Origin of the sequence: Mycobacterium sp. (assembly GCF_035314665.1) — a bacterium.
Taxonomy (GTDB): Bacteria; Actinomycetota; Actinomycetes; order Mycobacteriales; family Mycobacteriaceae; genus Mycobacterium.
The window spans coordinates 1-42,400 of the sequence record NZ_DATFZD010000353.1; the positions used below are offsets into that span (position 1 = coordinate 1).

The window sequence follows — 42,400 nt, forward strand, 5'->3', positions numbered from 1 at the left end:
TGTGCCGCACTACTTGTGGACGTGGATTGATGAGTCAGCCGGGTCCTTGCGCTCGCGGATGTTCGCGGCCAATCTCGGTGTGGCGGAAGACGAAGCGACGGGCTTCGCCGCCGTGCGGATGACCGAATATCTCAGCCGCGACTTGACCATCACCCAGGGCAAGGGATCGGTGATCCAGACCACCTGGAGCCCGGAGGGCTGGGTGCAGGTCGCCGGTCGCGTCGTCGATGACGGCGTCACGCACTTCGTCTAGAGCGCCATTTGCGTCGCGCGGATCAGCAACTGCCCCTCGAGCCCGGCGGCGCGGTGGACGCCGATCTCCGCGACTTCCGGCGACGTCACTATCGCGGCAAATGCGGCGGCCGAAGGATATTCGACCAGCACGCAGGTGTCCCACAGATCCTCGACATCGCCGATCACCAACGAGGCGATATCGCCGCCGAACAGCACCTTTCCGCCACCTTGTTCGATGACGTTCTGCATCGGCGCGGCGTAGAGGTCGTAGGCCTGGCGGCCGGTCAGGTCACTGGGGCGTCCGTCGGGATAGACCGCCTTAGCCCGGAACGTGAGCAAGTTGACCATCACAACAGGACCGCCGGAATCGTCGGCCATCAATGCTTCGACGCGGGAAGCCGTTGGGTAGGCCGCATTTTCGACGTCCACGCTATCGTCTCCTTGCTTTCGGACCGTGCCGCTCAGCTCTTACGGTGCAACACCGCGGCCAGGTGGTGTTGCACCGGTTGTCCGACCGCACCCATCTGCAGTGAATACGACAGCTCGTCGGCGTCCACTCGGAAGCGGCGGCCAAGGGCGGTCACTTCTTTGGCGGTCGGTGTCAGACCGATATTCGAGGTAGTCATCTCGAGATCGATCGTCGTGCCGTCGGCAGTGTATGTGCCGACCTCGATTTCGGTGATGCCGCTTGGGTGTGCGAGCACCAGTTCAACGTGACCGGGTCGCGGTACCCGAAGGTATCCCGTCTCGGCGTGCAGCGGCTTCCCGTCCGTCGCGGCCCTGGTCTTTTGCCCGTACACCAAAAACGGCTTGCCCACATGGGAAAACGCGACTTCCTCGAGGTACTCGAACGGCTCGATTGTGGGGTATTCCCCGGACCCACGACCCTCCCATGCGCCGAGCAGCGGAGCGAGCTCTTGCAGGTCGGGGTGCAGTTCAGGCGCCATCCGGCCAGCCTAGCCAGCGTGGATGTCCGGCGTGCGTACATGCTCGGGACGGAAGCCCCGACCGACGACAATCGGCGGGATGTACTGCAACGGACCGCGGCCCACGAACTTCGGGATACGGATCGGCGACAGGTCACCGGTCAAATACGGTTCGGCCGCCCTGTTCTGGATGAATACCTGACCGGCCTGGATGATCCGAGCGGGTAACTCGCGCCGGCGCTGCACCTTGGCGAGGTCGGCATCTATCAACCGACCTTCGCGCAGCGGCGCACAGAGAATGTTGGCCGCGGCCACAGCATCAGCAACAGCGAGGTTGATGCCGATTCCACCGGCCGGTGACATAGCATGCGCGGCATCGCCAATGCACAGCAGGCCCGTGCGCCACCATGTCTTGAGCCGATCCACCCGTACATCGAGCTGGCTGGTGTCGTCCCAGGAGTGCAAATCGTTGACGTGTTCGCGCAACTTCGGCTGCGCGGACACCAGACGCTCTTTGAACGCCTCCAGTGAGCCGTCTCGCGGGTTCTGGCCCTTCGGCATGACATGCGCGACCTGCCAGTAGTCACCCCGGTAGATCATGGCCATCAGCAGGCCCCTACGGAGTACTCCGACCAGCTCTTGAGGATCGCCCGGGCGCCACTTCAGCCGGAACCACAAGACGTCTATCGGGGAGGCCGCGCTGGCGATCTCCAACCCCGCCGCGGCGCGCACTGCCGATGCGCGCCCGTCGGCGCCGACCACCAGCTCGGCACGCACCTCCAGTTCCGGCGTGCGCACCCCGACGACCCGACCACCCTCGACGATCACATCCTTGACCTCGGCGTTGCGGATCAAGGTGAATTCCGGGTAAGCACTTGCCTTTTCGGCGAGAAAGTCGAGGAAGTCCCACTGCGGCATCAACGCGATGTACGGCTGTTTGAAGCCCAGCCATTTGAGCGCGGCGAAGTTACCGAAAGTGCGAAGTGAGCCGTCGGTGTCGAAGGCAACGCGGGTGATCTTGGTGTGCGGTAGACGCAAGAACTCATCGATCAACCCCAGCTCGTCCATGATCCGCAGGGTGGTCGGATGCACGGTGTCGCCGCGGAAGTCGCGCAGGAAGTCATTGTGCCTTTCCAAGACAACAACCTGGACGCCGGCGCGGGCCAGCAACAGAGCATGAACCAGGCCCGCGGGACCGCCACCGACGACACAGACCTGGGTTCGCAGAACTCGGGTCATGCCCCGACACTACCTACGGAAAGTTTTCTCGAGACTGTTGACGGACCGATCAACCGGAAGCGGACACCTCGCGGTGGGCGCGCAGCGCCTGGATCTCGCGCTCGAAATCGTCTGCAGACGAAAAGGACCGGTACACCGAGGCGAATCGCAGATAGGCCACCTCGTCGAGTTCTCGCAGCGGACCGAGGATCGCCAGCCCGACCTCGTGGCTGGGGACTTCCGGTGAGCCGCTGGCCCTTACCGCATCTTCGACCTGCTGGGCCAGTAGGTTCAGCGCATCGTCGTCGACCTGGCGACCCTGACAGGCCCGGCGCACACCGCTGATCACCTTCTCCCGACTGAACGGTTCGGTGACGCCGCTGCGCTTGACGACCGCTAGCACCGCGGTCTCCACCGTGGTGAATCGCCGCCCGCACTCGGGGCATGACCTGCGACGCCGAATGGCCTGACCTTCGTCGGTCTCCCGGGAGTCAACCACCCGGGAATCGGGATGGCGACAGAACGGACAGTGCATGACCGCTCCTTCGCCGCGCCGACAACGGGATGTCTGAGACCACCCCGAGCGTACCTGCGCGGTCCCCGCGGACCTAGCGTCATCGGAGGTCGCGCCCGGTATCCGCGGCCGTCACGGCAGTTATCGACGACCATTGAGCCACGCGGGTTTCGGCGCTGCACGGCGGAACCCTCAGCCCACCGGTGCGATCAGCGTCGAACCGGCGGTCACCGTGGCGGAGTCGAGATCGTTGAGTTCGCGGATGCGCGCGGCGACCTGACCGGTCGGCGCGTCGGGTGCCACCCGGGCCGCCAAGTGCTGCAGAGTCTCCCCTGGTTCGACCCGCACCACGGCGAGCCGGTCGGGAATGTGAGCCGCCTTCTGGTCGGAGTCACTACGCAGCATGTCTCCGACGTGCGCCACCAGCCCGAGCCACACGGTGATCAGCGCGGCGAGGATTGCCAGCCCCACGGTGGTCGCCGGCGTGATCGGACGTGGCCGATGCGGCGCCGTCGACATCAACACTCCGGTGCCGCGGTAACGCGGGGGCGACGCGACCGGCCTCGACGGCTGCGGACCCTGTGATCCGGGCCGGCCACGGTGGCCTGCGGGACGCACCCGGACCGGCCGACAGCGGATCGGCGCGCTGGGTGAGATCGTCTCGATGGGCATCATGTGCGTTCCTCCAGTCAGCTAGGTTCGATCACTTGTTCGAAGCATAATCGATAGTGTGTTCGAATTCCGAACATGTGATCGAACTGTTGCACACACAGCAGACGATAGGGCGCCCCACCGACAACTTTCGCACCGCAGCGGGGCGAGAAATCCGACACGCCTCGAACACATGTTTGATATCGACGCCGGGTGCGGCTACATTCGTCCGTATGAGCGACAGCGATACAACGGGCGGCGGCCCCGAGCGCGGTGCGCGATCTGGGGATTCGGGGCTCACGCAGCGGCAGCGCACGATCCTGGACGTCATCCGGGCTTCGGTCACCACTCGCGGATATCCCCCGAGTATCCGGGAAATCGGCGATGCGGTCGGTCTGACGTCGACTTCCTCGGTGGCCCACCAATTGCGCACGCTTGAGCGCAAGGGCTATCTGCGCCGCGACCCCAACCGCCCGCGCGCGGTCGATGTTCGCGGCGCCGACGACACCGCGAGGCCGCCGGTTCTAACCGACGTCTCGGGCTCGGACGCGCTGCCCGAACCGACCTTCGTTCCCGTCTTGGGACGTATTGCGGCCGGCGGCCCGATCCTTGCCGAGGAAGCCGTCGAGGACGTCTTTCCGCTGCCGCGAGAACTCGTCGGCGAGGGCGCGCTGTTCTTGCTCAAGGTGGTCGGTGACTCGATGGTCGACGCCGCGATCTGCGACGGTGACTGGGTCGTGATCCGTCAGCAGAACGTGGCTGACAACGGCGACATCGTGGCGGCGATGATCGACGGGGAGGCCACCGTCAAGACCTTCAAGCGCACCGGTGGCCAGGTCTGGCTGATGCCGCACAATCCGGCCTTCGATCCCATCCCGGGCAACGACGCCGCCGTGCTCGGCAAAGTCGTCACGGTGATCCGCAAGATCTAGCTGCTGCGGCCCGGTCGGCTAGTCGGCTTTGGTGAACCCGTTCGCTTGCGCGATTTCTTCGGTGGCGAACCAAATTTCGGCGAGCGTGTCCTCATATAGCTCACTGTCGGGCATGTAGTAGACGCCGAAGCTGGCGTTGGCCTTGACGGGGTATCCTTCCGGCACCTGGTAGGGGTCATCCATCGGAAGGTGAATCGCCAACTGGCCGGCCGCAATTGGCGTAGCCGCAGTGAAGTGGGTGGTGTCTTCGTCGATGTCCGCTGCTGCGTGTCGTCCGCCTCGGACTTCGCCCAGTATTGGGATCCCCGTCGGCGCCGTGTCCACTGCGTCGGGATCCTCGTCAAGGTGCTCATCGAAGTGTTCGTCAAAACGCTCGTCAAGGTGCTCGTCGAACTGTTCGTCAAGGTGCTGGTCGAAGTGCTCGTCCAGGTCTTCGTCCAACGCGGAGAACTCTGCGGGACTTGCGATTTCGCGGGACGTCGGCTCGTCGACCAATTCGGCGTGCCCAGGCGGCATCCCGGTGCTGGCCGACTGACTGGGCAGGCGGACGGTTCGCGGACGCAGTGCCGCCCGGTAGCCGTCGGACAAGCTCGACGACGCGAGATCGCTGTCGGCCTCCGGCGACCAGCGGGAAACAGACTCCGTTACGGGCTCGTCGCCAGGTTCGATGGCCTTGCCGTCACGTCCGGCACGGCGTCGACGCCACCCCCACCCCACCAGTCCGGCGATCCCGACCAGGACCAGCGCCGGGACGCCGACCAGAAGCAACCACCGACGCCAGTTCACCGCGCTGAGGCCGCCGCCGCTCGACGTCGCACCAGCCGGCGTCTTCTGCCCCGGCACCTGCAGGCCGGACAGTGACGATGCCAAGTTCGCTGGCTGGGTGCTGAACGTGTTCTTCGCCTGGTTCCAGGAGATCTGGCCACCGGTGAACTTCTGCGTAAGCACGTGCTTGTTCGCCGTCTGATCGCTCAAGGGCGCGCCCAGCTTGCCGGCGGCTCCCCCGAGTTTGTCCCACGCCGCTTTGATGGCGCCGCGGATCACAAACGCGCCGTGCTCGGGCGTCCAGAAGATCACCGGCTTGTCGGCGGCGGCAAACGCGCCCACCCGGCTGGCCGACTTGAGACCGCCGTCGGCCTCATTGGCGATCGGGAAACCGAGGCTGCCGCCCGGGCCGCCCAGCGCCTCGTACCTGGTTAGAATGTCGCTCTCGACGGCGTTGGCGCCGCTGGCCGGGCTGAAGAAGATCTTGCCGCCGGCGAAGTTTTGGGCCAGCCCGTCGCCGCCCACTGGATACTGATCGCCCTGTTTGGCACCCAGCGGGCCGGAGGGGCCGCCGGCCGCACGCCACGCCATGTTGATGGCCGCGGTCGGATCGATGGGTACTTGCAGGTCGCTGAGCCCTCCCGCCAGGTTGGGCGGGACGGTGGTGAAGGCTTTGGTCAGCCGGTTCCATGACACTCGGCCGGCGCTGAATGCCTGAGTCGCGACTTCCCCGTCGTAGGTTTCGTCGCCGACCGGAACGCCGAGCACACCACCGGAGCTGCCCAGTTTGTCCCACGCGGCGTTGATCGCCCCGCGGACCACGAAGGCCCCGTGCTCGGCGGTCCAGTAGATCAGCGGCTTGTCGCTGGCCGAGAAGGTGCTGACCCGGCTGTCGGGTCCCGCCAGCCCGCGCGCTTCGTTCATGGTGGGAAAGCCCAGGTCGCTGGCGGCCGGGCCACCCAGAGCCTCGTACTTGTCCAGGATTGCGCCCGACATCGACCTGGGGCCGGTCGCCGGCGTGAAGAACATCTTGCCGTGCACGAAGTCCTGGGCGAATCCTGCGCCCGCGGCATATGCCTCACCCTGTTTGGCGCCGAGATCCGAATTGTCGCCGCCGGCGTCCTTCCACGCTGCGGTCATCGCATTGTCGGCATCGCCAATCGGAGATGCCGACGCGACTGGCGCGAATAGCGCCGTGCTTAGCCCAAAGGCTGCCGCCAGCGCCATCGCACGCGCCACGAACGTGCCAGATCGACGTTTGTGCCCTGCCATCACACCTCCCGGCGGCCGCCCCACCAGTTGCAACCGCTCGGCGGGCCGGCACAACAGTGGTCCGGCCGACGGCAATTGCGATGTCATATCGAAGACCCTACGGAAGGGATATCACGTCGACGCTGAAATGATCTTCACATCGTTACTTGGTGTCGCATTCTGCTCCTTCAATTTTGCGTCACTGCGCCCGATACCGGGGTGGCTTCCGGAGCGGTCTGGTCCATGATCGCCGGGCTCGTCCTGGTCGACGACCTGTTCAGCGTCCGCACGCCACACGCCGACGTTGCGCGAAGCGGCGGTGTGGTCGGCCCTTTACCGGAATCGCGATCGCGTTCGGTTTTGACATCTGGGCCTTCGGCGGGACACCTATGGGCGTCGAATACTTCGCTTGTTACGTCAGCAACGACTCTTTCTGTTCATCGTGAGTAGTTTCGCTGTGCCGTGGATCGCCGCGCAGAGAGTGCTGTTATTTCGGCATCCTCTTGGCGATGTCGGTACACCGCGGATTCATTTTTTGGCGCCGCGTTGATCGCGGTCTTGCAGCCCGTCGTTGCGCACGACGCTCAGGCTCCAGCTGGAGGCCGAGGCTACGGCCGACGGCCTCGGCTAAACGCCCAGGCTACGGCCGATGATTTCCTTCATGATTTCGGTGGTGCCGCCGTAGATCGTCTGCACCCGCGCGTCGAGATAGGCTCGCGCAATTGGGTATTCGCGCATGTAACCGTAGCCGCCGTGCAACTGCAGGCAGCGATCGATCAGGTATACCTGCTTCTCGGTGGAATACCACTTGGCCATCGCCGCCTGGTCGGCAGTCAACTTCTCGTCGAGGTGCAGGCGGATGTACTCGTCGACCATGATGCGGACCGCGGTGGCCTCGGTCGCCAACTCGGCCAGCAGGAATCGGCTGTTCTGGAAACTTCCGATCGACCTGCCAAAAGCCTTGCGCTCCTTGGTGTATTGCAGGGTCTGCTCCAGCACCGTCTCCATTGCGGTGGCGGCCATGATCGCGATCGAAATCCGTTCCTGCGGCAGGTTTTGCATCAGGTAGATGAAGCCCATGCCCTCCTCACCGAGCAGATTCTCGGCGGGAACCTTGACGTCGGTGAATGACAGCTCGGCGGTATCTTGGGCGTCCAGGCCGATCTTGTCGAGGTGCCGGCCGCGCTCGAAACCCTCCATGCCACGCTCGACAGCCAGCAGCGAAAAGCCTTGCGCACCTTTGTCCGGATCAGTCTGGGCCACCACGATCACCAGGTCGGAGTTGATGCCGTTGGTGATGAACGTCTTCGACCCGTTCAGCACGTAGTGGTCGCCCTGCTTGACCGCGCGGGTCTTGATGCCCTGCAAATCGCTGCCGGTGCCCGGCTCGGTCATGGCGATCGCGGTGATCAGCTCGCCGGTGCAGAACTTCGGTAGCCAGCGCTCTTTTTGGTCGTCGTTGGCCAATCGCAGCAGATAGGGCGCCACCACATCGTTGTGCAGTCCGAACCCGATGCCGCTGTAACGGCCCGCAGTGGTCTCTTCGGTGATGATCGTGTTGTAGCGGAAGTCAGGGTCGCCGCCGCCGCCGTACTGCTCGGGCACCGCCATGCCCAGGAAGCCTTGCTTCCCGGCCTCCAGCCACACCCCGCGGTCGACGATCTTCGCGTTCTCCCATTCGTCGTGATGGGGGGCGACGTGGCGGTCCAGAAACGCCCGGTAGGACTCGCGGAACAATTCATGCTCGGGTTCGAACAGCGTGCGCTGGTATTTGACGGCACTACCCATGGATGACCTCCGGCAGGGCTTGGGACTCTGCCGCCCAAGATATACCAACTACCAACCGGATGGTTGGGCGGCCCGCGGTGCCTACCCGGGCTTACAGTCAGCGACGTGGACGAAACGCTCCTGGTGGAAGAACGCGGACAGCTGCTCGAATTCTCCTACACCGACATGCTGTGCTACGCCGGGCCGTATTCGCCGGCCGGCGTGGCGAATGCCTTCAAAGTGATGCAGCGGGCATTTGCGGCGTTGTCCCCAAACCAACCGCCGCAGCGGCGATCGGTCCTCATCCGCACCGCCTTTCAAGGACCGGGAGCACGTGACGGCTTCGAGGCCGTCACCCGTGCGGTGACGGACGGCCGCTACACGGTTGACCCGGCACTGGCACGACCCCGTCGGGGACGGCTGCTGCAGAGTTTCGTCTTCCAAATCACCATCGCAGGCCGCTCGGCGACGCTGTTGCTGCGCCCCGGCTTCGTCACGGCTGAATTCATCGACCTGGCCGGCAAATCCGATCGCAGTCAGACCCAAGAAGCACACCTGGACCAGCTCAAAGCAGAGCTTGCGCAGCGAGTCCTGGCGGCACCTGCCGAAGACGTGTACGACATGGCCGACTGAGATCGACCCAACGGAACGTTAAATTCCTCAACGCTCGCTGAATAACTTTGTTTGTTCTTTTCGCCTTCCGGCGTTTCCGCTCTCTGCGGCTAGGGTGGCAACGACGGCACGCAAGCGGCCGGACGGGCCTCAGTGAGCGCCGTTCGCCGAGAATTGGCGCAGGCTGGCGGCCAGCGCCACCGGCACGCGCGCACGGATTCGGGTGCCGTCGTTGGTGTGCTCGGTCTGCTGCACCCGGCCGTCGGCGTGCACGCGAGACACCAAATCACCACGGTTATAAGGGATTACGACGTCGACGGCGGTGTCCGTGGGGGCCGCCAGCTCGGCCATCCGCCGACGCAGCGCGTCGATGCCATCCCCGGTGCGCGCCGAGACGAATACCGCCGCGGGCAGCGCGCGGCGCAGCTTGGCCAGCCCCAAATCGCTTGCGGCATCGACCTTGTTGACCACCAGCAGCTCCGGCGCCGGATCGCCGTGATGATCGGCGATCACTTCGGAGATCACTTGCCGCACGGCGCTGATCTGCGCCAGCGGGTTGACGTCGGAGCCGTCGACGACGTGCAGCAGCAGGTCGGCGTCGACGACCTCTTCCAGCGTCGAGCGAAACGCCTCGACCAACTGGGTCGGCAGATGCCGCACGAAACCGACGGTGTCGCTGACCACGTACGCACGCCCATCGTCGAATTCGCCACGGCGAGTGGTGGGTTCCAGGGTGGCGAACAGCGCGTCCTGCACCAGCACCCCCGCTCCGGTCAACGCATTGAGCAGACTTGACTTGCCGGCGTTGGTGTAGCCGACGATCGCGATCGACGGCAGATCGCTGTCCAGTCGGCGGCTGCGCTGAGTGTCGCGGACCTGCTTCATCGCCTTGATGTCGCGGCGCAGCTTCGACATTCGCTCGCGGATGCGGCGACGATCGGTCTCGATCTTGGTCTCACCTGGACCACGCAGACCCACGCCGCCGCCGCTGCCGCCGGCACGGCCACCGGCCTGCCGCGACATCGATTCACCCCAACCGCGCAGCCGCGGCAACATGTACTCCATCTGCGCCAGCGTCACCTGGGCCTTGCCTTCGCGGCTGGTGGCGTGCTGGGCAAAGATGTCGAGGATCAGCGCCGTGCGGTCGATGACTTTGACCTTGACGGCCTTCTCCAGCGCGGTCAGCTGAGCCGGGGACAGCTCGCCGTCGCAGATGACGGTGTCGGCACCGGTGGCCAGCACCACCTCCCGCAGCTCCTGCGCCTTGCCCGAGCCGATGTAGGTCGAGGCATCCGGCTTACTGCGACGCTGGACCATGCCTTCGAGCACCTGCGAACCGGCGGTCTCGGCCAGTGCGGCCAGTTCGGCGAGGCTGGCATCGGCATCCGCGGCGCTGCCCTCGGTCCACACGCCGACCAGCACGACCCGCTCGAGGCGCAGTTGCCGGTACTCGACCTCAGAGATGTCGGCGAGTTCGGTGGATAGCCCGGCGACGCGGCGCAACGCCGAACGGTCGTCGAGAGCAAGTTCACCCGTGCTGGGCGGCAATTGGTCGGGAAAATCTGGATACGTCATAGGTAATTAGATGGTGCACGCCAAAACGGCTACATGCACCCGAATTAACGCTGCGCTGCCTGCCACCATTCCTCGCTGAGTTCCCCGTGAGCGACCAGCACCGACGGCCCACGCAGGTAGCTGGTCGCCTCGGTGATGGTGACGACGACATCGCCGCCCGGTATCCGCACGGTCAGCGTGCCGCTGGCCGCGCCGGCATAGGACAGTGCAGCCACCGCAGCGGCGACCGTTCCGGTGCCGCACGAACGGGTTTCGCCGACGCCGCGCTCGTGCACCCGCATGCTGACCGCGCCGTCGGCCGGCGCGGTCAGGACCTCGACGTTGACCCCCTCGGGGAACTGCGCCTTGTCGAACGTCACCGGCGCCGCGACGTCCAGAGCCGCCAGTGCCTCGAGGGTCAATTCAGGGTCCACACACGCCAGGTGCGGGTTGCCGACGTCGACGGCCAGCCCGCTGAAGGCGCGGCCACCGACGACCGCCTGCCCCTGGCCCAACGCGTTGGATTTGCCCATGTCGACGCTGACGTCGGCGTTGGTCGCATCGACGTGATGCAGCACGACGGGTCGGGGGCCGGCCAGTGACCCGACGATAAACTCGTCGCGGGATTCCCAGCCGCTGGCGCGCAGGTAATGAGCGAATACTCGCGCGCCGTTGCCACACATCTGCGCCGTCGACCCGTCGGCGTTGCGGTAGTCCATGTACCAGTCGTCGGCGGTCACGCCGTCGGGCACGCGATCCAGCAGCCCCGCAGCCAGCACCGCACCCGCGGTGGTGACCCGCAGCACCCCGTCGGCGCCGAGTCCACGACGCCGATCGCACAACGCAGTCACCACCGCGGGCGTCAGCGTCAGCTTGGCGTCCAGATCGGGCAGCAACGCGAAGTCGTTCTGCGTGCCGTGACCCTTGGCAAATATCACCTGCTCAGGATACGTGGCGCCAGGCGCGCACCGCCGCGTCCGCATTGTCGGCCGCGCTGGCATCCAGCCAATGGATCCGGTGGTCACGGCGAAACCACGACCGCTGGCGCCGCACATAGCGGCGGGTGCCGATGAACGTCGGTTCCCGCGCGGCGTCGCCGTTGCCGCCGGCGTCGAGGTCGGCGAGCACCTGCGAATAACCCAACGCTCGCGACGCGGTCACGCCGTCACGCAGCCCGCATCCGAGCAGTCTGACCACTTCGTCGACCAGACCATCATCGAACATCGTGTTGGTGCGTTCGGTCAGTCGCTGGTCGAGAAGCTCAGTATCACAATCCAATCCGACGATCACGGTGTCCCAGCGCGGTGTGCCGATCACGGGTGCCGACGCGGCGAACGGCTGACCGGTGAGTTCGACGACCTCAAGCGCACGCACGATGCGCCGGCCGTCGGTCGGCAGGATCGAAGCCGCGGCCGCCGGGTCGCGACCGGCAAGCTCGGCGTGCAAGCTCCCCACCCCGATCTCGGCAAGCCGCAACTCCCACTTCGCCCGCACCGCCGGGTCGGTCGTCGGGAACGACCAGTCGTCGAGCAGCGATTGGATGTAGAGCATCGACCCGCCGACCAGGATCGGCACCCTCCCCCGGGCCGCGATCGCCTCGATGTCGGCAGCCGCGGCGCTCTGGTAGCGGGCGACGGTCGCGGTCTGGGTGACGTCGAGGACGTCGAGCTGGTGATGCGGGATGCGGCGGCGTTGCGCGACAGGCAGTTTCGCGGTGCCGATGTCCATCCCGCGGTAGAACTGCATCGCGTCGGCGTTCACGATTTCTCCGCCGAGCCGCTCTGCGACGTCGAGGGCCAGCTGCGACTTACCGGTGCCCGTCGGGCCGACGATCGCCAGCGGCCTCACGGCTGCCAGACACCGGCGAAGTACCCGACGCCGTAAGGCGCCGCCCGGTACAGCTCCTTGGCCGATCGCGGTGCCGGCTCGGCGAGACCCGCGAGCACACCGAAGGCCACCCGCCCCATGACCTGCTCGGGCAGCCGGCTCAGCGCGGCCACGTCGCCGCTGGCCAGCGCATCGTCTAGGGCAAGCTGAACATCAACGTCAGCGGGGCGATATCCACCCGGGGCGGCCGGGGTCAACGTGTTGGCGCCGTCGGCGCTCACCAGAACGCCCGTCGGCTCGTCCGCCGCGCCGATCTCGGTGCGCAGTTGCCTGCCGAGGGCCAGCGCAGCGTCAGCATCGTGGTTTGCGGCGTACGCACGGACCTCGGCTCGAGCATCTGGCTGCGCCTGATCCCGCATCCACCCGGCGATCAACGCGCAGAGCGGCAGCTCGACCGGCTGACCGGTTGCCTGCTGCGAGAGCCGCACCACCACATCGACACCGAAACCCGCAAACGTCCCAACGCCGTCCGGGCCTACCACGACGTCGGTGGTGGCCGCCACCCCAACGACCACCCAGCGTGGCGGCAGGGCCGCGACAGCGGCGATCATGGCCGCCCGCAGCTCGGCCACCTCGTCGGCCGCCGCTCCGGCGAGCTCGGGGACCAGCACCGGCGCAGACGGAATGATCGCGATAGTGCTCAACACGCCATCAAACTAACGTTCCGACGGCGAAAGGGGTTGCCCAATGGCCTTCGACCGCCCCGTGCCGAACTCCTCCATCGTCGCGGCCTCGCCGCGAGCCAGCGCCACGGTCGACATGATCATCACGATCACCGCCGCCAACAAGACCAACAATGTCTCCTCGTCGACGCGCACGCTCTCCGAGAGCACGGTGATGGCCAAGATCCATCCCACCAACGGTTTCGCCAAGGTCATTGTCGGCAACGACGCCGTGAGGTCGCCGGCGCGAAAAGACGCCTGTTGGAACACCATGCCGGCCAGCGCGACGGCGAGCCAGGCATACAATTCGGGCGCGCGCAGCAGCGCCCCCACGCCGTCTTCGCTCGCTTCGACAACACCCTTTGTCAGCACCGCGAACAGCGCCAGCGACGAGCCGGCCACCACTGCCAGCAACACCGCGGCTACGGCACCTGACCAGATTCGGGCGCCCAGCACGCAGAACACCAATGCCGGGCCCATCACAATCGCCACCACCGCCCAGGTTTCCAGCGGGGCGCGCTGCTGGTCGGACGTCGGATTGCCGACCATGACGATGACCGCAACCGCGGCCGCCAGCGCCGCCGCCCAGAACCATTCCCGAGCGGTTACCCGGTGATGGGTGATCCGCGCGTTGATCGGTAACGCGAACAGCAACACCGTCACCTGCAGCGCGGTCACCAACATCACCGACCCCAGGCTCAGCGCCGCGGCCTGCAGAGCGTAATTGGCCACCGCGGCCACCGCGCCCCACCACCACCGGGTGTCGCGCACCGACAGCAGGAACAGCTCCCACGCGCCGACCGGTTTGTCGACGATTTCGTGTGCAGAACGCTGCCGGATGACGGAGCCGATCGCTGATACCAGGGCGGCGCCCAAGGCAAGCAGTGCGGCGACCACATTCGCACTCCCCATGGGCGACCTCCTCAGCGACTCCCGACCAACTGTTCCATGCACAGGCTACTGAGCGGGGAATCCAAGGCCTCGGCGCGCCGCGCCACAGCAAATGCCAAACTCACGCTTAACAGTAAATGTCCGGCAAATAGCTAACGTTACGACGGCGCCCTCTGGGTAACGATCACATCACGTCCGGCGCCGGCCGCGATGGTGGCAGCCTCGCCGCGAGCCAGCGCAATGGTCGAGACGACAACCACCACCGCGGCGGCGATCAGCACAAACGACTCGGGGCCGCCGACGCGCAACGTCTCGCCGAGCACCAGCACCCCGAGCAGCGACGCCACCACCGGCTTCGCCACAGTCACTGTCGGCAGCGAGGCGGTCAGCGCACCGGCACGGAACGACGACTGCTGAAAGATCATCCCGGCCAACGCGGCCGGTATCAGAGCGTAGGTCTCGGGCGCCCGCAGCAATGCCCCAAAACCGCCTTCGACCGCCTCAACGGCACCTTTGGTCAGCACCGCGAACAGCGCCAGCGACGAGCCCGCCACCACCGCCAGCAGCACCGGCGCGGCCGGCCCGCCCGACCACAGCCGCGCGCCGAGCACGCACAACACCAAGATCGGACCCAGCACTACGGCCACCGCCACCCAGGTCTGCAGCGAACCCCGGTCGTTGCCGGCGCTCGGGTCACCGACAGTGACCAGGACCGCCAATGCGGCAGCCAGCAGCACCGCCCACATCCACTCCGACCGGGTGACCCGGTGATGAGCCAGCCGCGCATAAATCGGCAACGCGAACAGCAGCGACGTCACCTGCAGCGCCGTCACCAGCATCACCGAACCCAGCGCCAGCGCGCCCGCCTGCAGGCTGTAATTGGCGACCGCGCCGGCGGCGCCGAGCCACCACCGCCTGTCGCGCACCGACAACCGGAACAGCTCGAGGTGGCCAACCTGCTTATCGGTGATTTCCTGCGCCGACCGCTGACGGACCACGTCGCCGATCGCGGACGCCAGCGCGGCGCACAGCGCGATCAAAGCGGCGAAATCCGCTTTCGACATGCCCGATCTCCTCGCCGACGGCCAGCCCGCAACCGGCTATCTACACCGCCCGTTTACCACCTGTTTCCAGGGATACCCTATGGCGCTGGAGACGGGCAGCGGCGCAGGCACAAGCTGCGAGGGCCCGGTTATTGCGGTAGTCCGAGGCGGTGACGCAGACGCTGCCGTGGGCAGGGGAAAACGGGCTGCAGTGCCAACTCGGAACGCACCGCGCAACAAGCTGCTTCAATACTCCTGGGGCACTCCTGGTGCCCGACGAATGCAGTTGACGGCGCCGCAATGCGCGGCAGGTGCGCGGCCAACAACCGCGCGAAGGGTTAGGTGACGGCACCCCATGACGCCTGAAGAAACACAGAACGGACCCCGGCCCACCCCGCGGCCGGGACCGCGGCCCGGGCCCAAACCGTCATCCCGTCCTCACCCTCACCCAGTCGCGGGGCCGCTGCCCAATGACCCACATCGATTCGGACGCGTCGACGCCGACGGAACGGTATGGCTGATCACCGCCGCTGGCGATCGGGTCATCGGGTCGTGGCAGGCCGGCGACGCCGAAGCCGCGTTCGCCCATTTCGGTCGACGATTCGACGACTTGAGCACCGAAATCACGCTGATGGAAGAGCGCCTGGCCTCCGGCACGGGCGACGCCCGAAAGATCAAGGCGACCGCCGCCAGCCTGGCCGAGACGTTGCCGTCGGCGCATGTGCTCGGGGATGTCGATGCGCTGGCCGCACGGCTTGCCGGCATCGGTGAGCGAGCCGAAGCTGCCGCCGCCGCCGACCGCTCCCGTCGCGACGAGCATCGCGCGGCCCAAACCGCCCGCAAGGAGGCACTGGCCGGCGAAGCCGAGGAGCTGGCCAATACCTCGACGCAGTGGAAAGCCGCCGGCGATCGGCTGCGCGCGATCCTCGACGAATGGAAGACGATCAGCGGTTTGGACCGCAAGACCGACGACGCGCTGTGGAAGCGCTACTCGGCTGCGCGGGAAACCTTCAACCGGCGACGCGGATCCCATTTCGCCGAATTGGACCGCGAGCGGACGGGTGCCCACGAGGCCAAGGAACGGCTCTGCGTACAGGCCGAAGAGCTCGTCGATTCGACGGACTGGGGCGCGACCAGCGCCGCGTTCCGCAATTTGCTGACCGAGTGGAAGGCCGCCGGGCGTGCGGCCCGCGATGTCGATGACGCGCTGTGGCACCGCTTCAAGGCCGCTCAGGACACCTTCTTCAAGGCGCGTAATGCCGCAACCGCCGAACGAGACAGCGAACTGCACGCGAACGCCACGGCCAAGGAGCAGCTGCTGGTCGAGGCGGAAAAGCTCGACACGAGCAACCACGAAGCCGCGAGGTCGGCGCTGCGGTCGATCTCCGACAAGTGGGACGCGATCGGCAAGGTGCCGCGGGAGCGGTCGGCCGAGCTCGAGCGGCGGCTGCGCGCAGTCGAGAAGAAAGTGCGCGACGCCGGCGAATCGGACTGGTCCGACCCCCAGGCGCAGGCCCGCGCCGAGCAGTTCCAGGCACGTGCCGAGCAGTTCGAACGCCAAGCCCAGAAGGCCGAGGCGGCAGGGCGCAGCAAGGAAGCCGAAGAGGCCAAGGCGAATGCCGAGCAGTGGCGGCAATGGGCCGACGCCGCCGCGGATGCGCTGACCCGCAAGCCCTAGCTGGACTCGTTGCCGTTGTCGTCGGGCGCCTGGGTCTGCTCGGAATCGTCGAGAGTTTCAAGCAGCGTCCGGGACTGCTTGACCGCGACCGCCCGACGACGCTGCTCCTCGGCGGCAAGTTGCACGATCGTGCGCGACCACACCACCCGCGCCCAGTGAAACGTCAACAGGATGATCGTGATCCAGGCCACGACCAGACCGACACCGGGTCCGGGATGACCGGCGGCAACGGTCTGCCGTGACCAAACGGCCAGTAACCCGGCAGCGCTGGCCACCGCCGAGCCCGCCAGGGCCACCCAGGCCAACGCCCAGCGTCGGGTCAACAACGCCAACATCGAGAAGCCGACGCCGAAAACCAGTGCCAGCCAGGCGAATACCCGTGACGGCAGCGCCACCGCCGCCGCCCCGGAACCATGGGTGGAAAACAGCACATCCCATCCGCGCACGTGACCGGTATGCGGCAAGATGAACGACCCAATCAGCACGAATACCAGGATGGCAACGACCAAAGCCCTTGCGCCCGGCTCGATTTCACGGGCGATTCGCCGCTCTGCCGCTTCGATATCATCCCGGAAGGCGTCGAATTCGCCCTTGTTGCGCCCGCTTTCACTCATCGAGTGCACCCCAGCGGCTCCTCCGCCGCAGCCGGTTGCCCCACTCCCGGCATGCCGAGGTTTAATGGCCCGGCTCCTCCTCTGACTCGTCCCTCGTCCGCATCGTCGCCAGGCGGACCGACGCCGCTCGGACGTTGCCCGCAGGCGTGAGCATCACCGGCGCGGGTGCGGCGGTGGGTAATGACGTCGCCGTCGGCGATGAGGTGATGCGGCGCGGCGTCGGTGATGATCGTCGTGACGATGTCGCCCGGACGCACCTGCTGAGTGCCCGGCGTGAAATGCACCAGGCGACCGTCTCGCGCGCGTCCGCTCATCCGCGCGGTGCGGCTGTCTTTGCGGCCCTCGCCGGTGGCCACCAGCAACTCGACGGTCCGTCCGACCTGGTGGCGGTTCTCCTCCAACGCGATCTGTTCCTGCAGCGCCACCAGGCGTTCATACCGTTCCTGCACGACGGCCTTGGGCAGCTGACCGTCCAGTTCGGCGGCGGGAGTGCCGGGGCGCTTTGAGTATTGGAAGGTGAACGCACCGGAGAAGCGGGCCCGTCGAACGACGTCCAACGTCGCGGCGAAGTCCTCCTCGGTCTCGCCGGGGAAGCCGACGATCAGGTCGGTGGTGATCGCCGCGTGCGGCATCGCCGCCCGCACCCGCTCGATGATGCCGAGATAACGCTCAGCGCGATACGACCGCCGCATCGCGCGCAACATCCGGTCGGACCCGGACTGCAGCGGCATGTGCAGGGCGGGGCAGACGTTCGGCGTCTGTGCCATCGCGTCGATGACGTCGTCGGTGAACTCGGCCGGATGCGGCGAGGTGAACCGCACCCGCTCCAGTCCGTCGATGCGTCCGCATTCGGTCAGCAGTTCGGCGAAGGCGCCACGATTGCGCGGTAACCGCGGGTCGGCGAACGAGACGCCGTATGCGTTGACGTTTTGGCCCAGCAGCGTGATTTCCAGCACGCCGGTCTCCACCAGCGACCGCACCTCGGCCAGGATGTCGGCCGGGCTGCGGTCGACCTCCTTGCCCCGCAACGACGGCACGATGCAGAAGGTGCAGTTGTTGTTGCAGCCAACCGAGATGGAAACCCAAGCGGCGTAGGCAGATTCGCGGGCCGCGGGCAGTGCGGACGGAAATTCCTGCAGTGCCTCGGCGATTTCCACCTGGGCAACCTTGTTGTGCCGCGCCCGATCCAGCAGCGTAGGCAACGATCCGATGTTGTGGGTGCCGAAGACGACGTCGACCCACGGCGCCTTGCGCAGCACGGTGTCTTTGTCCTTCTGGGCCAGGCAGCCGCCCACCGCGATCTGCATGTCCGGGTCGCTGCGCTTGCGCGGGGCCAGATGGCTGAGGTTGCCGTAGAGCTTGTTGTCGGCGTTCTCTCGCACCGCGCAGGTGTTGAAGACCACGACGTCGGCGTCGTCGCCGTCGGGAGCGCGCCGATAACCGGCCGCCTCCAGCAGACCCGCCAACCGCTCCGAGTCGTGGACGTTCATCTGACATCCGTAGGTGCGGACCTCGTAGGTGCGCGACGACGCGTACTCCCGCGGCGGAGCCGCTCCTCTCGCCGCGTTCGGAACCACCGTCGAAGTCACGGGGCCATGGTACGGCGGATTCGCTGCGCGCCTAGACGCGCCTGCGCTCCCGTTCAGTGGCCAGCTCGACGCTGACCACGTCGTAGGCCATCGTCTGGCCGAACCCACGGCGCGCCAGCATCGCCACCAGCCGGCGGCTCACCCGGGCGTCGTCGTCGCCGAGCTTCTCGCGCCGCAGCTTGGACCGCACCAGCTGCTCGGCCCGGCCGCGCTCGGCGGCGGGGTTGATGCCGCCGAGCACCGAGGTGATCACGTCGTTGTCGACACCCTTGGTGTGCAGTTCAGCGGCCAACGCGCGCTTACCTTTTCCCGCGTTCGCCCGGCGGGAGTGCACCCACTGTTCGGCGAAGTCGGCGTCGTCGAGCAACCCGACGTCAGTCAGCCGGTCCAGCACCCGGGCACTGAGGTCGTCGGGATAGCCGCGCTTGGCCAGCTGGCCGGCCAGCTCGGCGCGGGTGCGTGCCCGCGCGGTGAGCAGGCGCAGGCACAACGCCCGCGCCAGCTCCTCGCGAGACGGCTCAGAAATCGACGGGGGCGGGCAAGACGCTGTCATCGGTCAAGCCATCGGTCACCACCGCGCCAATGCCGAGCTTTTCCTTGATCTTCTTCTCGATCTCGTTGGCCACGTCGGCGTTCTCCATCAAGAAGTTGCGGGCGTTCTCCTTGCCCTGACCCAGCTGCTCGCCCTCGTAGGTAAACCACGACCCGGACTTGCGGATGAAGCCGTGATCCACGCCCATGTCGATCAGCGAGCCTTCCCTGCTGATGCCCTTGCCGTAGAGGATGTCGAACTCGGCCTGCTTGAACGGCGGCGACACCTTGTTCTTGACCACCTTGCAGCGGGTGCGGTTGCCCACCGCGTCGGTGCCGTCCTTGAGCGTCTCGATGCGCCGAACGTCCAGTCGGACCGAGGCGTAGAACTTCAAAGCCTTACCACCCGTTGTGGTTTCGGGCGAGTTGTGCACCATCACTCCGTCAACGAAGTAGTTGTGATTGCCTTCGACCTCGATGTCGAATCGATTCATCGACCGAGTGTGCGGCTTGACATGCACATCCAGCACCCGAGCCGGCACCAACCGCTGCGTCGGTGCGACGAATTGAGGCGTGACTTGGCAGCGCCCGCGGAACCGCGGCAACAGCTTGTACTCCATGGACGGCGCCATATGAGGCGCCACCAGCTCTTGGAACTTCGCTGTCGCTGCCGTGGAGAACACCAGCACCGCCTTGCCGGCCGAGCCGGCAGAACGCAGACGAACATCTAGCCCATGAGTGTCGCTCAGGTAGTCACGCAGCCGCAGCCGCGTGCCTTCACTCATGGCCTCGACGCAGATCTCGATGCGGCCGCTACCACCAGCAGTGCGTTCCTGCAATCCCTTGGAACGTATGGTGAATGAGCCGTCGTCCATGTACCAGATCGCCAGGGCCAGCGGCGTCAGCGCCTTGAGGTACTCCTCGGAGAAGAACTTCTTGCCGTCCCCGAGGTACACCGCGCGCTGCAACTCGGCGAGCTCTGCCAGCGGAGTGAAGTCGACAAAACTCGCGCCCTTGGCGTTCTCTCGCACCGCGTGCTGAATGTTGCCCATTAATGCGGTCTTCCACTGTAGGTACTCCACCTGCTTGGCGCCGTGTCCTAGCCGGAACCGGACACCGTTGCGGTCGCGCAGGTTGGGCGACAGGTTGCCGTCGCCCATCAATGACCCGAGCACAACCTGGAACTGCTGGTCGCTGAGCAGATGGGGTTCGGTCGCAAGCACCCGATCTCCGGTGTTGAGGTCACCGGCTTCAGCCCAGCCGGCGGGTGTGCGAACGAGGTGGTTAGGTGTCGCCGCAAACTGCGACTTGCCGTTGCCAGCCGACTTTTCGACGGTGAACTGGAGGAACTGTTCGGCCGGTCCGTTGTTGAACCAGTTCACTACTTTGCGGGGCACAATCTGGTCGGTAGCCGGGTCGTAGGACAGCACCTCGACGTCCATCTTGTTGTTGACGATCTTGCCGATCTTTTCGGTAGTGCCATCAGCCAAGGTGACTCGGGTGGCATAGTTCATGCACCCGAACATCACTCCGATCTTCTCGCGCAGCTGGTTGATGAAGATCGCGGTGGTGCCCGAATTACTTAGTGCCCCAGTTATTTTCCGCAGCGCCTGGCTCATCAGCCGGGCCTGCAGGCCGACATGGCTGTCGCCCATCTCACCTTCGATCTCCGCCCGCGGTACCAGCGCGGCCACCGAGTCGATGACCAGAATGTCCAGCGCGCCGGAACGGATCAGCATGTCGGCGATCTCCAGTGCCTGCTCACCGGTATCGGGCTGGCTGACCAGCAGCGAATCGGTGTCGACGCCCAGATTCTTGGCGTACTCGGGGTCGAGCGCGTGTTCGGCGTCGATGAACGCCGCGATGCCGCCGGCGGCCTGGGCATTGGCCACCGCGTGCAGGGCGACGGTGGTCTTACCCGAGGACTCCGGACCGTAGATTTCCACGATCCGGCCGCGCGGCAGGCCGCCGATGCCTAGGGCGACGTCCAGGGCGATCGACCCGGTCGGGATGACCGAGATCGGCTGGCGCACCTCGTCGCCGAGGCGCATCACCGCACCTTTGCCGTGACTCTTCTCGATCTGGGACATCGCCAGTTCGAGGGCCTTCTCGCGGTCAGGGGCTTGCGTCATGGTGCTACCTCTCGGTGTAGTCGTTGTTCGGTTGACCGGTATCGATCAGTTGGCCGCGACGCTAGAGGCAGGGTCTGACAAGCGCCCTGACCAGCATCTGACCGTCGAACACCGACCACATTAACGAACATGTGTTCGATGACAAGTAGGCGCGCCGTATTGCCGGCGAGAAGCAGCGCCGGCTAGCCGCGGTATAGGTCCGGGAACGTCGACCTGAGCGCGTCCAACTTGGGCAAGTCGTTTTGGACGATGTACGGGTTGTTCGGATTCAAGTCGAAGAAGTCCTGGTGGTAGGCCTCCGCGGGGAAGAACTGGGCTGCCGACGACACGCTGGTGACGATCGGCGCGGGGAAGGCGCCCGCTTGGTTCAGCTGGGCGATGTACGCATCCGCAATCTTCCGTTGGGTATCGTTCTGAGCAAAGATCACCGAACGGTACGAAGGGCCCACGTCGGGTCCCTGACGGTTGAGTTCGGTCGGATCATGCACGACGGCGAAAAAGATCTGCAACAGCTGGCCGTAGGTAACCTGAGTCGGGTCATAGGTGATGCGTACCGTCTCGGCGTGCCCGGTGGTCTCGGTGGTGACTGCCTCGTAATTAGCTGTCGCCGCGTCGCCTCCCGCGTACCCGGATTGGGCCGCGTTCACCCCCTTGACGTGCTGGTAGACGCCCTGCACACCCCAGAAGCAGCCACCGGCCAGAACCGCGGTCTCAGCGTTGGGGCGCCCCGTCGCCGGTTCGTCGACCGTGGGTGCCGGAATTGCGCTCGACGCGCTCGCGGACGGCATCACGGAAGATCGGACGAGGAACACCGTCGCGGCGAGTCCCACCACTACCAGGCCAGCCGCCAGGATCGCTCGCCAGCGAAAAGTCGCAGCATTCATTCCAGCCTCCGCATTCGGTTGCACACCCTGAGTACTTCGTACACGAAATACACGCATAGAGAGTTCGTCGCGGACGGAGCTTCGGGCCGGTGCCGCCTCGGTCGAGTCACCACTGCTCGCGGGGGACGTCGAAGTCGACGCACAGCGCCCGCCACACGTCGCGCGGGTCGGCGCCGTCCTCGATCGCTTGCGCGCCGGTGCGCCCGTCGAAACCGGTCAGCACGTGATCGGACAGCACCGAAGCGCCGTAGGTCGCGCCGAAACGCAAGGTCACTCGCTCGTGAAATTCCGTCAGGCGCACGCCGACCAAGTTACCCAGCGGGTGCGAGCGCTTCGTGGCACACCCTTACCGGGTCGGCGACATCGGTGACGCCGGCCGCCGCACGCTGGGCAGCGCCCCGGTAGCTCGGCGTGCAGAGCACCTTATCGACGGCGCTGACAAGTGCCTCGGCCGTCAACGGCCGAACCAGCTTCCCGCTGCCTTGGCGCGCCACCCGATTGGCGATCTCCCACTGATCCCCTCCCCCGGGAATCATCACCAGCGGCACACCGGCCAGCAGTGTCTTGGCCACCATTCCGTGCCCGCCGCCGCAGATCACTAGGTCGGCATGCGCCAGCAGTTCGTCTTGCCGTCCCAGTCCGGCCACCGCCCACGGCGGCACCGTCAGGTCCGGACCATTCAGCCGCGACACCACTAATCGCGCGCCGGCGGGCAAACCGGCGCCGGGCACCAGGGCATCCAAGGCGGTCTGGGCCATCCCGTGCGTCCCGGTCAGCGCCGTCGACGGCGCGACGACCACGACCGGCCCGGAGCCGGGCGGGATCGGCAGCAGTTGCTCGGTCGGCTCGAAGTGCAGCGGACCCACCAGGACGGCTTCGGCCGGCCAGTCCGGGCGCGGCACCTCCAAGGCGGGCAGCGTGGCGATCAGCCGCCGCAGCGGCCCGGGATCGGTTGCGGGCAAACCGATCTCGACGCGAACCTCCGCGCGCTGGCGTATGCCGGCGCGCCAGGATCGCGCGGTCAGCGCCCGCATCGCGGCGTCCCGCAGCCGGCCCCTGACACCGGTGCCGGGCGCGAGCCCGCTACCCAGCGGCGGCAGACCCTTCGACGGCAGGTACAGCGGATGCGGGTTCAATTCGATCCACGGGATTCCCAGCAGCTCGGCCGACATCCCGCCGCATGCGGTGATCACATCCGACAGCACGAGATCCGGCGCCAGCTCCCGTAGCTGCGGAAGGTTGAGCACGGCCATCCGCGCGGCGCGCTGGTGGATCTTGGCGCCGGCGTCCCGGTCGTCGTCTTCCGTGGTGGGGTCGAGTCCCGCGAGCTCGACGGCGTCGACGCCGGCCGCGCGTGCGGTTTCCAGCCATTCGGTGCCGGTCAGCAGGGTCGGCGTATCGCCGGCTGCGGAGAAACGTCGGCACAGCGCGATCGCGGGAAAGGAGTGCCCGGGATCTGGCCCGGCCACCACCGCGACGCGCATCGCCCTACCCTGCCACAGTGACCGGCTGCCCGAATCGCCTTAAGCTGGTGATCATGACCGAGCAGACTCTCGAAAACACGCGCGCGGTCGAGGTTTTCCTGCATGCGCTGCAGGACGCGGACCTCGAAACCGCAGGCGCCGCATTGGCCGAAGATCTGGTGTACCAGAACGTCGGTTTGCCGACAATCCACGGCCGCAACCGGGCGATGAAACTGTTCAGCTCGTTGGGTGGCGCCAGCGGGTTCGAGGTGAAGATCCACCGCATCGCCGCCGACGGTGCCTCCGTGCTCACCGAACGCACCGACGCGCTGATCTTCGGGCCGCTGCGGCTGCAGTTCTGGATCTGCGGCGTGTTCGAGGTCCACGACGGCGAGATCACGTTGTGGCGAGACTATTTCGACTTCTTCGACATGTTCAAGGCGACCCTGCGCGGCCTGGCCGGGTTGCTGGTGCCGTCACTGCGGGCATCGTTCTAGTGCCATGAGTACCGACGCCGTCAGGACCCGGCCCAACTTCTTTCAACTCGTCCGGTACTGCCTGGGCGCGCGACTACCCGACTCGATGCGGGACTGGGTGCGCAACGACTTGGCCGGCAAGGGTGCTGCGCGCCGAATGATGGTTCGCGTCGCGGTTCCGGCGATTTTGGTGCTCGCACCGTTCTGGTTGATTCCGACGACGCTGGACGTCCACCTGACTATGACGCTGCCGATCCTCATTCCGTTCGTGTACTTCTCGCATGCCCTCAACAAGGTGTGGCGGCGGTACATGTTGCGGGTGCACGGCCTCGACCCGGAACTCGTCGACGAAATCGCCCGCAAGCGCGATGCCCGCATGCACCAGTCCTACATCGAACGCTACGGGCCCCGGCCGAAGGACTAGCCGGACGGCTGGCGTCGCAGACCTGCGATGACGAGTCGCACCATTCGGCGTGCGTCGTAGTCGGGGTCCGCGTCAGCGCCGATACAGAGGTTGCCGATAGCGCGCATCAGCCCGTAAGCGTCGACGTCGGGAATGGTTTCGCCGGCCGCGGCCGCGGCGTCGAGCAACCGCACGCAGACGGGGACCAGTCGGTCGAGGAAGTAGGCGTGCAGCGTCTCGAACGCGGCGGAGTCGGGCCTCAAGGCGCCGGCCAGGCCGCGTTTGGTGACCAGGAAGTCGATGAAGAGATCGGTCCATTCCGTCAGTGCGGCAAGGGGCGAGCTGCGCGCTTCGAGAAGGGCTGGGCCGGACTCGGCGCAGGTTTCCACCTGGTGGCGGTAGACCGCGACGACGAGGTCGGCACGCGTCGGGAAATGCCGGTAGATCGTGCCGACGCCGACCCCGGCCCGAGCGGCGATGTCGCGCACGGGTACGTCGACCCCGGACGCGACAAACGCGGCGGCCGCCGCGCCGAGCAGGGCCTCTTCGTTGCGACGCGCGTCGGCCCGCTTCTTCGGGGTCGGTGACGTCGGTTCACCGTCAGCCACTGTGCGGCCATCCCTTCCGCTCCGGTGGTAAAACGGAACAGCGTTCCGCTACTGTCAACAAAAGGAACAGCGTTCCGATTTGTCTCAACCCTAGATCGCATTCCGGAAAGGAGAACGGTTTATGTCGCCGACCTCTGGAGTCCAGTTCGGGATCATGACCGCGCCGCAGCAGGTTGCTTACAACGACATCGTGCGGGTGTGGCGCGAGGCCGACGCGATCCCGCAGATCGAGCACGCGTGGCTGTTCGACCACCTCTTCCCAATCGCCGGAGATCGGGCCGGGCCGATCTTCGAAGGATGGACGCTGCTGTCCGCACTGGCCGCGCAGACCCACCGACTCAGAATCGGCCTGCTGGTCACCAGCAACCGCTTCCGGCCACCGGCGATGCTGGCCAAGGTCGCCACGACCGTCGACATCGTCTCCGGCGGGCGGCTCGACTTCGGCATCGGTGCCGGCTCCCGCCCGAGCGTGCCGACGGCTCGGCGCGAATACGCCGCACACGGTCTGCCGTACCACGACTTCTCGCATTCCGTCGAGAGCCTTGCGGAGGCGCTGACCACCATTCGCCGATTGTGGACCGAGACAGAGCCATTCGACTTCGACGGGGCTCACGTTCGGCTCGCGGGGGCGTTCGGCAACCCCAAACCGGTGCAACGACCGCACCCGCCGATCATGATCGGCGGACGATCTGACAAGTTGCTGCGCGTCGTGGCCGAGCACGCCGATTTGTGGAACATTCCCGGCGGCGACCTCGACGACGCAACGGCACGCAGCGCGCTGCTGGACCGCTGCTGCGCCGAGATCGGTCGCGACCCAGCCTCGATCGCTCGATCGATCTTCCTGCCGGTCGCCTACGACTGGCCCGGCGTCACCCGTACCGAAATCAGCCGTGTGATCGAGGCCGGCTTCGAGCACATCATCCTCGGGCTGGCCAATCCCTACCCGGACGGCGTCGCCCAGTGGGTTGTCGACGAGCTCATTGCCAAGAGCGGGTAACTAGCCGGTCTTCGGTAGCCCGCCGAGTTCGTCGAAGGCCTGCGCCCATCCGAGCAGACGATCGGTGGCGCCCGCCAACTCCGTCCGGTAACGCTGCTGTGCGCTCGGCAACGTCGCGGCGCCGCCCGAATCGCCGTTGGCCGACGATACTAATTGCGCTGCGGCAGTGACCATTTCGTTGTATTGACGCACGCCTGCGCCCAACTGTGCGGTGAACGCGTTGATGGAGGGCACCAGATATGTGCGTGATTGCGGCGTGTAGTTGGCCGCCCGCTCCATCGACACCACCTCGGCCGCCGTGGCAGCCATGGCGGCCGAACTCTTGTTGGCCGCCACTGTCAGGTCGCGAATCTCGCTGGCCGGCAACATGTTGCCCCGCTCCATCACCCCCAGCAGCGAGAAGAAGCCTCGTTCGGACGCCCCCAGCGCCGACATCGCCGACCGCGCCGCCGAACTCGGCGGCGGCAAGCGTCGGCCGCCGGTGGGCCGCTGCGCGGGCAGCGGCTCCGATCGCAGCCAGCGGTAGCGAATCAGCAGCAGCGTCGCGATCATCGCTTGCGCAACCGCGATCCCGCCGGTGATTTCCAGCAGCAACGCGAACCAGCCCCACGCCGCCAGGCCGGCCGTTACCACACCCCAGAACACACACCCGACGCTGAATATCAGGCCCCACCGCAGCGCACGTCGGCGCTGCCGCAGCAACCGGGCCCGTGGATCGGTGACGGCGCTGATTTTCCGCGCCACCAAGCCGGAAAGCTCATCGGCGGTGTCCAGACCGCGTTGCAGCAATGCGCGCCACGACGCGCTGCCACCGGATTGCACCGCCATCTCGCTCCGTTCGCCTACTGCTGGCCGATTGGCTTCTCGGCGGGGGCAGCTTTCGGGGCCGCCGCCGAGGTGCCCGGGGTAGCCGCACCGTCGGCGGCCGGTCCTCCGGCGGGCAACGCGTCGCCGCGCATCGATGCGCGGATCTGCTCCAACCGCGAGTGGCCGGCCATCTCCACGGTGGCCTGCTGGACCTCGAGCATGCGGCCCTGAACCGAGTTCTGCGCCAACTCGGCCTCACCCATCGCGTTGGCGTAGCGGCGTTCGATCTTGTCGCGCACCTCGTCGAGGCTCGGGGTGGTCCCCGGAGCGGCGATCTCGCTCATCGACCGCAGCGACTTGCTGACCTGTTCCTGCATCTTGGCCTGCTCGAGCTGGCTGAGCAGCTTGGTGCGCTCGGCGATCTTCCGCTGCAGGACCATCGCGTTTTGCTCGACGGCCTTCTTGGCCTGCGCCGCCGCGCCAAGCGCCTGGTCGTGCAACCCCTTGAGGTCTTCCACGCTCTGCTCGGCGGTCACCAACTGGGCCGCAAAAGCCTCGGCGGCGTTGTTGTACTCGGTGGCCTTGGCGGTGTCCCCGGCGGCGGTGGCCTGGTCGGCCAGTGTCACTGCCTGCCGGACGTTGACCTGGAGCTTTTCAATGTCGGCAAGCTGCCGGTTGAGCCGCATCTCGAGTTGCCGCTGGTTGCCGATCACCTGCGCGGCTTGCTGGGTCAGCGCCTGGTGCTGCCGCTGCGCTTCCTCGATGGCTTGCTGAATCTGAATCTTGGGGTCGGCGTGCTCGTCGATTTTCGAGTTGAACAGCGCCATGACGTACTTCCACGCTTTGACGAACGGATTGGCCATGGATTTAGCTCCGCCTTCGTGTCTAGTTGTCTGCCAGATGGACTACAGCGCTCACCTTGAAGCTCAATTTATCGGTTCGACGCGGATTGCCACACCCTTGCTGCCGCAAAGCGGGCTAGGCAACGGCCATGGAGACGACCGGCGGGATGACGACCTTGGTGCTGACGTCGATATTGGCCGCGCTGGCCGGGGCAACCGCGTGCTCCCGGCGCGCCAGTTGCTCACCCGCCTCGACAAGCAGCTGCGACAACGGCACATCCAACGCGTCGCAGATCGCGCTCAGCAGCTCGCTGGACGCCTCCTTGCGACCGCGCTCGACCTCGGACAGATACCCCAGGCTGACCCGCGCAGCGTCTGAGACTTCGCGCAACGTCCGGGCTTGTTTGGTTCGGGCCCGACGCAGCACGTCGCCGAGGACCTCGCGCAGCAATGACGGCATCCCGCTCTCCTTAATCCGTTCAGCGGAGACAGTTCATCAGGGTCAACGACCGCCGCGCGGCCTTTGGTTCCCGCGCGGCGGCTTTCGGACTGAGAGATTCACGCTGCCGCGACCAGCGCACGCAGCCTGCTGATCGACTCGCGCACCGCCGAGACGCGGATATCCCAGCGTGTTCCGCTGAACTTCAGCTCGACCACCTCGGTATCGACTGGCCCGGCCAGGCCCATGAATACCGTGCCCACCTCGTGCCCACCATGCGGCTCGGGCCCGGCGACGCCGGTCAATCCGACGCCCCAGGTGGCGTCACACCGTTGGCGGGCGCCGACCGCCAGCGCCCGGGCGGTCGGGCCGGCCACCGGCCCGACCTCGTCGAGAATCTGCGGCGCAACCCCGGCCAGCACGACCTTGGTGTGCTCGGTGTAGGTGATCAGGCCGCCGCGCAGTACCTCGCTGGCGCCGGCCACCCCGGCGAGGGTGGCGGCGAGCAGCCCGGCGGTCAGCGACTCCGCGGTGGCGACGCTCTGCTTGCGGACCGTCAGATCCGCCACCAATCCGCGGGCGTCGTCAGTCAGCAGCGGGTCGTCCACGGACATCCCTTGCGGCGGAGATGACGTAGTCCACGCCGGTGACCAGGGTCAACACGATCGCGGCAGCCATTACGACCGACGCCGCCACCAGCCACGATCCCGACAGCGGCAGGATGAACAATCCGATCGCGACGGCCTGCACGAGGGTTTTGAGTTTGCCGCCACGACTGGCGGGGATGACGCCGCGGCGCAGCATGGCGAACCGCAACACGGTGATCCCGACCTCGCGAGCAAGGATCACCACCGTCACCCACCATGGCAGATCGCCGAGCATCGACAGCCCGATCAGGGCCGCGCCGATGAGCGTCTTGTCCGCGATCGGGTCGGCCATCGTGCCGAATTCGGTCACCATGCCGTAATTGCGCGCCAGCGCGCCGTCGATTTTGTCGGTGACGACGGCGACGGCGAAAACCACGAAAGCGGCAATGCGGCTGACGGTTTCGTGACCATTTCCGGCAAACAGCACCAGCAGGAATACCGGCACTAGTACCAGCCGCAGCAGCGTGAGCACATTGGCGAGATTGGTGACGCGAACGCGCGGGACTACCGGACCGGTTTGAGGTTGCCCCGACACAGCATCAGAATATCGGTTGCCGACCGGCTGGACCTGATGACCCGCTCCTCCTCATCGCGCTTCGCGCTCTGCATCGTCACGGGTGGCACCGAAGCCGATACTGTTCAATTCGTGAACGCAGCAGGCGGTCCACCAGCCAACCGGCCGGTGATCCGGCGCGCGCGGACCTCTGACGTATCGGCGATCAAGCGGCTCGTTGACACCTACGCCGGCAAGATCCTGCTGGAAAAGAACCTGGTAACGCTGTATGAGGCCGTCCAGGAGTTCTGGGTGGCTGAGCAGCAGGGCGAGGTGGTCGGTTGCGGCGCGTTGCACGTGCTGTGGTCCGACCTGGGCGAGGTGCGTACGGTGGCCGTCGCTCCCGCATTGACCGGCCAGGGCATCGGCCATGCCATCGTCGACAAGCTTCTTCAGGTCGCCCGTGAACTGCAACTGCAGCGTTTGTTCGTCTTGACCTTCGAAACCGAGTTCTTCGGCCGGCACGGCTTCACCGAGATCGAAGGCACGCCGGTGACCGCCGAGGTGTTCGACGAGATGTGCCGCTCGTACGACATCGGTGTCGCTGAATTCCTCGACCTGAGCTACGTCAAGCCGAACATCCTGGGCAACTCACGGATGCTGCTGGTGCTGTAGCGAATGACCGCTGAACCCGTTGTCGTCATCACCGGCGCTTCACAGGGCATCGGCGCGGGGCTGGTCGCCGGCTACCGCAGGCTCGGCTACGCCGTCGTCGCCAACTCGCGCACCATCGACGCAAGTGAGGACCCGATGGTGCTCGCAGTTCCCGGCGATATCGCGCAGCCCGGCATCGGCCAGCGCATCGTCGATGCCGCGCTGGAGCGGTTCGGACGGATTCAGACCGTCGTCAACAATGCGGGCATCTTCATCGCCAAGCCGTTCATCGAGTACACCGACGAGGACTATGACGCCATCACCGGAGTGAATCTCCGTGGCTTCTTCGAGGTTTCCCGTGCGGCGGTGTCGGCGATGCTGACCCGCGGGGAAGGCGGCCACCTGGTCAACGTGTCCACCAGCCTGGTCGACAACGCAAACTCTGCGGTTCCATCCGCATTGGCATCGCTGACCAAAGGCGGTTTGAACGCAGTGACCAAAGAACTGGCCATCGAATACGCGAAGCACGGGATCCGGTGTAACGCAGTCGCTTTGGGCGACATTCGCACCCCCATGCACGACGCAGCGACCTACCAGGCACTGGCCAAGATGCATCCGCTGGGGCGCATCGGCGACATCGACGATGTCGTCGAGGCCGTGCTGTACCTGGAGAACGCGCACTTCGTCACCGGCGAGATCCTGCACGTGGACGGTGGTCAAAGTGCCGGACACTGACGCCCTGCGCGAGGCGCTCGACCAGTGGAAGGCCGCCATCGACGCGCAGCAGCCCGAACGGGTGTCCCAGGTATTCACCGAGGACGCCATCTTCCAGGGTCTGCGCCCCTATAGCGTTGGCCGCCAAGGCGTCACCGACTACTACGCGAGCCAATCGCCGGGCATGACGGTCGACTACCAGATCCTTGAGACCCGAAGGCTGGCTGCAGACCTGGTGCTCGGATACGTCCACGCCGACTTCGCCTTTCCCGATCGGCCCACGGTCGGCGTGTCCATCGGAGTGGTGGTCAGGCGCGACGAGGACGGCTGGAGCATCGCCTACTACCAGGCGTCTCGGGTGGGCTAACCAGTTTCGCCGTCGTCGTCGCCGGCGCCACCGTCCACACCGCGGATGGACATCAGCGTCGCGGCCAGCTCGTCGGGCTTGACCAGCACGTCGCGGGCTTTCGATCCCTCACTGGGGCCGACGATCCCGCGAGTTTCCATCAAATCCATCAACCGGCCGGCTTTGGCGAACCCGACCCGAAGCTTGCGCTGCAGCATCGACGTGGAGCCGAACTGGCTGGACACCACCAGCTCGACGGCTTGTAGGAAGACGTCCATGTCGTCGCCGATATCGGGGTCGACATCGGTGCGTTCGCCGGTGGGCTTGGCGGTGGTGACGCCGTCGGTGTACTGAGGTTCGGCCTGCTCTTTGCAGGCGGTGACGACGGCGTGAATCTCTTCGTCGGTGATGTACGCACCCTGCAGGCGGATCGGTTTGCTCGCGCCCATCGGCAGGAACAGGCCGTCACCCATGCCGATCAGCTTCTCGGCGCCCGCCTGGTCCAGGATCACCCTGCTGTCGGTGAGCGACGACGTCGCAAACGCCAGCCGGGACGGCACATTGGTCTTGATCAGGCCGGTGACCACGTCGACCGACGGCCGCTGGGTGGCCAGTACCAGGTGGATGCCGGCGGCGCGGGCCTTCTGGGTGATCCGCACGACGGCGTCCTCGACGTCGCGGGGCGCGGTCATCATCAGGTCGGCCAGCTCGTCGACGATCGCGACCACGTAGGGGTAGGGCCGGTATTCGCGCTGGCTGCCCAGCGGCGCGGTGATCGCGCCGGAACGCACCTTCTCGTTGAAGTCGTTGATGTGACGCACCCGCGACGCCTGCATGTCCTGGTAGCGCTGTTCCATCTCCTCGACCAGCCATGCCAGCGCGGCGGCGGCCTTTTTCGGCTGGGTGATGATCGGCGTGATCAGATGCGGAATGCCTTCATAGGGAGTCAGTTCCACCATCTTCGGGTCGATCAGGATCATCCTGACTTCTTCCGGGGTGGCCCGCGCCAGCAGTGACACCAGCATCGAGTTGACGAAGCTGGACTTACCGGACCCGGTCGAACCGGCCACCAGCAGATGCGGCATCTTGGCCAGATTCCACGAAATGTATTCGCCCTCAATGTCTTTGCCCAGAGCGATGACGAGCGGGTCGTGATCGCGTCGCGTCGACGGCGCGGTGAGCACGTCGGCCAGCCGCACCATCTCGCGATCGGTGTTGGGCACCTCGATGCCGACAGCCGACTTGCCCGGGATCGGCGCCAGCATCCGGACGAATTCGGTGGCAACCGCGTAGGCGATGTTCTTCTGCAGCGCGGTGATCTTCTCCACCTTCACGCCCGGGCCCAGCTCCACCTCGTAGCGAGTGACCGTCGGCCCACGGGTGCAGCCGGTGACCGCCGCGTCGACCTTGAACTGCTGCAGCACCGACGTAATCGCTTCGGCCATCTGATCGTTGGCGGCGCTGCGTTTCTTGGGTGGATCGCCGGCCACCAGCAGGCTCAGCGGCGGCAGCGTGTAGGGCCCTTCGACGACCCGGTCCAGCACCAAGGTCTCTTGCGTGCCGGTGGATTTGGTGCGGCGTCGGCTGCGCGACACGGTGGGCTCCGGCACTGTCGGGCTGTCGTCCGCACCGACGGGAGAGGGCCAGGCCTGCGCTTCGTCGTCGCCGTAGGACGACGGGTCGTCGTAGTAGCCGTCGGAAAAGTCTTCGGCTATGCCACTTTCCACGTCTGGGTCGGCGTCGTACGCCTCGTTCTCGGCGTCGTCGCCGTCGAACATCCGGGTGCCGAACAGCGATCGCAGCGTGTCGGGCACCTCACGGATCGTGGTGCCGCTCAACAGCAGCACTCCGAACAGCGCGCCGATGAACAGCAGCGGCGCGCAAATCCATGCGGTCAACCCCTCCGAGAGCGGTCCGCCGATGGCGAATCCGATGAATCCCGCCGCGTGCGCGCGTCCGACCGGACTGTCCGGCGAACCGGCCCACAAATGCCACAGCCCCAGCACCGGCAGCGCGACCATCGCCGCACCCAGAACCAGCCGCGGCCGTGCCTCCGGATTGGGCTCGGTGCGCATCAACAGCACCGCTATGGCCGCGGTGACCACCGGCAGCAGCGCCACCGCCGAGCCGATGAATATCCGCAGCACCGAGTCGACCCATGCGCCGATCGGCCGTGCGGCGTCGAACCACGAGCTGGCGGCGACGACGACCGCGAGCCCCAGGAGGGCCAGGGCAATCCCATCCCGGCGGTGCCCCGGGTCGATGTCGCGCGCGCGGCCGACCGACCGCGCCGTGGTGCCGGTTCCCTTGGCGACCATCAGCCACGTCGCCCGCACGGCCCGTCCGCAGGTCAGCCCGGCGCTGGTGACCAGCGAGTGATTGCGGCGCCGGGCGGGCCTGCGCGGCGCCTTGACCGGCTTGCGCCGGGGCCGCGTCGACCGGGATCCGGCCTTTGACCTGCTCGTTCGGGCGCTGGACCGGGCGACAGTCTTGCTAGCCATGCAGGCAAGCCTAATCGCAAATGCACCATCTACACCATCCGCCACACTGGTTAACACCGTCTGGCGGCCCAACCGGGCGTTTAACCCCTGCATCAGCCCAGTAGGGTGACAGCCGTCACTTCGCCAAGCTTGCAGGAGGCCCGTATGCCCGTCGTCGTCGTCGCCACCTTGACCGTCAAACCGGAATCGGTCGACACCGTCCGCGACATCCTCACCACCGCGGCCGAGGAGGTGCACGAGGAGCCCGGCTGCCAGCTGTATGCGGTACATCAAACGGGCGACACCTTCGTCTTCGTCGAGCAATGGGCCGACGCAGAGGCGCTCAAGACCCACAGCGCCGCCCCGGCGCTCGGCAAGATGTTCAGCGCGGTCGGCGAGCATCTGGCCGGAGCCCCGGATATCAAGACGTTGCAGCCCGTTCCGGCGGGCGATCCCGGCAAGGGACAGTTGCGCGCCTAAATGGCCGGGCAGCTAAAGGGGAAGGTTGCCTTCATCACCGGCGCCGCCCGCGGCCAGGGCCGTGCCCACGCGGTGCGACTGGCGTCCGAGGGCGCCGACATCATCGCTGTCGACCTGTGCGATCAGATCGCCAGCGTGCCCTACCCGCTGGCCAGTCCCGACGATCTGGCGGCGACCGTCAAGCTCGTCGAGGACACCGGCGCGCACATCGTGGCCAAGCAGGGTGACGTGCGGGATCAGGCCGCGCTGGCGACTGCGCTGCAAGCCGGTCTCGACGAGTTCGGTCGGCTGGACATCGTGGTGGCCAACGCGGGCATCGCGCCGATGCAATCGGGTGCCGACGGTTGGCGCGACGTCATCGACGTCAATCTCACCGGTGTCCACCACACCGTCGAGGTTGCGATACCCACGATGCTGGCCCAAGGCGACGGTGGATCGATCGTGCTGATCAGTTCGGCCGCCGGCCTGGCCGGTATCGGCAGCCCCGACGCGGGCTCCATCGGCTACGCAGCGGCCAAACACGGTCTGGTCGGGTTGATGCGGGTTTACGCCAACCATCTTGCACCGCACAGCATTCGGGTTAATTCGGTGCATCCGGCCGGTGTCGACACACCGATGATCAACAACGAGTTCACCCGGGGTTGGCTGGCTCGGCTGGTCGCCGAGTCCCCTTCGCCGCCGGACATGGGCAACGCGATGCCGGTGCAGGTGCTCACCCCGGAGGACGTCGCCAACGCGGTGGCGTGGCTGGTGTCTGATCAGGCGCGCTACATCACGGGCATCGCCCTGCCGGTCGATGCCGGCTACCTCAACAAGCGGTAATAAGGCTTAGACACCCCAGCCAGCCCGGCACCGCGAACCCGAATCGGTGCCATTCCGACACGCCGCGCCGGGAGCATCCCCAGGTCAGCCTCATTACGGCGTCATACTCAGGCCGTGGCCAGCAACGAAGCTGCCCGCTCGACCGGTTCGTTGGCGCCGATTCCCCGGCGCCAGGTCTCCGGTGTCTACCGATTCCTGTCGCCGCACCAAGCCGCGGTGCTCGACGCCGCCATCGGCCGCTTGGCTCCCGGGCCGGAGCGCGGCGCGGTGGACGTGGTCAGCTACGTGGACCGGCTGCTGTCGCTGGTCGACACCCAGGCCGTTGTGCGTCGGATGCGGGTTGCCGACCTGCGCGACCAGCACACCAAGGGCATCGCGCTGCTCGACCAGCTGGCCGGCGGCGACTTCACCGCGGTGCCGCGACTATGCCAAGACCTCATCGTGTCCCACACTCAGGTCGCGCCGTTCGCCAGCTTGCTGTTCGATCACATCGTCAACGCGATCTACGCCCCGCCGGAAAACATTCAGCGCGACGCCGCGGACCGCTACCACGAAACCGGATAGCAAATCCGACACGCCGGACGCGGGGATTCCCTGGGCGGCTCCAAATTCACGTCATAATCTGCCCGTGGCCAGCGACGGGCCAGCCCGCAAATACGGTCTGTCGGCGCCGGTGTCCCGGCGCACGGTGCTCGGCGGGCTAAGCCTGCTGCCGCTGGTCGCCATAAACGGCATCCCGGTGGCCGCTTCCGCCGATCCCCCCGTTGTTGCCGATGCCGCCGACACGCCGTACTTGTACCTCTCTGCGCACCAGGCCGCGGTGCTCGACGCCGCCACCCGCCGCCTGGTCCCCGGACCGGCAGACAGCTCGCAGGAAACCACCCCGGGGGCGCACGAAGCAAACGTGGTCTGCTACCTCGACATCATGCTGTCGGCGTTCTCTTTCTCGCCGGCCAAGGTGCACGCCGGCGGGCCGTGGAGCAATCGCGCCGGTGGCGCGCAAGACTTCATGGCCAACTTCGTCCCGCTCGACCGCGCCCAGAACTACGCGTGGCAACAGCGGATCGGCAACCTTCGCAGCCAATACACCACCGGCATCGCGCTACTTGACCAGCTGGCCGGCGGCGACTTCACCTCGGTGTCGACGGCGAAACAGGACAGCATCCTGACGACCGGTCAGGCGGTGACCTTCACCCAGTTGCTGTTCGGTCACACCATCGAGGGGATGTACTCCGTGCCGGAGTACGGGGGCAACGCGAATCTCGTCGGCTGGCAGGACATCAAGTGGCCAGGGGACGTCCAGCCGCGGGGCTACACGGACGCCGAGGTCGAGGGGTCCGCAGGCGACATGGCGGCGATGAGCGGGATCATCGGTTTGCTGGTGCGCGGAGGGTGGATGCAGGCCGTCGCGAAGATGGGCGGAAAAGGCGGCGTCAATGCCTAAAGCGATCATCGTCGGCTCGGGACCGGGCGGGTCGGTGATGGCGATGGAACTCGCCGAGGCCGGCTGGGACGTCGTGATCTTCGAGATGGGGCCTAGCTACTACACCAACATCGAAGGGCAAGGGCCGTTCGGAACGGTGTTCTCCAACGACGAGCTCAAGTCGCAGTACCGCTACTTCGAGCAGCCCGACCCGCTGGCCTACCCGCGCACGTTTCGCCAAATGGCCAGCCAGAACGCGGCGAACACCTACGTCGGCGACGTCAACGACCTGCCCAACCAGGTCGGTGGCGCGTTCCCGCACTCGGACGTGAAGGTCACCCGGATGTGGGACATCGACTTCAAGGGACTGTCGCTGCTCGGCCCGGTGCCCGGTGCGGATATGGCGGATTGGCCGTTCGAGTACAGCGAGCTCGCGCCGTACTACGACGAGGTGGAGACGGTGATCGGAGTGCAAGGCGACGTCGCGTCGATACCCGCGTTCGTCCAGAAGCACCAGCCGCAATCCAAGCCCTTCCCGATGCCGCCAGGGGCACAGATGCGCTCGTCGATGCTGCTTGCCGCAGGCGCGAAGCGCGTTGGGCTGCATCCCTTTCCGTTTCCAATGGCGGCCAATTCGGTCGAATACAACGGCTCCCCGGCGTGCAACAACTGCGGGTTCTGTTCGGGCTACGGGTGTCCGATCTCCGCCAAGCCGGTCAACCTCATCATGCTGCGGCGCGCCCTGCACACCGGGCGGGCGCAGTTGCGGCCACAGACGACCGTCACGCAGGTCAACTACACCGGCCGCCGGGCCACCGGCGTCAGCTATCTCGACCCGCAGGGCAATCCCGGCGGGGAGAGCGCCGACGTTGTTGTGCTGGCTTGCTCCGCGGTCCTGTCGCCGCGTCTGGCGCTGCTTTCCAACCTGCCTGATCCCTACGGCCGCATCGGCAAACGGATCATGTTCCAAAACTTCTACGACGGCTTCGCCATCTTCCTCAACCAGCGAGTGCACGCCTACCGCGGTCGCTCGAACACGCAGGTCATGTTCGACTTCAACGATCCGGACTTCCCCGGAGCGCGACTCTACGCCCGGCTGGCCGGCCTGCCCTACATCCGTGCCGGCCTGTGCGAGCTCGGCGGCAGCCAGAACCCGATCGCCGAAGGCAAGTTCTACCAGGAGATCCTCGGGCTTATACCGGGTGTGCAGTTTTTCGGCAGCACGTTCAAGGAGCTGATGCGCGAATCGCTGCTGCGCGACCGGCTCGCCGGCGTCGACTGTTTCGGCACCGACATGCCGTACCTGACCAACAACGTCACGCTCGACCCGACGATCAAAGACCTCAACGGGCAGCCCGCACCCCGGGTCACCTACAAGATCGGAAAGTTCGAGCAGGTCTCGCAAAGCTTCTTCATCCCGCTGCTTTCCACGATGTGTGGCGCATCCGGCGCACAGCTCTACGCCGCGGTAGCGCAGAGCACCGCAAATTCCCTGAATGGCACCGCACCGCCGACGGGCCTGCACACCATGGGCGGGATGCAGATGGGCGTCAACCCGATGACAAGCGTCGTCGATGGGAATGGCCGAATGCACCAGATGGACAACGTGTTCTGCGCCGACAGCGGCGTATTCGCGACCTCAGGCGGCTCTAATCCGACCAACACGATCATGGCGGTCGCGCTGCGTACCGCGCGCGGGCTCACCGGCAGGCGGCCCCTCTCACCGACCCCCGCGGCCGGCGCGGCATTTGGCTGAGCGGGTTGCTAAACGCTAGCCGAGTACCGTGAGAGGCGATGCGGCGCCGAGTTGCAACGACGATCTCGTCAGCTGCCGGAAGAGGGAACGATGTCGAACGGTCAAGCGCTCGAAGAACTCCGGACACAGGGCTACGTCATCCTCCGCGACGTCGTTTTGGACCCGATCCTCGAGGAAGTACGCAGGGCGCTTCGCCCACTCTTGGACCGGCAGGCGTGGGGTAAGGGCGAGTTTTTCGGCAATCGGACCAAGCGCGTCCACAACATTCTTGCCAAGACCCGCGCCGTCGATTCCCTTGTCGCCCACCCAGCGGTCCTGGAGCTCCTCCGGGGCACGCTCATCCAGCCTCAGGTTTCGATTGTGAACGCGATCGAGATCCATCCGCGCGAGACCGCTCAGTTTCTTCATCAAGACGATGTGGTGTTTCCGATCGCTCGTCCCCATCCACCCTTGATCGTCAACACCATGTGGGCCCTAACCGAGTTCACCCCCCAGAACGGCGCAACCCAGCTGGTGCCGCGAAGTCAGGACGCGACCGAGCTGGACAAAAATCCTTCGATCGTGACCGCGGAGATGGAACCGGGGTCCGTTCTCGTCTGGTACGGCGGGCTCTTCCACGGCGGAGGCGCCAACTGCGCCCAACGGCCGCGCCTCGGATTGAACGTGAACTACAACTGCGCCTGGCTTCGTCAGCAAGAGAACCAGTATCTCGCAATCCCGCGGACAGTCGCCATGAGCCTTCCTGATGAGTTCCTTCGCCTTCTGGGCTACGACACCCACATCGATATCTACGGCTTGGTTGACCACCGTCACCCCCTCGGTGCACTAGGTCGTGAGGCGCCGTCAATCGCTTCGGGAGGAGGCGAAATTCTCGCCGGGCTCACCACGAGTGCCGAATAATCGCGTCCCTCCCCGAATGCCACACGAATTTGCCGCGGGATCACCGCTTTTCATCGTCCCCGGTGCAGTCATTCTGCTAGACTCCATATCCGCTACTGACCCAGGTCACACCCGCGGAGTTCTGCGATGGGTTCTCGTCGAATAGTGCGTATCCTCGGCGCAACTGCCGGTGGCCTGCTCGCCGCCGCGTTCCTCCCTATGGCCATTGCTCTCGCCGACGACGCCTCCGACACTGGCGTTTTCGACCCCCTCTTTCAGAATTTCTTCGGGTTCGTGCACGATGCGTCGCAACCTTCGACCGTCTATTCGATAACCGGGGAACCGCCTATTTTCCAGGACATTCACGAGAGCGAACTCTTCACCACCGACCCCACCGCCACGCTCTCGGGCGGGTCGTTCGAGGTTGACAACGAAGTTATAACGAGCGCATTCGGCCCTGCCAGCTCCGAACTCCTTGTCACCAGCTCAGCCGGCACGAGTGCCCCGCCCGTCGGATCGGTGTACGACGTCATCGACATCGGTTACGGCTTTGAGAATGTCTACTCCGACATCGCGCCAACCACGCCCGGCGGCGCAGACACCCTCTCGGATACTTTGGTGACGCCCTTCGGAGATCTTCCCCTCACGACTTCCGTCCACGCGTTCTTAGATCCCACGGAAGCGTTTTTCCTCTACCAGCCCACCGATCCGTCGACTAACCCTACGGATCCGTTGGCAGTCACCTCCGAGAACGACATCACCAACGCCTCGTCCTTTTTCAACCAATACTTCCAGGATCTCTTTGGATTCGAGCAGGACGCGTCGCAACCAACAACGGTCACTGATATAGCTGCGATCCCACCCTTTTATCAGAGCGTTCACCTGACCGAATCCTTCAACACCAACCCCACCGGCACGCTTGCGGCCGGGTCGTTCGAGGCTCAAAACAACGTTCTCACGAATACGATGGGCCCGCATTTCTCCGAACTCGTCGTTACCAGCTCCGAGCAAGGCACGAGTGCCCCGCCGGTCGGATCGGTGTACGAGATTAACAACATGGGTTCGGGCTTTGAGAATGTCTACTCCGACATCGCGCCAACGACGCCCGGCGGAGCCGACACGCTTTCGGACACCCTGGTGACGCCGTACGGGGACATTCCCCTGATGACCGACTTGCACGCGTTCTTCAACTCCACGTATTCGTACTTCCCCTTCCAACCAACGGATCCGTCAGCGGTGGCCCTTGGCGACGACACCACCGACTTCGATTCCACCCAACCCTTCGCTTTCTTCGGATTCGAGCACGATGCGTCGCAACCGACAACGGTCACTGGGATATCGGGAATTTTGCCTTCAAATAACAGCATTCACCTAAACGAATTCTTCGACACCGACCCCACTCACACGCTCTCGGCTGGGTCGTTCCAGGCTGACAGCAACGTTATAACGACTGCGATGGGCCTCTCGAACTCAGTAATCGTCGTCACCAACTCCGAGGAGGGCACGAGCGCCCCGCCGGTCGGATCGGTGTACGCCGTTATCAACATTGGTAGTGGGTTTGAAAATTTCTACTCCGACATCGCGCCGACGACGCCCAGCGGCGCGGACACGCTCGCAGATACCTTGGTGACGCCCTTCGGTGACATCCCCCTCATGACCGACTTTCACTCGTTCTTGGATCCCGCCGATCTGTTCTTCTCCTTCTAGCCGCATAACACCCAGCCGAACATGCTGCGCAGCAGCGCAATTCACACAGTCGTCGGCGCACTTTGAAGTACGAAGCCTTGTTTAAGTTTCGCGAGCTGAAACCTAGATTTCGATAACCGTCGGCACGATCATCGGCTGGCGGCGATAGGTCTCCCCCACCCACTTGCCGACCGTACGGCGGACCGCCTGCGCGATCCGGATCGGGTCGGTGACGTTCTCGGCCGCCAACGATTCCAGCTCTGCCTCGACCTTGCGGACGGCCGGCTCCAACGCCTTGGGATCTTCGGAAAAGCCGCGCGAGTGCAGCTGCGGTGCGGCCGCCGGGCGCCCGGTCCCGCGTCGCACGACCACGGTCACCGCGACGAAACCCGACGACAGGATGAGCCGCTCGCCCAACGTGATATCGCCGACGTCACCGGTGATCAGCCCGTCGACGAACATCTTGCCGACCGGCACCGCGCCGGCTATGCCGACCTTGCCCGCAACGAGGTCGACGCTGACACCGTTCTCCGCCAAGACAATCGACGATTCGGGCACTCCCGTGCTGGCGGCAAGCTTGGCATTTGCCCGCAGCATCCGCCAGGTGCCGTGCACGGGCATGACGTTACGGGGCCGTATCCCGTTGTACAGGAACAGCAGTTCGCCCGCGTAGGCGTGGCCGGAAACATGCACGCGGACTTGCTGATTGGTGACAATCCGGGCACCGATCTTGGCCAATGAGTCGATGACGCCGTAGACGGCTTCCTCGTTACCCGGTATCAGCGACGACGACAGGATGATCAGGTCCTCGGCGGTCAGCGTGATGCTGCGATGCTCGCCGCGGGACATCCGCGACAGCGCCGACATCGGCTCGCCCTGAGTTCCGGTGGTGATCAGCACGATCTGCTCGGGCGCCATCATCTCCGCGGCACCGATGTCGATCAGGTCGGAATCGTCCACCCGTAGGAAACCCAACTCCCGGGCAATACCCATGTTGCGCACCATCGACCGCCCGACGAACGACACCCGGCGGCCCAACGCCACCGCGGCGTCGATGATCTGTTGCACCCGATCGACATTGGAGGCGAAGCACGCCACCAGGACGCGGCCGTGCGCACCCCGGATCAGCCGGTGCAGCGTCGGGCCGACCTCACTTTCCGACGGCCCGACGCCGGGAACCTCGGCATTGGTCGAGTCGCACAAGAACAAGTCCACGCCGGCGTCGCCGAGCCGGGACATGCCCGGCAGGTCGGTGGGGCGCCCGTCCAGCGGAAGCTGGTCGAGCTTGATGTCGCCGGTGTGCAAAACGGTTCCGGCCGCGGTGCGCACCGCGATAGCCAGCGCGTCGGGAATGGAATGGTTGACGGCGAAATACTCGCATTCGAACACCCCGTGCGTGCTGAGCTGGCCCTCCGCCACCTCCACGAACACCGGCTTGAGGCGGTGCTCACGACATTTCGCCGCGACCAACGCCAGCGTGAACTTCGAACCGACGACCGGGATGTCCGGACGCAGCTTGAGCAGAAACGGAATCGCCCCGATGTGGTCCTCATGCGCGTGGGTCAGCACCAGCGCCTCGACGTCGTCGAGCCGGCCCTCGATATGACGCAGATCGGGCAGGATCAGGTCGACGCCGGGTTCGTCGTGGGT

General features: G+C 65.9%; 45 protein-coding genes. 17 read left to right on the plus strand and 28 right to left on the minus strand.

Features of this window, described 5'->3' with window-relative positions:
• Positions 1–253 (plus strand): PhzF family phenazine biosynthesis protein (locus tag VKI00_RS24265; protein WP_324442045.1); only part of this gene is annotated, 253 nt, incomplete at its 5' end.
• Here VKI00_RS24265 and VKI00_RS24270 read toward each other — a convergent pair.
• The 5 genes from VKI00_RS24270 to VKI00_RS24290 all read right to left on the minus strand — a co-directional run bounded on the left by VKI00_RS24270 (position 250) and on the right by VKI00_RS24290 (position 3,567).
• A complete protein-coding gene (locus VKI00_RS24270; RefSeq protein WP_324442047.1) occupies positions 250–663 on the minus strand; it encodes a DUF1330 domain-containing protein in 414 nt (137 codons plus the stop codon). The two genes, VKI00_RS24265 and VKI00_RS24270, sit on opposite strands and share 4 nt — an antisense overlap.
• Before the next feature lie 32 nt (positions 664–695).
• Complete coding sequence (locus tag VKI00_RS24275) at positions 696–1,181, minus strand: peroxynitrite isomerase (RefSeq protein ID WP_324442049.1); 486 nt, start codon at positions 1,179–1,181, stop codon at positions 696–698.
• Positions 1,182–1,190: 9 nt separating this feature from the next.
• Entirely contained in the window at positions 1,191–2,399 is a 1,209-nt protein-coding gene (locus VKI00_RS24280; protein ID WP_324442050.1) for an FAD-dependent oxidoreductase, read from the minus strand.
• A gap of 49 nt (positions 2,400–2,448) precedes the next feature.
• On the minus strand, positions 2,449–2,913 hold the full coding sequence (gene nrdR, locus VKI00_RS24285) for a transcriptional regulator NrdR (RefSeq protein WP_324442052.1): 465 nt from the start codon (positions 2,911–2,913) through the stop codon (positions 2,449–2,451).
• Between the two features lie 171 nt (positions 2,914–3,084).
• Positions 3,085–3,567, minus strand: a complete 483-nt coding sequence (locus VKI00_RS24290) for a LysM peptidoglycan-binding domain-containing protein (RefSeq protein WP_324442054.1) — start codon at positions 3,565–3,567, stop codon at positions 3,085–3,087.
• Positions 3,568–3,776: 209 nt separating this feature from the next.
• On the opposite strand from VKI00_RS24290, the gene lexA reads away from it, so the two are divergent.
• On the plus strand, positions 3,777–4,475 hold the full coding sequence (gene lexA / locus VKI00_RS24295) for a transcriptional repressor LexA (RefSeq protein ID WP_324442056.1): 699 nt from the start codon (positions 3,777–3,779) through the stop codon (positions 4,473–4,475).
• An 18-nt stretch (positions 4,476–4,493) separates the two neighbouring features.
• Here the strand turns inward: lexA and VKI00_RS24300 are convergent, their stop codons facing one another.
• Both VKI00_RS24300 and VKI00_RS24305 read right to left on the minus strand, forming a co-directional pair.
• Entirely contained in the window at positions 4,494–6,512 is a 2,019-nt protein-coding gene (locus VKI00_RS24300) for a hypothetical protein (RefSeq protein ID WP_414687280.1), read from the minus strand.
• A 606-nt stretch (positions 6,513–7,118) separates the two neighbouring features.
• Complete coding sequence (locus VKI00_RS24305) at positions 7,119–8,279, minus strand: acyl-CoA dehydrogenase family protein (protein WP_324442058.1); 1,161 nt, start codon at positions 8,277–8,279, stop codon at positions 7,119–7,121.
• A gap of 105 nt (positions 8,280–8,384) precedes the next feature.
• Between VKI00_RS24305 and VKI00_RS24310 the strand changes: the two genes are divergently transcribed.
• A complete protein-coding gene (locus tag VKI00_RS24310) occupies positions 8,385–8,891 on the plus strand; it encodes a hypothetical protein (RefSeq protein WP_324442060.1) in 507 nt (168 codons plus the stop codon).
• 129 nt (positions 8,892–9,020) lie between these two features.
• Here the strand turns inward: VKI00_RS24310 and hflX are convergent, their stop codons facing one another.
• The 6 genes from hflX to VKI00_RS24340 form a co-directional block, all read right to left on the minus strand.
• Complete coding sequence (gene hflX / locus VKI00_RS24315; protein ID WP_324442062.1) at positions 9,021–10,445, minus strand: GTPase HflX; 1,425 nt, start codon at positions 10,443–10,445, stop codon at positions 9,021–9,023.
• A gap of 44 nt (positions 10,446–10,489) precedes the next feature.
• Positions 10,490–11,362 carry a diaminopimelate epimerase gene (gene dapF / locus VKI00_RS24320; RefSeq protein WP_324442064.1) on the minus strand — a complete coding sequence of 291 codons (873 nt, stop codon included), beginning with the start codon at positions 11,360–11,362 and terminating at the stop codon, positions 10,490–10,492.
• A 4-nt stretch (positions 11,363–11,366) separates the two neighbouring features.
• Positions 11,367–12,272: a tRNA (adenosine(37)-N6)-dimethylallyltransferase MiaA gene (gene miaA / locus VKI00_RS24325; protein ID WP_324442066.1), complete on the minus strand. Its 906-nt coding sequence runs from the start codon at positions 12,270–12,272 to the stop codon at positions 11,367–11,369.
• Positions 12,269–12,958: a hypothetical protein gene (locus VKI00_RS24330; RefSeq protein WP_324442068.1), complete on the minus strand. Its 690-nt coding sequence runs from the start codon at positions 12,956–12,958 to the stop codon at positions 12,269–12,271. The genes miaA and VKI00_RS24330 overlap by 4 nt, the downstream gene beginning before the upstream one ends.
• A 9-nt stretch (positions 12,959–12,967) precedes the next feature.
• Positions 12,968–13,885, minus strand: coding sequence for a DMT family transporter (locus tag VKI00_RS24335; RefSeq protein WP_324442070.1), 918 nt, complete (start codon positions 13,883–13,885; stop codon positions 12,968–12,970).
• Between the two features lie 137 nt (positions 13,886–14,022).
• On the minus strand, positions 14,023–14,928 hold the full coding sequence (locus VKI00_RS24340) for a DMT family transporter (RefSeq protein WP_324442072.1): 906 nt from the start codon (positions 14,926–14,928) through the stop codon (positions 14,023–14,025).
• Positions 14,929–15,262: 334 nt separating this feature from the next.
• Here VKI00_RS24340 and VKI00_RS24345 point away from each other — a divergent pair, with 334 nt between their 5' ends.
• Positions 15,263–16,585: a DUF349 domain-containing protein gene (locus VKI00_RS24345; RefSeq protein ID WP_324442074.1), complete on the plus strand. Its 1,323-nt coding sequence runs from the start codon at positions 15,263–15,265 to the stop codon at positions 16,583–16,585.
• Here the strand turns inward: VKI00_RS24345 and VKI00_RS24350 are convergent.
• The 7 genes from VKI00_RS24350 to VKI00_RS24380 form a co-directional block, all read right to left on the minus strand.
• Complete coding sequence (locus VKI00_RS24350) at positions 16,582–17,199, minus strand: hypothetical protein (RefSeq protein ID WP_324442076.1); 618 nt, start codon at positions 17,197–17,199, stop codon at positions 16,582–16,584. The two genes, VKI00_RS24345 and VKI00_RS24350, sit on opposite strands and share 4 nt — an antisense overlap.
• On the minus strand, positions 17,196–18,788 hold the full coding sequence (gene miaB, locus VKI00_RS24355; RefSeq protein ID WP_414687278.1) for a tRNA (N6-isopentenyl adenosine(37)-C2)-methylthiotransferase MiaB: 1,593 nt from the start codon (positions 18,786–18,788) through the stop codon (positions 17,196–17,198). The genes VKI00_RS24350 and miaB overlap by 4 nt, the downstream gene beginning before the upstream one ends.
• Before the next feature lie 31 nt (positions 18,789–18,819).
• On the minus strand, positions 18,820–19,341 hold the full coding sequence (gene recX, locus VKI00_RS24360) for a recombination regulator RecX (protein WP_324442078.1): 522 nt from the start codon (positions 19,339–19,341) through the stop codon (positions 18,820–18,822).
• Positions 19,307–21,451 (minus strand): intein-containing recombinase RecA, encoded by a 2,145-nt coding sequence (gene recA / locus VKI00_RS24365; RefSeq protein ID WP_324442080.1) that lies wholly within the window; start codon positions 21,449–21,451, stop codon positions 19,307–19,309. The genes recX and recA overlap by 35 nt, the downstream gene beginning before the upstream one ends.
• Positions 21,452–21,633: 182 nt before the next feature.
• The gene (gene msrA / locus VKI00_RS24370) at positions 21,634–22,335 is read right to left on the minus strand and encodes a peptide-methionine (S)-S-oxide reductase MsrA (protein WP_324442082.1); all 702 of its coding nucleotides are present in this window, start codon (positions 22,333–22,335) and stop codon (positions 21,634–21,636) included.
• Between the two features lie 106 nt (positions 22,336–22,441).
• Positions 22,442–22,636: a DUF3046 domain-containing protein gene (locus VKI00_RS24375; RefSeq protein ID WP_414687279.1), complete on the minus strand. Its 195-nt coding sequence runs from the start codon at positions 22,634–22,636 to the stop codon at positions 22,442–22,444.
• A gap of 10 nt (positions 22,637–22,646) precedes the next feature.
• Positions 22,647–23,819 (minus strand): glycosyltransferase, encoded by a 1,173-nt coding sequence (locus VKI00_RS24380; RefSeq protein WP_324442086.1) that lies wholly within the window; start codon positions 23,817–23,819, stop codon positions 22,647–22,649.
• A 53-nt stretch (positions 23,820–23,872) separates the two neighbouring features.
• Here VKI00_RS24380 and VKI00_RS24385 point away from each other — a divergent pair, with 53 nt between their 5' ends.
• Together VKI00_RS24385 and VKI00_RS24390 are read left to right on the plus strand one after the other, a co-directional pair.
• Positions 23,873–24,295, plus strand: coding sequence for a limonene-1,2-epoxide hydrolase (locus VKI00_RS24385; protein ID WP_324442088.1), 423 nt, complete (start codon positions 23,873–23,875; stop codon positions 24,293–24,295).
• A gap of 4 nt (positions 24,296–24,299) precedes the next feature.
• Entirely contained in the window at positions 24,300–24,698 is a 399-nt protein-coding gene (locus VKI00_RS24390; RefSeq protein WP_324442090.1) for a DUF5313 domain-containing protein, read from the plus strand.
• Here VKI00_RS24390 and VKI00_RS24395 read toward each other — a convergent pair.
• Complete coding sequence (locus tag VKI00_RS24395; RefSeq protein WP_324442092.1) at positions 24,695–25,285, minus strand: TetR/AcrR family transcriptional regulator; 591 nt, start codon at positions 25,283–25,285, stop codon at positions 24,695–24,697. The two genes, VKI00_RS24390 and VKI00_RS24395, sit on opposite strands and share 4 nt — an antisense overlap.
• 121 nt (positions 25,286–25,406) lie before the next feature.
• On the opposite strand from VKI00_RS24395, the gene VKI00_RS24400 reads away from it, so the two are divergent.
• On the plus strand, positions 25,407–26,282 hold the full coding sequence (locus VKI00_RS24400; protein ID WP_324442094.1) for an LLM class flavin-dependent oxidoreductase: 876 nt from the start codon (positions 25,407–25,409) through the stop codon (positions 26,280–26,282).
• Here the strand turns inward: VKI00_RS24400 and pspM are convergent, their stop codons facing one another.
• The 5 genes from pspM to pgsA all read right to left on the minus strand — a co-directional run bounded on the left by pspM (position 26,283) and on the right by pgsA (position 29,552).
• Complete coding sequence (gene pspM / locus VKI00_RS24405) at positions 26,283–27,110, minus strand: phage shock envelope stress response protein PspM (protein ID WP_324442096.1); 828 nt, start codon at positions 27,108–27,110, stop codon at positions 26,283–26,285.
• Positions 27,111–27,124: 14 nt separating this feature from the next.
• Positions 27,125–27,952, minus strand: a complete 828-nt coding sequence (pspA, locus tag VKI00_RS24410; RefSeq protein WP_324442098.1) for a phage shock protein PspA — start codon at positions 27,950–27,952, stop codon at positions 27,125–27,127.
• A 115-nt stretch (positions 27,953–28,067) separates the two neighbouring features.
• Entirely contained in the window at positions 28,068–28,391 is a 324-nt protein-coding gene (gene clgR, locus VKI00_RS24415) for a transcriptional regulator ClgR (protein ID WP_324442100.1), read from the minus strand.
• A 98-nt stretch (positions 28,392–28,489) separates the two neighbouring features.
• Positions 28,490–28,978, minus strand: coding sequence for a CinA family protein (locus VKI00_RS24420; protein ID WP_324442102.1), 489 nt, complete (start codon positions 28,976–28,978; stop codon positions 28,490–28,492).
• On the minus strand, positions 28,956–29,552 hold the full coding sequence (pgsA, locus tag VKI00_RS24425) for a CDP-diacylglycerol--glycerol-3-phosphate 3-phosphatidyltransferase (protein ID WP_324442104.1): 597 nt from the start codon (positions 29,550–29,552) through the stop codon (positions 28,956–28,958). Before pgsA ends, VKI00_RS24420 begins: the two co-directional genes overlap by 23 nt.
• A gap of 147 nt (positions 29,553–29,699) precedes the next feature.
• Here pgsA and VKI00_RS24430 point away from each other — a divergent pair, with 147 nt between their 5' ends.
• From VKI00_RS24430 to VKI00_RS24440, 3 genes are read left to right on the plus strand one after another with little or no spacing between them, the layout of a single operon-like run.
• Entirely contained in the window at positions 29,700–30,185 is a 486-nt protein-coding gene (locus tag VKI00_RS24430) for an amino-acid N-acetyltransferase (RefSeq protein WP_414687281.1), read from the plus strand.
• Between the two features lie 3 nt (positions 30,186–30,188).
• Entirely contained in the window at positions 30,189–30,899 is a 711-nt protein-coding gene (locus tag VKI00_RS24435) for an SDR family oxidoreductase (protein ID WP_324442108.1), read from the plus strand.
• Positions 30,886–31,245, plus strand: a complete 360-nt coding sequence (locus tag VKI00_RS24440) for an SgcJ/EcaC family oxidoreductase (RefSeq protein ID WP_324442110.1) — start codon at positions 30,886–30,888, stop codon at positions 31,243–31,245. Before VKI00_RS24435 ends, VKI00_RS24440 begins: the two co-directional genes overlap by 14 nt.
• Here the strand turns inward: VKI00_RS24440 and VKI00_RS24445 are convergent.
• Positions 31,242–33,818, minus strand: a complete 2,577-nt coding sequence (locus VKI00_RS24445) for a DNA translocase FtsK (RefSeq protein ID WP_324442112.1) — start codon at positions 33,816–33,818, stop codon at positions 31,242–31,244. The two genes, VKI00_RS24440 and VKI00_RS24445, sit on opposite strands and share 4 nt — an antisense overlap.
• A 51-nt stretch (positions 33,819–33,869) precedes the next feature.
• On the opposite strand from VKI00_RS24445, the gene VKI00_RS24450 reads away from it, so the two are divergent.
• From VKI00_RS24450 to VKI00_RS24480, 7 genes are all read left to right on the plus strand, one after another.
• A complete protein-coding gene (locus VKI00_RS24450) occupies positions 33,870–34,184 on the plus strand; it encodes a putative quinol monooxygenase (RefSeq protein ID WP_324442114.1) in 315 nt (104 codons plus the stop codon).
• Complete coding sequence (locus tag VKI00_RS24455) at positions 34,185–35,006, plus strand: mycofactocin-coupled SDR family oxidoreductase (RefSeq protein WP_324442116.1); 822 nt, start codon at positions 34,185–34,187, stop codon at positions 35,004–35,006.
• Positions 35,007–35,120: 114 nt separating this feature from the next.
• Entirely contained in the window at positions 35,121–35,570 is a 450-nt protein-coding gene (locus VKI00_RS24460) for a hypothetical protein (protein ID WP_324442118.1), read from the plus strand.
• A gap of 64 nt (positions 35,571–35,634) precedes the next feature.
• Positions 35,635–36,450 (plus strand): gluconate 2-dehydrogenase subunit 3 family protein, encoded by an 816-nt coding sequence (locus tag VKI00_RS24465; RefSeq protein ID WP_324442120.1) that lies wholly within the window; start codon positions 35,635–35,637, stop codon positions 36,448–36,450.
• Complete coding sequence (locus VKI00_RS24470; protein WP_324442122.1) at positions 36,443–38,185, plus strand: GMC family oxidoreductase; 1,743 nt, start codon at positions 36,443–36,445, stop codon at positions 38,183–38,185. The genes VKI00_RS24465 and VKI00_RS24470 overlap by 8 nt, the downstream gene beginning before the upstream one ends.
• Before the next feature lie 90 nt (positions 38,186–38,275).
• Positions 38,276–39,085 (plus strand): phytanoyl-CoA dioxygenase family protein, encoded by an 810-nt coding sequence (locus VKI00_RS24475; protein WP_324442124.1) that lies wholly within the window; start codon positions 38,276–38,278, stop codon positions 39,083–39,085.
• Between the two features lie 144 nt (positions 39,086–39,229).
• Positions 39,230–40,771 carry a hypothetical protein gene (locus tag VKI00_RS24480; RefSeq protein ID WP_324442126.1) on the plus strand — a complete coding sequence of 514 codons (1,542 nt, stop codon included), beginning with the start codon at positions 39,230–39,232 and terminating at the stop codon, positions 40,769–40,771.
• Positions 40,772–40,873: 102 nt separating this feature from the next.
• Here the strand turns inward: VKI00_RS24480 and VKI00_RS24485 are convergent.
• Positions 40,874–42,400, minus strand: a 1,527-nt coding sequence (locus tag VKI00_RS24485; RefSeq protein ID WP_324442128.1) for a ribonuclease J, incomplete at its 5' end; no start/stop codon positions are given.

Excerpts from the sequence above, each read along its gene's own strand:
- VKI00_RS24275 (WP_324442049.1), bottom strand. The coding sequence starts at position 1,181 with ATGGCGCCTGAACTGCACCCCGACCTGCAAGAGCTCGCTCCGCTGCTC.
- VKI00_RS24280 (WP_324442050.1), bottom strand. The coding sequence starts at position 2,399 with ATGACCCGAGTTCTGCGAACCCAGGTCTGTGTCGTCGGTGGCGGTCCC.
- nrdR (WP_324442052.1), bottom strand. The coding sequence starts at position 2,913 with ATGCACTGTCCGTTCTGTCGCCATCCCGATTCCCGGGTGGTTGACTCC.
- VKI00_RS24290 (WP_324442054.1), bottom strand. The coding sequence starts at position 3,567 with ATGATGCCCATCGAGACGATCTCACCCAGCGCGCCGATCCGCTGTCGG.
- lexA (WP_324442056.1), top strand. The coding sequence starts at position 3,777 with ATGAGCGACAGCGATACAACGGGCGGCGGCCCCGAGCGCGGTGCGCGA.
- VKI00_RS24300 (WP_414687280.1), bottom strand. The coding sequence starts at position 6,512 with ATGGCAGGGCACAAACGTCGATCTGGCACGTTCGTGGCGCGTGCGATG.
- VKI00_RS24305 (WP_324442058.1), bottom strand. The coding sequence starts at position 8,279 with ATGGGTAGTGCCGTCAAATACCAGCGCACGCTGTTCGAACCCGAGCAT.
- hflX (WP_324442062.1), bottom strand. The coding sequence starts at position 10,445 with ATGACGTATCCAGATTTTCCCGACCAATTGCCGCCCAGCACGGGTGAA.
- VKI00_RS24335 (WP_324442070.1), bottom strand. The coding sequence starts at position 13,885 with ATGGGGAGTGCGAATGTGGTCGCCGCACTGCTTGCCTTGGGCGCCGCC.
- VKI00_RS24340 (WP_324442072.1), bottom strand. The coding sequence starts at position 14,928 with ATGTCGAAAGCGGATTTCGCCGCTTTGATCGCGCTGTGCGCCGCGCTG.
- VKI00_RS24345 (WP_324442074.1), top strand. The coding sequence starts at position 15,263 with ATGACGCCTGAAGAAACACAGAACGGACCCCGGCCCACCCCGCGGCCG.
- VKI00_RS24350 (WP_324442076.1), bottom strand. The coding sequence starts at position 17,199 with ATGAGTGAAAGCGGGCGCAACAAGGGCGAATTCGACGCCTTCCGGGAT.
- recX (WP_324442078.1), bottom strand. The coding sequence starts at position 19,341 with ATGACAGCGTCTTGCCCGCCCCCGTCGATTTCTGAGCCGTCTCGCGAG.
- recA (WP_324442080.1), bottom strand. The coding sequence starts at position 21,451 with ATGACGCAAGCCCCTGACCGCGAGAAGGCCCTCGAACTGGCGATGTCC.
- msrA (WP_324442082.1), bottom strand. The coding sequence starts at position 22,335 with ATGAATGCTGCGACTTTTCGCTGGCGAGCGATCCTGGCGGCTGGCCTG.
- VKI00_RS24380 (WP_324442086.1), bottom strand. The coding sequence starts at position 23,819 with ATGCGCGTCGCGGTGGTGGCCGGGCCAGATCCCGGGCACTCCTTTCCC.
- VKI00_RS24385 (WP_324442088.1), top strand. The coding sequence starts at position 23,873 with ATGACCGAGCAGACTCTCGAAAACACGCGCGCGGTCGAGGTTTTCCTG.
- VKI00_RS24390 (WP_324442090.1), top strand. The coding sequence starts at position 24,300 with ATGAGTACCGACGCCGTCAGGACCCGGCCCAACTTCTTTCAACTCGTC.
- VKI00_RS24400 (WP_324442094.1), top strand. The coding sequence starts at position 25,407 with ATGTCGCCGACCTCTGGAGTCCAGTTCGGGATCATGACCGCGCCGCAG.
- pspM (WP_324442096.1), bottom strand. The coding sequence starts at position 27,110 with ATGGCGGTGCAATCCGGTGGCAGCGCGTCGTGGCGCGCATTGCTGCAA.
- pspA (WP_324442098.1), bottom strand. The coding sequence starts at position 27,952 with ATGGCCAATCCGTTCGTCAAAGCGTGGAAGTACGTCATGGCGCTGTTC.
- clgR (WP_324442100.1), bottom strand. The coding sequence starts at position 28,391 with ATGCCGTCATTGCTGCGCGAGGTCCTCGGCGACGTGCTGCGTCGGGCC.
- VKI00_RS24435 (WP_324442108.1), top strand. The coding sequence starts at position 30,189 with ATGACCGCTGAACCCGTTGTCGTCATCACCGGCGCTTCACAGGGCATC.
- VKI00_RS24445 (WP_324442112.1), bottom strand. The coding sequence starts at position 33,818 with ATGCAGGGGTTAAACGCCCGGTTGGGCCGCCAGACGGTGTTAACCAGT.
- VKI00_RS24450 (WP_324442114.1), top strand. The coding sequence starts at position 33,870 with ATGCCCGTCGTCGTCGTCGCCACCTTGACCGTCAAACCGGAATCGGTC.
- VKI00_RS24455 (WP_324442116.1), top strand. The coding sequence starts at position 34,185 with ATGGCCGGGCAGCTAAAGGGGAAGGTTGCCTTCATCACCGGCGCCGCC.
- VKI00_RS24470 (WP_324442122.1), top strand. The coding sequence starts at position 36,443 with ATGCCTAAAGCGATCATCGTCGGCTCGGGACCGGGCGGGTCGGTGATG.
- VKI00_RS24475 (WP_324442124.1), top strand. The coding sequence starts at position 38,276 with ATGTCGAACGGTCAAGCGCTCGAAGAACTCCGGACACAGGGCTACGTC.